Origin of the sequence: Delftia sp. UME58, from assembly GCF_014170385.1 — a bacterium.
GTDB classification, from domain to species: Bacteria; Pseudomonadota; Gammaproteobacteria; order Burkholderiales; family Burkholderiaceae_C; genus Comamonas; species Comamonas acidovorans.
Map to the genome: position 1 here is coordinate 169,595 of NZ_LZZV01000114.1, position 55,593 is coordinate 225,187.

General features: G+C 63.5%; 54 protein-coding genes and 1 pseudogene (2 of these 55 only partly in view). 32 read left to right on the forward strand and 23 right to left on the reverse strand.

All coding sequences use genetic code 11. The annotated features are described in order from the left end of the window. Together A9976_RS30105 and A9976_RS30110 are read left to right on the forward strand one after the other, a co-directional pair. A protein-coding gene (locus A9976_RS30105) for a phosphomannomutase/phosphoglucomutase (protein ID WP_183022001.1) crosses the window boundary here: on the forward strand, window positions 1–955 show its 3' portion. The gene continues 434 nt to the left of window position 1, outside the view; 955 of the gene's 1,389 nt are visible here — the last part of the coding sequence; the start codon falls outside the window, past its left edge; its stop codon occupies window positions 953–955. 15 nt (window positions 956–970) lie between these two features. Continuing rightward, window positions 971–2,290, forward strand: coding sequence for a 3-deoxy-D-manno-octulosonic acid transferase (locus A9976_RS30110; protein WP_183022002.1), 1,320 nt, complete (start codon window positions 971–973; stop codon window positions 2,288–2,290). A 58-nt stretch (window positions 2,291–2,348) separates the two neighbouring features. On the opposite strand, the gene A9976_RS30115 is transcribed toward A9976_RS30110, so the two are convergent. The 10 genes from A9976_RS30115 to A9976_RS30160 form a co-directional block, all read right to left on the reverse strand. Continuing rightward, entirely contained in the window at window positions 2,349–2,762 is a 414-nt protein-coding gene (locus A9976_RS30115; RefSeq protein WP_183022003.1) for a type II toxin-antitoxin system VapC family toxin, read from the reverse strand. A gap of 11 nt (window positions 2,763–2,773) precedes the next feature. Then, window positions 2,774–3,034 carry a type II toxin-antitoxin system Phd/YefM family antitoxin gene (locus A9976_RS30120; RefSeq protein WP_183022004.1) on the reverse strand — a complete coding sequence of 87 codons (261 nt, stop codon included), beginning with the start codon at window positions 3,032–3,034 and terminating at the stop codon, window positions 2,774–2,776. 91 nt (window positions 3,035–3,125) lie between these two features. Continuing rightward, entirely contained in the window at window positions 3,126–4,547 is a 1,422-nt protein-coding gene (locus A9976_RS30125) for a HAMP domain-containing sensor histidine kinase (RefSeq protein ID WP_183022005.1), read from the reverse strand. Beyond that, window positions 4,544–5,227: a response regulator gene (locus tag A9976_RS30130; protein ID WP_183022006.1), complete on the reverse strand. Its 684-nt coding sequence runs from the start codon at window positions 5,225–5,227 to the stop codon at window positions 4,544–4,546. The genes A9976_RS30125 and A9976_RS30130 overlap by 4 nt, the downstream gene beginning before the upstream one ends. A gap of 370 nt (window positions 5,228–5,597) precedes the next feature. Next, window positions 5,598–7,073 (reverse strand): TolC family outer membrane protein, encoded by a 1,476-nt coding sequence (locus A9976_RS30135; RefSeq protein WP_183022007.1) that lies wholly within the window; start codon window positions 7,071–7,073, stop codon window positions 5,598–5,600. 90 nt (window positions 7,074–7,163) lie between these two features. Next, complete coding sequence (locus tag A9976_RS30140) at window positions 7,164–7,511, reverse strand: rhodanese-like domain-containing protein (protein ID WP_183022008.1); 348 nt, start codon at window positions 7,509–7,511, stop codon at window positions 7,164–7,166. A gap of 77 nt (window positions 7,512–7,588) precedes the next feature. Then, the gene (locus tag A9976_RS30145; RefSeq protein ID WP_183022009.1) at window positions 7,589–8,299 is read right to left on the reverse strand and encodes a protein-L-isoaspartate O-methyltransferase; all 711 of its coding nucleotides are present in this window, start codon (window positions 8,297–8,299) and stop codon (window positions 7,589–7,591) included. Window positions 8,300–8,342: 43 nt separating this feature from the next. Then, a complete protein-coding gene (locus A9976_RS30150) occupies window positions 8,343–11,570 on the reverse strand; it encodes an efflux RND transporter permease subunit (RefSeq protein ID WP_183022010.1) in 3,228 nt (1,075 codons plus the stop codon). Between the two features lie 2 nt (window positions 11,571–11,572). Further along, a complete protein-coding gene (locus A9976_RS30155) occupies window positions 11,573–12,823 on the reverse strand; it encodes an efflux RND transporter periplasmic adaptor subunit (protein WP_183022011.1) in 1,251 nt (416 codons plus the stop codon). Next, window positions 12,820–13,518 (reverse strand): TetR/AcrR family transcriptional regulator, encoded by a 699-nt coding sequence (locus A9976_RS30160; protein ID WP_183022012.1) that lies wholly within the window; start codon window positions 13,516–13,518, stop codon window positions 12,820–12,822. Before A9976_RS30160 ends, A9976_RS30155 begins: the two co-directional genes overlap by 4 nt. A 472-nt stretch (window positions 13,519–13,990) precedes the next feature. On the opposite strand from A9976_RS30160, the gene A9976_RS30165 reads away from it, so the two are divergent. From A9976_RS30165 to A9976_RS30210, 10 genes and pseudogenes are all read left to right on the forward strand, one after another. After that, window positions 13,991–14,389: an H-NS family nucleoid-associated regulatory protein gene (locus tag A9976_RS30165; protein WP_183022013.1), complete on the forward strand. Its 399-nt coding sequence runs from the start codon at window positions 13,991–13,993 to the stop codon at window positions 14,387–14,389. A gap of 97 nt (window positions 14,390–14,486) precedes the next feature. Next, window positions 14,487–15,257, forward strand: coding sequence for an autoinducer binding domain-containing protein (locus tag A9976_RS31245; RefSeq protein ID WP_197956132.1), 771 nt, complete (start codon window positions 14,487–14,489; stop codon window positions 15,255–15,257). A gap of 93 nt (window positions 15,258–15,350) precedes the next feature. Then, window positions 15,351–16,271, forward strand: a complete 921-nt coding sequence (locus A9976_RS30175; protein WP_183022014.1) for a hypothetical protein — start codon at window positions 15,351–15,353, stop codon at window positions 16,269–16,271. Further along, window positions 16,252–16,506: a hypothetical protein gene (locus A9976_RS30180; RefSeq protein WP_183022015.1), complete on the forward strand. Its 255-nt coding sequence runs from the start codon at window positions 16,252–16,254 to the stop codon at window positions 16,504–16,506. Before A9976_RS30175 ends, A9976_RS30180 begins: the two co-directional genes overlap by 20 nt. A gap of 637 nt (window positions 16,507–17,143) precedes the next feature. Beyond that, window positions 17,144–17,470: pseudogene (locus A9976_RS31680) on the forward strand (DDE-type integrase/transposase/recombinase); the annotation flags it as partial. 295 nt (window positions 17,471–17,765) lie between these two features. Further along, the gene (msrA, locus tag A9976_RS30190; protein ID WP_183022017.1) at window positions 17,766–18,332 is read left to right on the forward strand and encodes a peptide-methionine (S)-S-oxide reductase MsrA; all 567 of its coding nucleotides are present in this window, start codon (window positions 17,766–17,768) and stop codon (window positions 18,330–18,332) included. 139 nt (window positions 18,333–18,471) lie between these two features. Then, window positions 18,472–18,927: a Fur family transcriptional regulator gene (locus tag A9976_RS30195; RefSeq protein ID WP_183022063.1), complete on the forward strand. Its 456-nt coding sequence runs from the start codon at window positions 18,472–18,474 to the stop codon at window positions 18,925–18,927. A gap of 49 nt (window positions 18,928–18,976) precedes the next feature. Beyond that, window positions 18,977–19,291 carry a hypothetical protein gene (locus A9976_RS30200; protein ID WP_183022018.1) on the forward strand — a complete coding sequence of 105 codons (315 nt, stop codon included), beginning with the start codon at window positions 18,977–18,979 and terminating at the stop codon, window positions 19,289–19,291. Window positions 19,292–19,414: 123 nt separating this feature from the next. Further along, a complete protein-coding gene (locus A9976_RS30205) occupies window positions 19,415–19,870 on the forward strand; it encodes a hypothetical protein (protein ID WP_183022019.1) in 456 nt (151 codons plus the stop codon). A gap of 240 nt (window positions 19,871–20,110) precedes the next feature. After that, on the forward strand, window positions 20,111–22,309 hold the full coding sequence (locus A9976_RS30210; protein WP_183022020.1) for a TonB-dependent receptor domain-containing protein: 2,199 nt from the start codon (window positions 20,111–20,113) through the stop codon (window positions 22,307–22,309). Between the two features lie 46 nt (window positions 22,310–22,355). Here the strand turns inward: A9976_RS30210 and A9976_RS30215 are convergent, their stop codons facing one another. From A9976_RS30215 to A9976_RS30225, 3 genes are all read right to left on the reverse strand, one after another. Beyond that, the gene (locus A9976_RS30215; protein ID WP_183022021.1) at window positions 22,356–23,417 is read right to left on the reverse strand and encodes a tyrosine-type recombinase/integrase; all 1,062 of its coding nucleotides are present in this window, start codon (window positions 23,415–23,417) and stop codon (window positions 22,356–22,358) included. A 271-nt stretch (window positions 23,418–23,688) separates the two neighbouring features. Beyond that, window positions 23,689–24,375 (reverse strand): isochorismatase family protein, encoded by a 687-nt coding sequence (locus A9976_RS30220; RefSeq protein ID WP_183022022.1) that lies wholly within the window; start codon window positions 24,373–24,375, stop codon window positions 23,689–23,691. 107 nt (window positions 24,376–24,482) lie between these two features. Continuing rightward, window positions 24,483–25,352 carry a pirin family protein gene (locus tag A9976_RS30225; RefSeq protein WP_183022023.1) on the reverse strand — a complete coding sequence of 290 codons (870 nt, stop codon included), beginning with the start codon at window positions 25,350–25,352 and terminating at the stop codon, window positions 24,483–24,485. A 139-nt stretch (window positions 25,353–25,491) separates the two neighbouring features. On the opposite strand from A9976_RS30225, the gene A9976_RS30230 reads away from it, so the two are divergent. Then, window positions 25,492–26,397, forward strand: a complete 906-nt coding sequence (locus A9976_RS30230) for a LysR family transcriptional regulator (RefSeq protein WP_183022024.1) — start codon at window positions 25,492–25,494, stop codon at window positions 26,395–26,397. A 78-nt stretch (window positions 26,398–26,475) separates the two neighbouring features. Continuing rightward, window positions 26,476–27,429, forward strand: a complete 954-nt coding sequence (locus A9976_RS30235; RefSeq protein ID WP_183022025.1) for an AEC family transporter — start codon at window positions 26,476–26,478, stop codon at window positions 27,427–27,429. Between the two features lie 30 nt (window positions 27,430–27,459). Here A9976_RS30235 and pdxH read toward each other — a convergent pair whose 3' ends face one another. Further along, window positions 27,460–28,107 carry a pyridoxamine 5'-phosphate oxidase gene (gene pdxH, locus A9976_RS30240; protein WP_183022026.1) on the reverse strand — a complete coding sequence of 216 codons (648 nt, stop codon included), beginning with the start codon at window positions 28,105–28,107 and terminating at the stop codon, window positions 27,460–27,462. Window positions 28,108–28,159: 52 nt separating this feature from the next. On the opposite strand from pdxH, the gene A9976_RS30245 reads away from it, so the two are divergent. Further along, window positions 28,160–28,738 (forward strand): NTP transferase domain-containing protein, encoded by a 579-nt coding sequence (locus A9976_RS30245; RefSeq protein ID WP_183022027.1) that lies wholly within the window; start codon window positions 28,160–28,162, stop codon window positions 28,736–28,738. Window position 28,739: 1 nt separating this feature from the next. Here A9976_RS30245 and A9976_RS30250 read toward each other — a convergent pair whose 3' ends face one another. Continuing rightward, window positions 28,740–29,288, reverse strand: a complete 549-nt coding sequence (locus A9976_RS30250; protein WP_183022028.1) for a MarR family winged helix-turn-helix transcriptional regulator — start codon at window positions 29,286–29,288, stop codon at window positions 28,740–28,742. 247 nt (window positions 29,289–29,535) lie between these two features. On the opposite strand from A9976_RS30250, the gene A9976_RS30255 reads away from it, so the two are divergent. The 5 genes from A9976_RS30255 to A9976_RS30275 are packed head-to-tail and all read left to right on the forward strand — an operon-like array spanning window position 29,536 to window position 34,973. Continuing rightward, on the forward strand, window positions 29,536–30,519 hold the full coding sequence (locus tag A9976_RS30255) for a tripartite tricarboxylate transporter substrate binding protein (RefSeq protein WP_183022029.1): 984 nt from the start codon (window positions 29,536–29,538) through the stop codon (window positions 30,517–30,519). 1 nt (window position 30,520) lies between these two features. After that, window positions 30,521–32,815, forward strand: a complete 2,295-nt coding sequence (locus A9976_RS30260; protein ID WP_183022030.1) for a xanthine dehydrogenase family protein molybdopterin-binding subunit — start codon at window positions 30,521–30,523, stop codon at window positions 32,813–32,815. Further along, a complete protein-coding gene (locus A9976_RS30265) occupies window positions 32,808–33,704 on the forward strand; it encodes a xanthine dehydrogenase family protein subunit M (protein ID WP_183022031.1) in 897 nt (298 codons plus the stop codon). Before A9976_RS30260 ends, A9976_RS30265 begins: the two co-directional genes overlap by 8 nt. Further along, window positions 33,701–34,207 (forward strand): (2Fe-2S)-binding protein, encoded by a 507-nt coding sequence (locus tag A9976_RS30270; RefSeq protein ID WP_183022032.1) that lies wholly within the window; start codon window positions 33,701–33,703, stop codon window positions 34,205–34,207. Before A9976_RS30265 ends, A9976_RS30270 begins: the two co-directional genes overlap by 4 nt. Continuing rightward, a complete protein-coding gene (locus A9976_RS30275) occupies window positions 34,197–34,973 on the forward strand; it encodes a CoxG family protein (protein ID WP_183022033.1) in 777 nt (258 codons plus the stop codon). The genes A9976_RS30270 and A9976_RS30275 overlap by 11 nt, the downstream gene beginning before the upstream one ends. A 20-nt stretch (window positions 34,974–34,993) precedes the next feature. Here A9976_RS30275 and A9976_RS30280 read toward each other — a convergent pair whose 3' ends face one another. Next, window positions 34,994–35,632, reverse strand: a complete 639-nt coding sequence (locus tag A9976_RS30280; RefSeq protein ID WP_183022034.1) for a superoxide dismutase family protein — start codon at window positions 35,630–35,632, stop codon at window positions 34,994–34,996. A gap of 134 nt (window positions 35,633–35,766) precedes the next feature. After that, the gene (locus A9976_RS30285; RefSeq protein ID WP_183022035.1) at window positions 35,767–36,393 is read right to left on the reverse strand and encodes a gamma-glutamylcyclotransferase; all 627 of its coding nucleotides are present in this window, start codon (window positions 36,391–36,393) and stop codon (window positions 35,767–35,769) included. Between the two features lie 238 nt (window positions 36,394–36,631). On the opposite strand from A9976_RS30285, the gene A9976_RS30290 reads away from it, so the two are divergent. Further along, window positions 36,632–37,156 carry an OmpA family protein gene (locus tag A9976_RS30290; RefSeq protein WP_183022036.1) on the forward strand — a complete coding sequence of 175 codons (525 nt, stop codon included), beginning with the start codon at window positions 36,632–36,634 and terminating at the stop codon, window positions 37,154–37,156. 82 nt (window positions 37,157–37,238) lie between these two features. Here the strand turns inward: A9976_RS30290 and gloA are convergent, their stop codons facing one another. After that, on the reverse strand, window positions 37,239–37,688 hold the full coding sequence (gene gloA, locus A9976_RS30295; protein WP_220808962.1) for a lactoylglutathione lyase: 450 nt from the start codon (window positions 37,686–37,688) through the stop codon (window positions 37,239–37,241). 332 nt (window positions 37,689–38,020) lie between these two features. On the opposite strand from gloA, the gene A9976_RS30300 reads away from it, so the two are divergent. The 3 genes from A9976_RS30300 to A9976_RS30310 all read left to right on the forward strand — a co-directional run bounded on the left by A9976_RS30300 (window position 38,021) and on the right by A9976_RS30310 (window position 42,498). Then, window positions 38,021–38,677 (forward strand): response regulator transcription factor, encoded by a 657-nt coding sequence (locus tag A9976_RS30300; RefSeq protein ID WP_183022038.1) that lies wholly within the window; start codon window positions 38,021–38,023, stop codon window positions 38,675–38,677. Between the two features lie 131 nt (window positions 38,678–38,808). Beyond that, window positions 38,809–41,739 carry a response regulator gene (locus tag A9976_RS30305; RefSeq protein ID WP_183022039.1) on the forward strand — a complete coding sequence of 977 codons (2,931 nt, stop codon included), beginning with the start codon at window positions 38,809–38,811 and terminating at the stop codon, window positions 41,737–41,739. A 63-nt stretch (window positions 41,740–41,802) separates the two neighbouring features. Next, on the forward strand, window positions 41,803–42,498 hold the full coding sequence (locus A9976_RS30310; RefSeq protein ID WP_259649366.1) for a response regulator: 696 nt from the start codon (window positions 41,803–41,805) through the stop codon (window positions 42,496–42,498). A gap of 11 nt (window positions 42,499–42,509) precedes the next feature. Here the strand turns inward: A9976_RS30310 and A9976_RS30315 are convergent, their stop codons facing one another. Together A9976_RS30315 and A9976_RS30320 are read right to left on the reverse strand one after the other, a co-directional pair. Beyond that, window positions 42,510–43,277 (reverse strand): Hpt domain-containing protein, encoded by a 768-nt coding sequence (locus tag A9976_RS30315; RefSeq protein WP_259649368.1) that lies wholly within the window; start codon window positions 43,275–43,277, stop codon window positions 42,510–42,512. A gap of 275 nt (window positions 43,278–43,552) precedes the next feature. Next, the gene (locus tag A9976_RS30320; RefSeq protein ID WP_183022040.1) at window positions 43,553–43,828 is read right to left on the reverse strand and encodes an H-NS family nucleoid-associated regulatory protein; all 276 of its coding nucleotides are present in this window, start codon (window positions 43,826–43,828) and stop codon (window positions 43,553–43,555) included. Between the two features lie 513 nt (window positions 43,829–44,341). Between A9976_RS30320 and A9976_RS30325 the strand changes: the two genes are divergently transcribed. From A9976_RS30325 to A9976_RS30345, 5 genes are all read left to right on the forward strand, one after another. Beyond that, window positions 44,342–44,629 carry a hypothetical protein gene (locus A9976_RS30325; RefSeq protein WP_183022041.1) on the forward strand — a complete coding sequence of 96 codons (288 nt, stop codon included), beginning with the start codon at window positions 44,342–44,344 and terminating at the stop codon, window positions 44,627–44,629. Between the two features lie 626 nt (window positions 44,630–45,255). Next, the gene (locus A9976_RS30330) at window positions 45,256–45,843 is read left to right on the forward strand and encodes a (2Fe-2S)-binding protein (protein ID WP_183022042.1); all 588 of its coding nucleotides are present in this window, start codon (window positions 45,256–45,258) and stop codon (window positions 45,841–45,843) included. Beyond that, a complete protein-coding gene (locus A9976_RS30335; protein WP_183022043.1) occupies window positions 45,840–48,140 on the forward strand; it encodes a molybdopterin cofactor-binding domain-containing protein in 2,301 nt (766 codons plus the stop codon). The genes A9976_RS30330 and A9976_RS30335 overlap by 4 nt, the downstream gene beginning before the upstream one ends. A 17-nt stretch (window positions 48,141–48,157) precedes the next feature. Next, the gene (locus A9976_RS30340) at window positions 48,158–49,489 is read left to right on the forward strand and encodes a cytochrome c (protein WP_183022044.1); all 1,332 of its coding nucleotides are present in this window, start codon (window positions 48,158–48,160) and stop codon (window positions 49,487–49,489) included. Window positions 49,490–49,571: 82 nt separating this feature from the next. Continuing rightward, window positions 49,572–50,687, forward strand: a complete 1,116-nt coding sequence (locus A9976_RS30345) for an acyl-CoA dehydrogenase family protein (RefSeq protein WP_183022045.1) — start codon at window positions 49,572–49,574, stop codon at window positions 50,685–50,687. 4 nt (window positions 50,688–50,691) lie between these two features. Here the strand turns inward: A9976_RS30345 and A9976_RS30350 are convergent, their stop codons facing one another. Beyond that, window positions 50,692–51,306 carry a TetR/AcrR family transcriptional regulator gene (locus A9976_RS30350; protein WP_183022046.1) on the reverse strand — a complete coding sequence of 205 codons (615 nt, stop codon included), beginning with the start codon at window positions 51,304–51,306 and terminating at the stop codon, window positions 50,692–50,694. 142 nt (window positions 51,307–51,448) lie between these two features. On the opposite strand from A9976_RS30350, the gene A9976_RS30355 reads away from it, so the two are divergent. Genes A9976_RS30355 through A9976_RS30365 form a run of 3 tightly spaced genes read left to right on the forward strand, consistent with a single transcriptional unit; the run spans window position 51,449 to window position 54,423 of the window. Beyond that, window positions 51,449–52,504: a sugar phosphate isomerase/epimerase gene (locus A9976_RS30355; protein WP_183022047.1), complete on the forward strand. Its 1,056-nt coding sequence runs from the start codon at window positions 51,449–51,451 to the stop codon at window positions 52,502–52,504. Window positions 52,505–52,543: 39 nt separating this feature from the next. After that, a complete protein-coding gene (locus A9976_RS30360; protein WP_183022048.1) occupies window positions 52,544–53,440 on the forward strand; it encodes an alpha/beta fold hydrolase in 897 nt (298 codons plus the stop codon). Window positions 53,441–53,442: 2 nt separating this feature from the next. Beyond that, on the forward strand, window positions 53,443–54,423 hold the full coding sequence (locus A9976_RS30365; protein ID WP_183022049.1) for an alpha/beta hydrolase: 981 nt from the start codon (window positions 53,443–53,445) through the stop codon (window positions 54,421–54,423). Window positions 54,424–54,440: 17 nt separating this feature from the next. Here the strand turns inward: A9976_RS30365 and A9976_RS30370 are convergent, their stop codons facing one another. Then, a complete protein-coding gene (locus A9976_RS30370; protein WP_013802290.1) occupies window positions 54,441–54,650 on the reverse strand; it encodes a DUF4287 domain-containing protein in 210 nt (69 codons plus the stop codon). Window positions 54,651–54,686: 36 nt separating this feature from the next. Beyond that, window positions 54,687–55,593 carry the 3' portion of a bestrophin family protein gene (locus tag A9976_RS30375; RefSeq protein WP_183022050.1) on the reverse strand. It continues 5 nt past the right edge of the window, so only the last 907 of its 912 coding nucleotides appear in the window; the start codon falls outside the window, past its right edge; the stop codon is at window positions 54,687–54,689.

A 55,593-nucleotide genomic window follows, 5' to 3' on the forward strand; every position in this document is an offset into this window, starting at 1 on the left:
CCGCGCCGATGTGCTGGCCGACTACCAGGCGCGCATCGTGGGCGATGTGAAGCTGGCGCGTCCCATCAAGATCGTGGTGGATTGCGGCAACGGCGTGGCCGGGGCCTCGGCGCCCGGCATCTTCCGCGCGCTGGGCTGCGAGGTGATCGAGCTGTTCTCCGAAGTGGACGGTGAATTCCCCAACCACCATCCCGATCCCAGCAAGCCCGAGAACCTGCGTGACGTGATCGAGGCGCTGCGCACCACGGATGCCGAGCTGGGCCTGGCCTTCGACGGCGACGGCGACCGCCTGGGCATCGTCACCAAGGACGGCCAGAACATCTTCCCCGACCGCCAGATGATGCTGTTTGCCAAGGACGTGCTCTCGCGCGTGCCCGGCGGCAGCATCGTCTATGACGTGAAATGCACGCAGCGCCTGGCGCCCGCCATCCGCGAGGCAGGTGGCGAGCCCGTGATGTTCAAGACCGGGCATTCCCTGGTCAAGGCCCGCATGAAGGAGCTGGATGCGCCGCTGGGCGGCGAGATGAGCGGCCACATCTTCTTCAAGGAACGCTGGTACGGTTTCGATGACGGCACCTACGCGGGCTGCCGCCTGCTGGAGATCGTCAGCCGCGAGGCCGATCCCAGCGCCTTGCTCAACGCGCTGCCCACCAGCTTTTCCACTCCCGAGCTGAATGTGGCCTGCGCCGAAGGCGAGCCCCATCGCCTGGCCGCCGAACTGCAGGCCCTGGCCGCCGAGACCTTTGCCGCACCGGCCCAGGTCAGCACCATCGACGGCCTGCGCGTGGACTGGGCCGACGGCTTCGGCCTGATCCGCGCCAGCAACACCACGCCCGTGCTGGTGCTGCGCTTCGAGGGCCAGACCCAGGAGGCGCTGTCGCGCATCGAGGCGCAGATGCTGGCGCTGCTGGAGCGCGTCAAGCCCGGCGCGCAGGTTGGCGGTGCCGCGCACTGATTTGCGCGCCAGGCGATGACTTCACGCTCTCCCACGTCCTGGGCGCGCGCGCTGTACAGCTCCGTGACCTGGGCGGCGCAGCCGCTGCTGCGCCGCAAGCTGCTGCGCCGCGCTGAGGCCGAGCCCGTCTATGCCGAGCACATTCCCGAGCGCTTTGGCCGCTACCAGCCGGCCACGCTGGGGCAGGACGGACGCGAGCAATGGGTCTGGATCCATGCCGTATCGCTGGGCGAGACACGTGCTGCCGCCATCTTGCTGGCTGCGCTGCGCGAGCGCCTGCCCGGTATGCGCCTGCTGCTGACCCATGGCACGGCCACAGGCCGCACCGAAGGCCGCCGGCTGCTGCAACCCGGCGACCTGCAGGTCTGGCAGCCCTGGGATACGCCAGCGGCCGTGCGCCGCTTCGTGCAGCAATTCCGGCCAGCGGTCGGCGTGCTCATGGAAACCGAGGTGTGGCCCAACCTGGTCGCCATCTGCCGCGAAGAGGGCGTGCCGCTGGCGCTGGCCAATGCGCGGCTCAGCGACAAATCGCTGGGCCAGGCGCTGCGCGTGGCGCCGCTGGCGCGCCCTACCTATGCCGCCCTGGCCGCCGCCTGGGCACAGACCGAGGACGATGCGCAGCGCCTGCGCCTGCTGGGTGCGCCCGTGCGCGGCGTGCTCGGCAACCTGAAATTCGATGCGCGTCCGGACGCTGCGCTGCTGGAGCGCGCCCGCGAATGGAAGACTGCGGTGTCCCGTCCCGTGGTGCTGCTGGCCAGCAGCCGCGAGGGCGAGGAGGCCATGCTGCTGTCCGCCCTGCGCACGCTGGGGCCGGCAGGCCGGGCCGTGCAATGGCTGGTCGTGCCACGCCATCCGCAGCGCTTTGACGAAGTGGCGGCGCTGCTGGCTGGCGGCGGCCTGCATGTCTCGCGCCGCAGCCAGTGGGTGGGTGGCCCGCCCTGCGGGGCTGCGGCGGATGACATCGACATCTGGCTCGGTGATTCGCTGGGCGAGATGGCCCTGTACTACGGCCTGGCCGACGCCACGCTCATGGGCGGCAGCTTTGCGCCGCTGGGCGGCCAGAACCTCATCGAGGCCCTGGCCTGCGACTGCCCCGTGGTGCTGGGGCCGCATACCTTCAACTTCAGCGAGGCCTCGGACCTGGCCTGCGAAGCCGGCGCGGCGCTGCGGGCGCCCGACATGGCACATGGACTGAGCCTGGCCGTGGACCTGGCCGGGGACCGCCAGTCCCACGCCCATGCCGTGGCCCAGGCGCGCGGCTTCCTGGACCAGCACCGCGGGGCCGCGCAGGCCACGGCGCAGGCGGTGGCCGGGCTGTTGCGGTCGCTCGCCTGATCCTCCTGTGCCAGGGGGCGGGCAGGCAAGACTGCGCAGCAAAAGGGCTTTTGCCCGTTCAGCGAAAGGGCGACTCAAAGGGGTTGACAAGCGCCACGCCAAAATCCGCGAAGTCGCGAATGTTGCGTGTGGCCACGACCAGCCTGTGGCGGATGGCCGTGGCTGCAATCATTGCGTCCTCATACAGCGCATCGGAGCGCCCGTGCATCAGCCGGGCCCAGATGCGGAAGGTCTCGGCATCCATCGGCAGCACGTTGTAGGAGGCGGAGACCAGATCTGCCCAGCGTTCGATTTCCTGGGCCTTCTCAGCATCCTGTTGCCGGGTCAGCTCTATGCCCGCCTGGATTTCGCCCAGGCTGACCGCGGACAGATGGAGCTCCGGCTCAGGCAGGGATTGAAGCCAGGCCAGGACGGCTCCGTGGGGCCTGGAGCGCCGCAGCTCTGAAATGATGTTGGTGTCCAGCAAATACATTTCTGGCGCACTCAGTTGGCGGGTTCGATGGGCCTGCGGTGTGCCTGGCCGCGCGGCGGGATCAGCAGGTCTGCGCGGCCCACTTCCGAGAGCAGCAGTTCCTTGAGCGAAGCAGGTTCGGCAGCGGGATGCAGGCGGCGCCACTCTTGCATCGGAACGAGCACGGCAGTGTCTGCGCCACGCCGGGTCAACACTTGCGGGCCATCGGTCAGGCAGGCTTCGAGAAGCTCGTTGAAGTGGTCTTGGGCATCTTGCACAGGCCAGGATTTCATGATTGCGCTCCTTCGCTCACGGGTTACAGGCCCAGTCTAGTTCCTGGACTGTTGGCTCTGCAATCCTGGGCCCATGCACGCATCAAGGGCCCTATCCTTCCTGCAGCACGGGCAGGTTGACGCTTGCCAGCAGCCCTCCATCCTCAGCGTTGTGCAGCTCGATGCTGCCGCCGTGCCGCTCGGTCACGGTCCTGGCGATGGCCAGGCCCAGGCCGCTGCCGCTCTGGCTCTGGTCGGGTACGCGGAAGAAGCGGTCGAAGACGCGCTGGCGCCAGGCCTCGGCGATGCCCGGGCCACGGTCGCGCACCTGAAGTACCGCGTTGTCGCCCTGGCGCTGTAGCCGCACGCTCACGGTGGCGTGCGCGGGGCTGTATTTGATGGCGTTGTCCACCAGGTTGTCGATCAGCGAGACCAGGCCTTCGCGTTCGCCCATCACGCTCAGTGGCTCGCTGGCTTCCAGGGCCAGTTCCACCGGGCGGCGGCAGGCCAGGGCGTCGAGTGCAGCGAGCCGGTCTTCCAGCAGCAGGTCCAGGCGCAGCGGCTGCATGGCCATGCCGGGCGCTTCGGTCTCGCTGCGCATGAGCTGCAGCAACTGGGCCACCATGCGGCTCGCGCGCTGGTTGCTGCGCAGCAGGCTGTCCATGAGTTCCTGCTGGTGCGGTTCGCCGCCATGGCGCAGCATGGCTTCCACGTTGACGTGCATGGCTGCCAGCGGCGTGCGCAGTTCGTGGGCTGCATCGGCGATGAGGTTGCGTTCCCGTTCGCTGCTGGAGCGCACGCGGGCCAGCAGGGCGTTGATGTCCTGCACCAGCGGCCGCAGCTCGGCGTGCGGCGGCGCATAGGTGAGCGCGCTGAGGTCGTCGGGGCCGCGTGTGGCCAGCTCGTCGCCCACGCGGCGCAGCGGGCGCAGCGCCGCGCGTACCGACCACCAGGCAGGAAAGGCCAGGAAGGGCAGGCTGATCAGCAGCGGCAGCAGGTAATAGCTGCGGGTGTTGAGGGTGATCAGCAGTTCCTTGAAGGACGGCAGCATCAGCGTGACTTCGGTCTGGCCCGAGGCCGAGCGCAGCGTGCTCATGCGCCAGGTCTGCCCTTCGAAATCTATGTCCTCGACCGTGTCCAGCACGCGGTTGCGCAGGGTGGGTGCCGGCGTGGGCGAGCGGTACAGGAGCTGGCCGCGCTGCCAGACCAGCAGCGTGGGCGTGAAGCGGATGTCGTCGTCTCCGTCGCCGTACTCATGGCGCAGGGCCGTGTCCAGCGCGGCCAGGCTGTGCTGCTGGCGGTCCGGAAGGTCGGCCAGGTCCTCGGCCACTGCCATGACGAGTTCGTAGACCGGCTTGCTGACCAGCAATTCATTGTGGAAGTGGGCCATGTAGATGGCTGCCACCAGCAACGCGGTCCAGATCGCGGTGAGCACGCCCATCTGGGCCAGCAGCAACCGCCGGCCCAGTGTGGGCCGCAGCCAGCGGCGCCATCTCGGGCTGGCCTGGTGCCCCGGCAGGGTGTGCGATGTCATGGGCAGGAGGGGGGAGCCATCGGCTGCGAGTCGATGACATAGCCAATGCCGCGTACCGTGCGTATGAAGCCCGGCCCGATCTTGCGGCGCAGGTTGGAGACATGGACTTCCAGGGCATTGCTGCCGTTGGCGCTGCCGCCCGGGATGACTTCCTCCTCGATGCCGCTGCGCGTGACCACGCGGTCCATGCGCCGCAGCAGCAGGGCCAGCAGGTCGAATTCGCAGCGCGACAGCTCGACGTTCTGGCCTGCAACGCTGACACGGCGCGTGGGCTCGTGCAGCGACAGGCCGCGCAGATGCAGCGTTCCGTCGCCCTGCCCATAGCTGCGGCGTGCCAGGGCGCGCACGCGTGACACCAGTTCGGCCAGGGCAAAGGGCTTGACCAGATAGTCATCGGCGCCGCTGTCCAGGCCGTGCAGCCGGTCGTGCAGGCTGTCGCGTGCGCTCAGGATCAACACGGGCAGGCGGCGCCATTCGCGGCGCAGGCGCGTCAGCAGGCTGATGCCGTCGCCATCGGGCAGGCCCAGGTCCAGCAGCACCATCTCGAAGCTTTGCTGCTCCAGCGTACGCAGCGCATCGGACAGGCGGCGCACCCAGACCACATCCATGGCGTGATCGCCCAATGCGATGCGCACGCCATTGCCCAGATCCAGATCGTCCTCCACCAGCAGCAGTCTCATCGTGTGTTTCCTGTGCCGCTCCCATGCCGCGGACCGGCGCCTGCGGGAGGGCTGCCGCGAGTATCGGTCAAGGCGCGGGCGATGCGCTTCAGCATCCCTTCAGGAAAGCCGGGGCAGGTCTTCAGGCTGGTTTGCCACAGTGGCCCGCTCGACAACCCCCACGAAGGCAAGGCGCGCATGCCAAGACCCTCCCGCTGTTCCTTGCTGAGCCGTCTGGCGGCGCTGTGCGCGCTGGCTGCCTGGATTCTGGTCGTGGCAGGTTTGCGTGCCTCGGCTTTGCCAGAGCACAGGGCTGCAGCGCCAGGCGCGCGGCCCACGGCGGCCGGGCATCAGCCAGGGGCACTGCCGGCCGTGCGGGCGCTTCAGGGATTCAAGGGGCTGGCGCGCGGAGCGACAGCGCATCGATGGCGCGCAGGTCGTCGTCGCTGAGCGTGCCGGCGGCCTGGCGCAGCTTGAGCTGGCCCAGCAGCACCTGGTAGCGCGCCAGGGCCAGGTCGCGCTGGGTCTGGTAGAGCTGGCTCTGTGCGTTGAGCACGTCGATGTTGATGCGCACGCCGACCTCGTAGCCGAGCTTGTTGGCGTCCAGCGCGCTTTGGCTGGACGCCAGCGCGGCCTCCAGCGCCTTGACCTGTGCCTGGCCCGACTGCACGCCGAAGAAGGCCGTGCGCGTGCTTTGCTCCACGTTGCGCTGGGCGTCGTCGAGCTGTGCGCGCGCCTTGTCTTCCAGCGCCAGGGTTTCCTTGATGCGGTTTTGCACGGCAAAGCCGGCGAACAGGGGCAGGTTCATGACCACGCCCACGCTGGCGGCATTGGTGCGGTAGCTGGTGCCGATTTGCGGCGTGACCGAGCCGTTGGGATAGCGGTTGACCACGTAGCCGGCCTGCAGGTCCACGGTGGGCTTGTGGCCGGCCTCGGCTTTCTTCGTTTCCAGCTGGGCGATGTCCAGCGCCAGGCGGGCCTGGCGCAGCTGGGGCTGGCCTTGCAGTGCGGTGTCCACCCAGGCCTGGGCGTCGGCGGGCATCAGGGCCGGCAACTGCAGCGGCTGGGCCAGCGGGCGAGGCACGGTGCCCACGGCGCCGACGATCTGGTCCAGCACCAGGCGCTTGACGCGCAGATCGTTCTCGGCGGCGATTTCCTGCGCGCCGGCCAGGTCGAACCGGGCCTGTGCTTCGCGCGAGTCGGTGATGGTGGCCGTGCCGACCTCGAAGTTGCGCTTGGCGAATTCCAGCTGCTGTGCAATGGCCGCCTTCTGGGTCCTGACCACGGCCAGGCTGTCCTGGGAGCCCAGCACGTCGAAGTAGGCCTGGGCCACCCGCACCAGCAGGTTCTGCTCGCCGCTGTCCAACTGGGCGCGCGCCACGTCCACGCCGCGCTGGCCCTGGTCGTAGGCGATCTTGTTGGCCGGGCGGTACAGCGGCTGCTGGGCGCTGAGCTGCAGGTTCTGCTGGGGTGAGCGAAAGCTCCCCGGCAGCACGCTGACTTCCACATGCGAGGTGTTGGCGCCGGCCTGCAGCCCCACGCTGGGCAACAGGCCCGAGCGTGCCTGCTCGGCACGGCTGGCGGCGGCCTGGGCGTCGGCCTGCTGGGCCTGCCACTGGGCGTCGTAGCCGCGCGCCTTGGCCACCAGTTCGGACAGGTTCTGGCCCGCGGCCGCAGAGGCTGTCAGAGAGGGCAGGGCAGACTGCGGGGCCGCAGGGGCGGGCGCAAGGACGGCTGGGGCAGGAGCCTGTGCCAGGGCCGAGCCCATGCCGGCCGCGCACAGCAGCAAGGCCATGTGGCGCAGGGGCCAGGCGTATGGGCGGGTCAGGGCGGAAGCGACAGGGGCAAGGGGCCGAAGCAGGGGCATAGAGGTCCTCGAATCAAAACACAGTCGTCACGAAGCACCGGGGACGGCTGGCGTACAGCCGTGTCCCGGGTTTCTTTTGCGTGTTGCCGCTCAGTAGCGCGGCACGCCTGAGTCGCGCTCGCGCGACCAGGCATCGATGCCTCCGCTGATATTGGCCACGGTCTCGAAGCCGTTGTTCATCAGGAAGGCAGCGACATGCATGCTGCGTGCGCCGTGATGGCACAGGCAGGCTGTGGGGTGATCCGGATCGAGTTCCTGCAGGCGCGAGGGAATCTCGCCCATGGGGATGCAGCGCAGCTCGAAGCCCTCGGGGCGTACGCTGGCCTGGGCCACTTCCCAGGGCTCGCGCACGTCCAGCACCAGGGGCAGGGCATCGGAGCCGCTGGAGTGCTGGTTCAGCCAATCGTTGAGTTGCGCGGGAGGCACTTGGGGAAGCATCGGAAAGATCCTTGCGGAATGGAATGGAGTTGCCGCAGCGGCCGGAATCCTCTGGACCCCGGCCGCCGTGGCGGATTTCAGAACGTGAAGCGCGAAGGCTCTTCGAAGTTGGCCAGGCGTGCGGTCACCACGTCCCAGGGCTGGCTGGTCTCGAACTGGTGGCCGTTCTTTTGCACCAGCGTGAAACGCATCATGGGCAGTTGGCCGACGATGGCTGCCAGGCGGCCGCCGTCGTTGAGCTGGGTCAGCAGGGCCTGCGGCACCTGGGCGACCGAGCCGCTGAGCACGATGGCGTCGAACTGGCCCAGAGCGGCCGCTGCCGTGGCGCCATCGGCCAGCTTGACCTCGGCATTGGTGATGCCGGCGCCCAGCAGGTTCTCGCGGGCCATCTCGGCCAGCTCGGGCACGATCTCCAGTGTCACGACTTCCTTGGCCTGGGCGGCCAGCAGGGCGGCCATGTAGCCCGAGCCGGCGCCGATTTCCAGCACGCGGTCGGTGGGCTTGATCTTCAGGTCCTGCAGCATGCGGGACTCGATGCGCGGGGCCAGCATGCACCAGCCCTTGGCGGCGGCTTCCTCGGCCGAGGCAACCAGGGGGATTTCCAGGTCCATGAAGGCCAGGCCGGCATGCTCGGGCGGCACGAAATTCTCGCGGTGCACCTTGCCCAGCAGTGCCAGCACTTCTTCATCAAGCACGTTCCAGGGGCGGATCTGTTGCTCGATCATGTTGTAGCGCGCGTGCGCTTGGGCGCTGTGGTGTTCGGGCAGGCTGTTCAGGGGCAGGCTCATGGGGTATCTCCGGAGAAAGACTTGTCAGGACAAACCTTTGATTCTACGAGTCTCGCGGCGGGGTGGGGGCGCTGGCGGCGCCCTGGCCGGGTGCCGCGTCGTGCCGGTCGCCGTTCCACAGGCGCCGCAGCCACTGGGAGAAGTCGTCAAGGTAGCAATAGACCACGGGCACGACCACCAGGGTCAGCAGCGACGAGGTGACCACGCCGCCGATCACCGACTGGCCCATGGGCGCGCGCTGCTCGGAGCCTTCGCTGAGTGCGAAGGCCAGCGGCACCATGCCGAAGATCATGGCCAGCGTGGTCATCAGAATGGGGCGCAGCCGCACGCGCGCCGCCAGCAGCAGGGCCTGCTCGCGCGGCAGGCCGTCGCGGATCTGGCCGGTGTCCGGGTCGCTGTGCGGGCCGCGCGCGCGGATGGCGAAGTCCACCAGCAAGATGGCGTTCTTGGTGACCAGTCCCATGAGCATGACCACGCCGATGATGGAGAACATGGACAGGGCCGAGCCGAACATCATCAGCGCCAGCACCACGCCGATCAGCGTCAGCGGCAGCGAGGTCATCAGCGCCAGCGGCTGCAGGAAGCTCTTGAACTGGCTGGCCAGGATCATGTAGATGAAGATGATGGCCAGCGCCAGGGCGGACACCGCATAGCCGAACGATTCGTTCATGCTCTTGGTGGCGCCGCTGAACTGCGTGCGGTAGCCGGGCGGCAGGGCGATGTCGGCCAGGGCATTGCGGATGTCGGCCGAGACCTCGCCGCTGGAGCGCAGGTAGACGTTGCCGCTGAAGGCGACCTCGCGCGTCATGTCGCGGCGGTTGATCTGGCTGGGGCCGGTGCCTGGCGTGACGGTGGCCACCTGGTTCAGCCGCACGATGCGCATGCCGCCGTCGCCCGAGGTGGAGGGCAGGGCGAAGGGCAGGCGCTCCAGGTCCTGGGGCGTGCTGCGCGACTCGGGCGCCAGGCGCACCTTGACGTCATAGGTCTGGTCGTCGCTGGCGCGCCAGTTGCCCACGGTCTGGCCGGCCACCCAGGTGCGCAGCGCCGCTGCCATGGAGCCTACCGACAGGCCCAGGTCGGCGGCCGCATCGCGCCGCACCGTGATATCGATCACGGGCTTGTCGGGCTTGAGGCTGCTGTCCAGGTCCACCAGGCCGGGAATGCCGCGCAGGCGTTCCATCACCACGCGGTTCAGGCGCTCCAGCTCGCCCAGGTCCGGGCCCTGCAGCGAGAATTCGACCTGCTTTTGCCCGCCCACGGGCTCGCGCTGGCCCACATGCGTGACGGTGATGCCGGGCACGCTTTGCAGCTGCTCGCGCAGCACGCCCGACAGTTCATCGCCGCTGCGCTGGCGCAAATGGCGGTCCAGCAAGCGGATGTAGATGCTGGCGTATATCTTGCCCTGGGCCGTGCCGGTGTTGATGGTGGCCAGCGTGTAGCGGACCTCGGGCAGGGCGCGGATGATGGCATCGACCTGGCGGGCCTTGGCCTCCGTGGCCTCGATGGACGAGCCCACGGGCGTGTTGAAGCTCACCGTGGTTTCCGAGAAATCGGCCTTGGGCACGAATTCCGTGCCCAGCAGCGGCACCAGGAAGATGCTGGCCACGAAGATGGCCAGTGCCGCCGCCAGGGTGGTGATCTTGTGGCGCAGCGCCCAGCCCAGCACGTCCTGGTAGAAGTGGGACAGCGAGTCGGTGGCGCGCTCGAACCAGGCCGTGACCCGTCCCAGCGTGCGGTCGTAGAGGCTGTTGCCGCGCTTGTCGCCATGGGCGTGGATGGTCGGGTCATGCCAGACGCTGGAGAGCATGGGGTCCAGCGTGAAGCTCACGAACATGGAGATCATCACGGCCGCCACGATGGTGATGCCGAATTCGTGGAAGAACTTGCCGATGATGCCGCCCATGAAGCCGATGGGCAGGAACACCGCCACGATGGACAGCGTGGTGGCCAGCACGGCCAGGCCGATCTCCTGCGTGCCGTCCAGCGCGGCCGCATGCGCGTCCTTGCCCATCTGCACATGGCGCACGATGTTCTCGCGCACCACGATGGCATCGTCGATCAGCAGGCCTACGCACAGCGACAGCGCCATCAGCGTGATCATGTTGATCGAGAAGCCGAACCAGTACATGAACAAAAAGGTGCCGATCAGCGCAATGGGCAGCGTCAGCCCCGTGATCACCGTGGAGCGCCAGGAGTTCAGGAACAGGAAGACGATGAGCACCGTCAGTGCCGCGCCCTCGATCAGCGTCTGGCGCACGTTGTTGACGGCCACGCGGATGGGGCGGGCGCTGTCGGCAATGGGCTCCAGCCGCACGCCGGCCGGCACTTCGGCGGCGATCTCGCGCAGCGTGGCGTTCAGGCCGTCCACGACTTCGATGGTGTTCTCGTCCTGGGCCTTCTGCACGGACAGCAGCAGGGTGCGGCTGCTGTTGTACAGGGCCACGGTTTCCAGTTCGCCCGCGCCGTCCTGCACGCGCGCCAGCTGCCCCAGCCGCACGGGCGCGCCGCCGCGCTGGGCGACGATGATGCGCTCGAAGTCCTGCGGGCGCTTCATGCGTGCGTCGATCTGCACCACGCGCTCCTGCTCGCGCGAGCGGATGGCGCCCAGCGGCAGGTCCTGGTTCTCGCTGCGCACGGCGTTCACGATCTGGTCGGGCGTGATGGCATAGGCTTCCAGCGCCTCGGGCTGCAGGTAGATATTGATCTCGCGCGGCGTGGCGCCCACCAGGTTGACGGCGCCCACGCCGCGCACGTTCTCCAGCCGCTTCTTGAGGACCTGATCGGCCCAACTGGTCAGCGCGACGGCATCGGGCGCCCTGGTGCCGGCATCGGCCTGGGGCAGCACGGCCACGGACCAGATGGGCGAGCTGGCCGGATCGAAGCGCAGAACGCGCGGCTCCTTGACCTCGTCGCGCAGGGTGGGGCGCACCGAGGCCACCTTCTCGCGCACATCTTCGGCAGCGCGGCGGCCATCGACATGCAATTGGAATTCGATGATGACGACGCTGGTGCTCTCATAGCTGCGCGAGGTCAGCGCGTTGATGCCTGCAATGGAGTTGACGCCTTCCTCGATCTTCTTGGTGACCTCGGACTCCACGATCTCGGGCGAGGCGCCCGGATAGTCCACCGTGACCACGACCACGGGGAAGTCCACATTCGGGAACTGGTCCACCTTGAGCCGCTGGTAGGAAAACACGCCCAGCACCATGAGGGCCAGCATGAGCATGGTGGCGAACACAGGGTTTGCCAGGCTGACGCGCGTGAACCACATGGTCAGCGGGCTCCGGGGGCTGGCGCAGCCTGGGGTTGCTGCACCTGTTGCAACGGTTGCAATGGTTGCAACTGCACGGCCGTGCCTGCGCGCAGGCCGCCCACGCTGCCGGCCAGCACCCGGTCACCGGCCTGCAGGCCGCTGGATACGGCAATCCAGGTGGCGCCATCCTGCGCGCTCTGGCTGCCCAGCGTGACCGGGCGGTGCTGCACGCGCAGCAGGCTCTTGTCCGCTTCGGACTCGCCCGAAGTCTGCAGCAACTGCACATAGGGCTGGGGCTGGTCGGTGCGAACAGCGGTCAAGGGCACGGCCAGCTGTTCGGTCTGCCCCGTGACAATGCTGCCCTGCAGGTACAGGCCCGGGCGCACGATGGGGATGGATCTGCCGGCGGCGCCTGCGTTGACGGGCGCATCCTGCACGCGCAGATAGACGGCCACGCTGCGCGAACCTGCCTGGGCGCTGGGGTTGATGCGCACCACGCGCGCGGGCACGGCGGCCACGTCGTCGCCCGCGCCTTGGATCTGCAACTGGGCCTGCTGCCCGACCTGCACGCGCACCGAATCGGCGGGCGCCAGCTGGGCCACGACTTCGAGGTCGGACGGATCGACGATCTCCAGCACCCGCGTTTCCACGCCCACGCGTTCGCCGTCCTGCACTAGGCGCTGTGAAACCTGGCCGTCCATGGGGCTGCGCAGCACGCTGTCGGTCACGCTCTTGCGGGCCACGTCGGCGGCGGCCTGGGCGGCAGCCAGGTTGGCGCGTGCGGCATCCAGGTTGGATTGGGAGGTGGCCAGCGCGGTGGTCGAAATGAAGCCTTGCGTGACCAGGGCCTGGTTGTTGTCGTGCTGGCGCTGGGCCAGCTGCAGCTGCGCCTGGGCCGCATCGGCCTGCTGGCGGGTCTGGCGCCAGCGGGCCTCGACCTCGGTGGCGTCCACGCGGGCCAGCTCCTGGCCCTTGCGCACGCTGTCACCCTCACGCACCTGCAGGCCGCGCAGCTCGCCGGCCACATAGGCCTTGACCACGGCGCTGCGCACGGCCTGGACCACGCCGCTGACGGGCACGGTCAACTGCAGCTGGCGTGGCTGCAGCTGCACCACTTCCTGCGGACCCACGCGCACCGGCATCTCGCGCGGCTGGGTGGCTGCGGCGATGGCGCTTTGCTTGCTGTGCCGGGTGGATGCGGCGCGCCATACGCTGGCGCCGATGGCGATCAATAAGGCCAGGCCGATCAGCCAGCCGGTGCGACGCTTCATGGTGTGGGCGGGGAGGAGGGTGGTGTGGTGGCTGCAAGGGGCAGGCACATGCCATGCAGCAGGTAGTCGATCTGGGATTCCAGAAACCGCTCGGGATCGAAGTCGCCATGGGGCAGGCAGCCGCCCAGCGAATGCTTCCAGATCATCAGAAACATCATCGGGGCGACCACGCAGTGCACGGACAGGTCCAGATCCATGGGCCGGAACTCGCCGCGCTCGACGCCGCGCTGCAGGATGCGTCGGATCAGCTCATGGCCTGGAAGAACCACTTCCTGGTGGTAGAACTGCGACAGCTCGGGAAAATTGCCCGCCTCGCTGAGCATGAGCTTGGTGATGCCCGACGCCTTGGTGCTGCCGATGCGTTCCCACCAGGACTTGAAGCAGTAGCGCAGCAGATCGGTTGAAGGTGCGCAGTAGTTGTCGAGTTCTTCGCTCCACTCGCCGAAGCGGCCCGCGATGCTGTGGCGCACCACGGCCTTGAAAAGCTCCTGCTTGCTCGCGAAATAGAGGAACAGCGTGCCCTTGGACACCCCGGCGCGGGCGGCGACTTCTTCGACGCGGGTGGCGGCATAGCCCTTTTCCACGAAGAGGTCGAGCGCCGCTTCCAGCAACTCGCCGGGACGCTCCTGCTTGCGTCGGCTGCGCTTTCCTGAAGGCTCGGCGGGGGCGGGTGAAGAGGCGGGGGTGTCGGTCACGGAAAATTAATGACTGATGGGTTAGTTATCGTAACCGCAGAACCGTTCGTCGTCACCTGGCTTGTGCATGGGCTAACCTGTAGGTGCAACGGCCTGCATGGATGGCGTGCAGCTATTTTTTTGGCATCCTCATAGAAAAGACGCATATGGCGACTGAAACCATTTATCTGTGCGGCGGCTGTTTCTGGTGCACAAATTCTGTTTCTGAGTAAAAAAACTCAATAAAATCAATGATGTGTGAAATTTAAAAGTGGGAATTTGTGAAATTTCTGTTGTGTTCACAAATCTCTAGCATACTTAAAAATCTTGATATTTTTGCTTTGCTATTACTTTTGATGGCCGTTTGTTCGGGCCTGTCCGAATGACTGACCTTCCGTCGGGAGGCCTCTGGGCTATGCAGTGTTAAAAGCTTTTAGAATAATAGAAAGCTCACTATCATTGAGGATTAAAGTTTTTCAAAGGGGTTTAAGAGATGGCAGAAGAACTGACACTTGCGGAACTTCAAAAGAAGATTGCAGAACTGCAAGCTAAAGAACAAGAAATTATTCAAGCTGAAAAAGCGACTGTTGTTGAAGAAATCAAAGCAAAAATTGCACAGTACAAGCTTTCTTTTGAAGACCTTGGGTTTAAAGCCCCTGTTGTTGCAATGCCTGAAAAGTCAAGCAACAAAGGTAAATCAAATACTACCCTTGTCCCCATTTATCGCAATAAAAATAACCATGCAGAGACATGGCATGGCAGTAAAGGTCGGTTGCCTCTGTGGCTTCAGGCTATCCTGAAAGAATTGCAAAAGACTAAGCCCGAAGCCGGAAACCCAGAGTTGAAGCAGTGGCTTTATGAAAACGGCTACAAGATTGAAGCAAACCAATAAGCCAAAAAATTATTTTATTAAAGCTCCTATTCGGAGCTTTATTTTTATATTTTGGCTTGATTCAGTTCAATCAATGCTTGAAGAATAGCTCTCACGAATGTTCCATCAGTTACATTTCTTTGAAGAATTATTAAAGCAAGACTCTTATGAAGAGCTGTCTTGTGTCTTCAATTCTCAAGTTGAAAAACTTGGATTTAGTAATTTCTTCTATTCGGATTTGACTCCGCCAACAAACGAAAATGTATTTTATGCTGATGAGAGACCAATAGTTCCAATTGAAGATTTGGCAGATAAAGGAATTATTACTACGTATCCTGCGGATTGGATGTTGCACTATCAAAAAGTTAACCATATGCCTCGTGACCCTGTAATTGCTCGTGCAGTTAGTAGTCCGTTGCCTGTGATGTGGAATAAACTCTCTACCTCAATAGACCCTGTGATGGATGAGGCTCGTCAGCATGGTCTAGCAAGTGGGGTAACCGTAACCGTTGGGGGTAAACGAGGGTTTGGTGGTGCTCTTTTAAGTATTACATCAGATAGACCACCTGAAACATCTATTGAGATGGCCGGGCGGCATGAAGTCCATATGGCGGGCCAGGCATTGCTATTGGCTTTGCATTTGCATGAAGCCTTGGATAATTTACCGTCGTCAAAAAATAAGAAGCCAATTGTTGTGCTGACTATCCGTGAAAAAGATTGTTTGCAATGGTCTGCCATGGGAAAAACTTCTTGGGAGATGGCAAAGATTCTTAATATCTCCGAAAGAACAGCCAATTTTCATATTGGCAATGCAATGCAAAAGCTTGGTGTATCAAGCCGTCATCAAGCTGTGGCTAGAGCTATCAGCCAAGGTCTGATTTGTCCTTGACCTGTCAGTTCTGACAGTAGCACAGTACCTCTATCCGTTTAAAAATTCCTTTACCTCTGTGGCATGGTGCTACGGTAAACTGACGGAAAAATTATGAGGCAAATTGGAATTTTGCTGACTTTGACCTTGGCTCTGCCCTTTCCTTTGATTGCTTGCGACAAAGGAAGTCAAAAAGTTATTTCTATGCAGAATCCCACTGACCAAAAAGAAAAGGTCTTTGGATTGGCTCGCAGGAACTCAGAGAGTCTGACCTACCCTACCTCATTGGATTTCAACGACCAATTTCAAATTGGTGATGCAACCTTTATGAAATACACCTATCTTTATTGGTGTCAAGGTTATAAAGGTTCAGACAGCATGCTTGCACATACATTGTCCGAGAACTATCGCAACGAAGACGATAGCTTCAAGAAACAAGATATTCTGAAATCTCTCAAGCCACAACTGGAAGCATATAAGAATAACGCCCAAAAGCTTGGCAATATCAAAATCACCACCTTTCAGAAGGTTGCTGTAACCCAGTACGATCACGAAAAAAACAACTTCAAGTTCAACTCGCCGAGTGTTGCTGGTATTGAAGTTAAGATTAAAGATAAATCCTTTCCTCCTCAGACTTATTACAGCAATATCTTGCTGGGTAGTCTTCCATATAAAATGGAATACAAGCCAAAATCGGAAGCTGAAGCAAGGCAAATTGAAGGGGAATTGACTAAATTGAAGGAGCGGGGCAGTCGTTCTGCCGAACTCCTCTTGACAGTCTATGGGTATGTACTGCAAACCTATGCCATGGACGATGGCAGGCAATTGCATTCAGTGATTGCAGTTGATTCGTTCTCTTTGGATAACCCGAAGACCAAGCAGCCAATTATTAATATTCAATCTTCACTTTTGCCTCCCGTTCTCAATCTGGAAGAGCTGAGTATTGGCGGAGATATTAAAGACACAATTATCAATCGATTCAAAATTCCTAAATCAACAAAAGAAATACCAAAGGGTGTTCCTCATTTTTGGTGATGAAAAAGCTCCTATGGAGATTTTCTCTTATTTGGGAAATATTTTCGAGATGAAATCCTTTATCTTTGTTGTCATTGTTCTTTTTTGCATGATATTTTTCTGGCGGGTAACACTGCTGGCTATTGCTTCTCTCTTGCTCGGAGGTCTTGATAAAAGTCTCGGAGGAGTGGTTTTTATCGTTGGAGTAATTCTTTTGATTGTTCGTCATGTTGGAAAAAGAGAGGGACATATTTAATATCCTTGGTTGACAAACAAGAAAGCCTCAGCGATGGGGCTTTCTTTTTTTTTGTTATATTATGGGTTGCTGTTTTGTGGAAATCTAATAAGTCAAATATGTGTTCAATTAAAGAATCTATTGTTTATTTTTATTTAAAGAAATACTTTTGATGATTGTTCTATTTAAGTAAAAATGAAATTTCTCAGGACTTTAAAAAAGATTTTCGTTTGGTTGGTTGGTGTAGGAAAATATAAAAATTTAGCTTTTATTTGAAATTTTGGTTCTTTGCAGCATTTAAGAAATTCCATTTTTAATTTTCTTTGTTTGCTCGTTGGTCATACTTTTCTCATTATTTGCCATATGAATATAATTAATATAGCAAAAGATAAATCAAGGCCAATATTGATTTATTAATATATTCTGGTACATTAATATTGCGCATATAGTAAAGAGGGAGAAGATGAGATGGAGTTTGAGTTGACCCGGTTGCGTGGACACATCATTTTTTGTGTTCAAGGAGCCGCAAAGGTCCAAAGTCAGGCCGCCGTATCCGGCGCAGTCCATCATCAACGGGGTCGGTCAAGCCGCCATTGATAGTGGCAAGCCGCTGCCCGGCAAGGACGGCTTGAGCTGCGTCGAGCGCGAGGAGTTGGTACGGCTGCGCCGTCTTGCCACGCGCCAAGACAAACGCGTCTCACCCGCCAACGACCTGGCCAAGCGCCAGTTCAAGGCCAGCGACCCCAATCAACTCTGGGTGGCCGACATGACCTACGTGTCCACCTGGGCGGGGTTCCTGTACTTGGCCGTGGTCATCGACGTGTGGAGCCGGCGTGTGGTGGGTTGGTCTATGGGCGAGAGCATGACGACCGACTTGGTGCTATCGGCGCTCAATATGGCGCTGACCCAGCGCAAGCCGCAAGATGTCATCCACCATCGTGACCAGGGCTTTGAAAGGAGCCAGCAGGCACGATTCAATGCCTGCAAGCACGACCCGTCGTACATCGTACGCTGACGAAGCACCCCAGATGGTTTGAGAATCAAACCAGAAACCGCCCACCGGACCGGGTCAACTCCAGGTTCCCCGTTCACCTTCTTGTTGACACGTACCCTAAACTTGACCTGCTTCTCCTTGGTCTTGTTTTTCCATCGGACCTGTGTGACGCCAGAGGCAGGGCAGACATTGGCAGGGACCCTTTGCGGCAGGTGTTCTTTGGCAAATTTCTGCCAAGAACTTACCTGATTTCGGCCGTTTTATCAAAACTTAGGAAGCATGCTTCATGGAAAAAACTGAACAAAATCAACAGGATAAGAAGTTTGAAACAATAGTGTTGGGCGGCGGCTGCTTCTGGTGCACCGAAGCCGTTTTCGACCGTGTGCGCGGCGTGAGCGACGTGCAAAGCGGCTACGCCAATGGCGATCTGGACGACCCCAGCTACGAAGACATCTGCACCGGCCAGACGGGCCATTCGGAGGTCGTCCGCGTGCAGTTCGACCCTGCCGTGATCCCGCTGCGCGACCTGCTGACCGTGTTCTTCGGCACGCACGACCCGACCACGCTCAACCGCCAGGGCAATGATGTGGGCACGCAGTACCGCAGCGGCATCTACACCACGAATGAGCAACAGGCCGAAGTGGCGCGCACGCTGATCTCCGAACTCACGCAGGCCGGTGCCTACGACGCGCCCATCGTCACCGAGGTGCAGCCCCTGGCCAGCTACTGGCCGGCAGAGGACTATCACCAGGACTACTTCCTCAACCATCCCAACCAGGGCTACTGCGCCTTTGTGGTGGGGCCCAAGGTGCAGAAATTCCGGGGTGCGTTTGCGCGCTGGGTCAAGCAATGAGGCCAGGTGGGTTGTGTAAGCGGTTGTGATTTGCGGGCATAATGCAACCCGGTTGCGATAACGCCGTCTTGTTGCGTTCAGCCCGTTTGCATTGCCCATGTCCTCGTCGACTCCCGCCCCCTTGCCTTTGCCTGCCGGCATGCGCTCGACCCGCGCCACGCGGGCCGTGCTGGCGCTGTGGGAGCTGCGCGCCGATGCGCTGCTGAGCGAGGCGGACGTGGAAGCCGTCCTGCATGCCCAGGGAGTGCAGGTCAACCGTGTCACCGTCTACCGGCTGCTGGACCGGCTGGCCGCAGCTGGCGTGTTGCGCCGCAGCGTGGATGCGGCACGCGTGGCCCGGTACGGCAGGCCCCTGCAGGGCGCGGCCTGCGAAGGCGACGCCGCTGCGCACTTCGAGTGCGCGGATTGCCACAGCGCCTTTCGTCTGGGAGGGGAGGCAGGCAGGGGCGGCGTGCAACTGCAGGCCGCCTTGCTGCAATTGCAGCAGGCCCTGGCGGCCAGCGGCCTGCAGGGCCAGGCCATCGATGTGTCGGTGACGGGGCTGTGCCAGGACTGCAGCGGCACCGGGCACTCCCGGAAGGCTGCGTCCGCGTGAGGTGGCCGTTTTCCCCTTTTTCTCTTGCATAGCCCCTTCAGGATCTCGCATGACCTTCGCCCCCTTCCGTTCCGTTTCCCTGATCTTGGCCGCCGTCTTTCTGGCCGCTGCTGCCCAGGCGCACGATCACGACCATGACCACGCCAAGACCCCTGCGGACGCCAAGGCACAGGGCGCCTCGGCGCCGCTCGATGCCCATGCCCGGGCCGACATGGAACGCCATCGCGCCATGGCCAAGGCCCACGAAGCCGCCGCGCAGTGCCTGGCCGCCGGCCGCGACCATGAACAATGCCAAAAGCAACTGCAGGCCGATTGCAAGGGCCTGGCGCTGGGCAAGTTCTGCGGCATGCGCCATGCGCATTGAGTGGGGGACCTGCCCGCCGTGTGGCGCCGTGAGCAATCGCCAGTCTTTGTGACGCGATGGTGAAGCCTGCCCCGCAAATTGGCGCATACACTCTGCGCTGCCCATCCAGCCCCTGATCCCTCCATGCCCTTGCAACCCCCGGAACGTCACTTGCCAGCGCAGGCCTCAAGGCTTGCGTTGCGTGGCGCCGTGCCGGATCGGGCGTGGCTGGTGGCCTGGCTGCTGGTCTGGTCCGTTGCCCTGGCGCCGTTGCTGGGCCAGATGCACCGCGTGGTGCACGCGGGCGGCCTGGCCGCAGCCACGTTCCATGGCCCGGTGGAGGTGGTTGCCTCTTCCTGCAATGCACCCGTCGATTGGGTCCATGCGCTGTTCTCGGGCCACGGCCCGGCGGACTGCCAACTGCTGGACCAGTTGCACGAAGGTATGGCAGGGCCGCCATCCGCCGTGGTTTTGCCGCCTTTCTGGGGCGAGCAGGCCGAACCCGTCCAGCCGGTCGTCGTGCGCGATGGCCGCATGCTGGCGGCCTTCTTCGATGCGCGGGGTCCCCCGCATCCCATCACTGTCTACCTGGCGGCTTGAATCTCCGGGGCTGGCGCTGCATGCGCCTGTCCTCAAGAGCCGTTTGGCCGCGCCTTGCTGCATTGATCGCAACAAGGCGCCGCGCCCAGGTCCGGCAGTTCCTTGAATGCATATCCGATCGGATGGCCGCACGCGCCTGCAGGGCGTGCCGTGGCCGTCCGCTTCCGACGCCATTTTTTGCAGCGCCCGGATTTCCACGCCCCGCAGGGCCGTGGCCGGCCGCTGCCGGGAAGACCAGTGATGAGAGTGACAACAAAGCAATACCACCAGGACGCCAAAGCGCAGGGGGAGAGGACGAAACTGCGCCCGCTGCTGCAGCAACTGCTGCTGGCAGGCGTGCTGGGCCCCGCGACGGGCGGCCTGGCCATGGCGGCAGAGCCTGCCGACCCCATCCCCGCAGCCGGACCCGCGGCCGCAGCTACCGCCGAGGCGGGCGCACCGCGCAGTGATGCCCCCGTGCTCAACGAGGTGACGGTCAAGGCCAGCGGCCTGGGCCTGACCTCGGCCGACATGTCAACGCCGGCCACGGTGCTGGAAGGCGACGTGCTCACGCTGCGCCAGGCGGCCACGCTGGGCGAGACGCTGGACGGCGAGCCCGGCATCCACGCCAGCCATTTCGGTGCGGGCGCAAGCCGCCCCATCATCCGCGGCATGGACGGCCCGCGCGTGCAGATCCTCAGCGATGGCTCCGAGCTGCATGACGCCTCCACCATCAGCCCCGACCATGCCGTGGCCAGCGAGCCCATGCTGGCCACGCAGATCGAAGTGCTGCGCGGCCCCTCGGCGCTGATCTACGGCGGCGGCGGTGCCATGGGCGGCGTGGTCAACATCCTGGACGACAAGATTCCCACGTCCATTCCCAAGAACGGCATCACGGGCTCGGCCCAGCTGCGCGGCAGCACCGGCGCGGGCGAGACGGCGGGCGCGTTCTCGCTGACGGGCGGCGCCGGCCAGCTGGCCATCCATGCCGAGGGCATGGCGCGCGATGCCGGCGACTACCGCGTGGGCAGCGGCTGGGCGCCCAACGGCCAGTCCCAGGGGCGCGTGGGCGGCAGCTTCAACCGCACGGACACGGGCAGCCTGGGCCTGTCCTGGATCGGCACGCAAGGCTACCTGGGCCTGGCGTACACCCGCCAGACCGCGCGCTATGGCCTGCCAGGCCACAACCACAGCTTCGAGGGCTGCCACACCCATGGCGACCATCTGCACTGCGGCGGCCATGACCACGGCGACGAGGACGGACATGACCATGGCGGCGACGAACACGATCACGACCATGGCAGCGTGCCGGTGGTCGATCTCAACAGCGAGCGCTGGGATCTGCGCGGCGAATGGCGCAATCCGACGGCTGGCATCGCGGCGCTGCGCGTGCGCGGTGGCTGGACCGACTATCGCCATGACGAGATCGAAGGTGGCCAGGTCTCGACCACGTTCAAGAACCGCGCCCATGACCTGCGCGTGGAGGCAGAGCTGGAGCCCATCGCCGGCTGGCGCGGCGTCGTCGGCCTGCAGACCGTGCAGCGCAAGTTCAGCGCCGAGGGGGAGGAGGCCTATGTGCAACCCACCGAAACCCGCCGCAACAGCATCTACCTGCTGGAGGAATACCGCTGGCAGGACTGGCGCTGGCAGGCTGCGCTGCGCCACGAGCGCCAGACCGTGGACGCCCAGCAAAGCGGCATCTCGCGCAGCCACAGCGGCACATCGTTCTCGCTGGGCTCGGTGTGGAAGTTCACCCCGGGCTACAGCCTCTCGGCTTCGCTGACGCAGGGCAACCGCCTGCCCACGGCCGAGGAGCTGTACGCCAACGGCCTGCACATGGCGACTTCCACCTACGAACGCGGCAATGCCGACCTCAAGCGCGAACGCTCGCAGGCGCTGGACATCGGCCTGCGCAAGACGGCAGGCGACACCACGTTCAGCGTCAATGCCTTCCACCATCGCGTCAAGGGCTATATCTACGGCGCCACGCTGGACGAGCACGATGGCCTGCAACTGCTGCAGTACACCCAGGCCGATGCGCGCTTCACCGGCGTGGAGGGCCAAGTGCGCCAGAAGCTGTCGCGCCAGTGGGGCGTGACCCTGTTCGGCGACGCGGTGCGTGCGCGGCTGGAAGACGGCTCCGCGTTGCCGCGCATCCCCGCTGCACGCGTGGGCCTGCGCGTGGATACCTTCTACAAGGGCTGGGATGCCCAGGCCGAATGGGTGCAGGTGCTGCGCCAGAACCGCGTCACCGCCTATGAGACCGAGACGGACGGCTACGGCATGCTCAACGTCTCTGCCAGCTACACGCTGCGCACCTCGGGTGGCATGCCCTGGCAGTTCTTCATCAAGGGCAACAACCTGACCAACCGCCTGGCCTTCGCCCACACATCGTTCATCAAGAACGCTGCGCCGCTGATGGGGCGCAACATCACGGTGGGCGTGAAGGTGTCGTTCTAAGAACGCACTCCAGGGCGAACTGCCCGCCGCGCTCCAGCGCCGTCTGCTACAGGTAATGCTGCAGATGGCGCAGGGCGCGCGCGCTGTCAACGCCAATCCACTGCACGACTTCGGTCTCGGCACGGCCCGCGCGCAGCCACTGCACGATGGCCGTGTTGCGCAGCACCTGCGGCCCGACGCGGTGCAGCGGCGCCTGCTGCGCCGAGGCAGGCAGCGCGGCATGGGCGCGCTGTATCAGTTGCGACGCCACATGGAATAGCACGCGCACTGACAGCGGCTGCCCCTCGCGTGAGTAAAAGACCGTGGCACCGGGTTGGACGGCCTCCGGACCGCGCTGGCCGGCGCTGAATCCCTTCCAGTCCTGCAGCGCCTTCACCACCGTTTCGGACAGCTCCAGCGTGCGCTGCTGTGCGGCGCGCGCGCCATCGATATGCAATTGACAGGGGAGGCCATCGCCTGGTCCGATGGATAGCACGTCGCGCCAGCACAGGCCGCGCACCTCCTCGGGCGCCAGCGCCAGTTCGTACAGCAGCAGCAAGATGGCGCGGTCGCGTGCCGACTGAAAGCCGTCGGCCATCGGAATGTGGCGGGGCAGGGCATTCCACAGCGGCGCGGGAAGGCAATGGCCCTGGCCGTCTTCGGCAGGCGGGCGTTCCTGCGGCGCCAGCCCTGCGGCGGGATTGGCGCTGATCCAGCCGTGGTCCAGCGCATGGTCGTAGATGCGTTCCAGCAATCGCCAGTAGCGCCTGCGCGTGACCTCGCTGATGCGGCGGCCGGGCTGGTGGCCCGACAACTGGCCTTCGCGCGGGCGCAGGAAATTCTGGACATCAACGGCGGTGGCCTGTTGCCAGGCGCGGGCCTTCGCCTTGGCTTTCCCTTTCGGCGGGGCAGGCGAGGGGGGACCTCCTGCGGCTGAGATGCCGGCATCGCCCAGGCTGCGCAGCCAGGCACGCCATACCTTTTCGTAGCCGCTGTCGGGTGCCGTGTCCAGGGCATCCCAGCCCTTGGCGCCCTCGGTTTCCAGCCAATGCCGGAACAGGGCCAGCCCGTCGGGGATAGTGGAAGGCGGCTTGCTGCTGGCAGGTGCTGGGGAGTTCAACGACGTCATAGGCTTTGCGAACGAAATGGAAGGGCAATTCAGGTGTTCAATGTAACTTACATGAAATCGATGCGCAATCTTGCCGGCGACTGATGAAACATCAGTGGCGACAAGTCGCCAGAAGAGGGGGTCAACGGCATGCTCCATTCGCACAGCGCTGTGCAGGCCAGGAACAGGGCTCGCCCGCGTTCCTGGCCGGTTCTCCACCGGCATCCATGCCTGGCTATGCGGTCTGCGCCGATCAGGCTGGCGCTATCGGCGCATTCTTCAACCGCCGTACTCAGGCGCGCTGCGAGTCCAGGGCTTCGCCATGGAGCGCCACGCTCTGTGCCTTGCCGTAGCTTTCGATCAGCAATTGGTACTCGGGGAAGATCTGGGTATAGACCTCAGCCCATTGCGCAGCGTCTTCGCGATTCCATGTGCGCTGCAGTTCCGAGGCCACGGCGGCCGTGTCCATGGGCACCACGCCAGCCTGCACCACGCGGGCCAGCGTGATTTCCTGGGCCATCTTCGAGTAGGTACCTGAGGCGTCGATCACTGCAAACACCTTGTAGCCCTCGTGCACTGCGCTGATGGATGGAAAGGCCATGCAGACACTGGTGATCGTGCCGGCAATGATCAAAGTGCGGCGGCCGGTCGCCCTGACGGCCTCAACGAAGTCGGGGTTGTCCCAGGCGTTGATTTCGCCTTTGCGCGCCACATACCGGGCATGCGGAGCGTTGGCATGGATCTCGGGAATCAACGGGCCGTTGGGTCCCTGTGGCACGGATGCCGTGGTGATGACTGGCATGCCGGTCAGTGTGGCCATCTTCGCCAGGGCGGCAGCGTGGGCGCGCAGCCGTGTCATGGGCATATCGTTGACGGTCTGGAAGAGACCGCTTTGATGATCGATCAGCAGCATGGCGGCGTCCTCCGGGTCGATGACCGGACGGGAGTCTCCGAAATGGGCAAGCGGGTTGTGGGACATGGTGGGCTCCTCTGAAAAAGTGAAGGGAAAGGAAAGGGGGTGTCGAGGTGGGAAGGGGATGCCCCTGCCTTGTGGGCAGGGGCGAAAAGCCTTGCGGCAGACCGGGCTCAGGCCGCCATATGGCCGAAGCGACCAGCGTTGAAGTCGGCAATGGCCTCGCGGATCTCGGCCTCGCTGTTCATCACGAACGGCCCATGGCCCACCACGGGCTCTGCAATGGGCTCGCCCTCCAGCCACAGCACGGTGGCGTCGTTGTTGGCCTCCAGCCGCACCAGGTCAGCCTCGCGATCGAAGTGCACAAGCTGGCCCTCGCGAACGACCTCTGCGTCGTTGACCAGCACCGTGCCGCGCAGCACGACCAGGGCCAGCGTGTGCCCGGCCTTGGCGCGCAGCTCGGTGGTGCTGCCGGCTGTCAGGCGCAGGTCCCAGACATTGATGGGCGTGAAGGTGCGCGCCGGCCCCTGGCTGTTCGCGAAGGCTCCGGCAATCACCCTTACCCGGCCTGAGCCGCCGGGCAGTTCCACGGACGGGATCTGTCCATCCAGCAGGGTCTGGTAGCCGGGTGCAGCCGACTTGTCCCTGGCGGGCAGGTTCACCCACAGCTGAACCATCTCCAGCCGCCCGCCACGTTCGGTGAAGGCATGGGAATGGAATTCCTCATGCAGGATGCCCGAGCCGGCCGTCATCCACTGCACGTCGCCAGGGCCGATCAGGCCGCCAGCGCCGGTCGAGTCCCGGTGCTCGACTTCGCCCTCATAGACGATGGTCACGGTCTCGAAGCCGCGGTGCGGATGCACGCCCACGCCGCGAGGCTGGGCAGCCGGCTCGAAGCTGGCGGGGCCCGCGTGGTCCAGCAGCAGAAAGGGACTCAGAGCCGCACCATGGTTGCCGTAGCTGAACAGCGAGCGCACGGGAAAGCCGTCACCCACCCAATGGGCACGGGGTGCGCTGTAGACGCCGAGCATCTTCTTGAGCATTTGCTTCTCCTTGGGAATCGTGGCTGCCGCAGCGTTTGCGCCAGCCACTTCTTGCACATGGGAGAATCTTAAAATTTGAACGATGAATGCGGTAGATGGCAAAATCTGCCTTCATCGTCCTGAATTAAGAACAATGGTCATGCCTGATCTCAACGACCTCTATTACTTCGCCAAAGTGGTCGAGCACGGCGGCTTCGCTGCGGCGGGCCGGGCCCTGGGAGCTCCCAAATCCAAGCTCAGCCGCCGCGTAGCCTTGCTGGAGGAGCGGCTGGGCGCGCAACTGCTGATGCGTTCCACGCGCAGCTTTGCCGTGACCGAGGCCGGGCGCAGCTACTACGCCCATTGCCGCGCCATGCTCACGGAGGCCGAGGCGGCCGAGGAGTCCATCGCCCTCATTCATGCCGAGCCCCGCGGCATCGTGCGCATGAGCTGTCCCGTGGCGCTGCTGGCCACGCGCATCGGTCCCATGCTGGCCGATTTCATGGCGCAGCATCCGGGCGTGGAACTGCATCTGGAGGAGACCAATCGCCGGGTCGACGTGGTGGCGGAAGGAATGGACCTGGCCGTGCGCGTGCGGCCGCCGCCGCTGCAGGACAGCGAACTCAGGCTGCGTGTGCTGGCCGAAAGGGCACAGTGCCTGGTTGCCAGCCCCGCGTTGCTGCAGGCACATGGCCACCCCACGGGCCCCGCCGACCTGGAGCGCCTGCCCAGCATGGACCTGGGCCAGCCGCAGGACGAGCACCGATGGGTGCTCAACGGCCCGGACGGTGCACTTGCCGAGATCCGCCATCACCCGCGCCTGGTCACACGCGCCATGCTGACCCTGCGCGATGCGGCGCTGGCCGGCGTGGGCGTGGTGCAGCTGCCGCGCATGTTCGTGGATGGCGAGTTCTCGCGCGGCGAGCTCCTCAACGTCCTGCCGGGATGGGGGCCGCGCCGCGAGCTGATCCATGTGGTGTACGCATCCCGGCGCGGGCAATTGCCCGCCGTGCGGCTGCTGATCGACCATCTGGCCCAGGCCTTCGAGGCCCTGGAAGAAGCCTGAATGTGGCAGGGTAGGGCCTGCGGCGCATAATCTGCGCGCGCCGCAAGCCTGCGCAGGCGCAGCTTCCCGATCCCGCTAGTGAACTCTCCCGTCTTTGCCTCCCTCATCCCCGTCATTCTTTGCATTGGCGCAGGCTTTCTTGCCGCCCGCCTGGGCTGGGTGCGGGCCGCCGCCATCAAGGATTTGTCCAACCTCGTTTTCCTGGTGCTCACGCCGGCGCTGCTGTTTCGCACCATGGGCGCGGTGCGGGTGCAGGAGCTGGACTTTCAGCCCGTGGCGCTGTATTTCCTGGCGACTGCGCTGATCTTCGGGGTGTCCATGTTCCTGGGGGGCTTTTGCACGCGTTCGGCCGCGCGGGGGCTGGCCAATATGTTCAGCAACACCGTCATGATCGGCGTGCCGCTGGTGGGGCTGGTCTACGGCGAGGGCGGGCTGGTGACGCTGTTCACCCTCGTTTCGCTGCACGCGCTGATTCTGCTCACGGCGGCCACCATCGTGTTCGAGCTGGCCGAGGCCCGCGAACACCAGCGGTCGGGCCAGAGCGCGCCGCGCCCCATGTGGCGCACGGTGCTGCAGGCCGTGCGCAACGGCATCGTCCATCCTGTACCGCTGCCCATACTCGCCGGCCTGCTGTTCGCACAGACCGGACTGGCTCTTCCTGGCGTGGTGGATCGCTCCCTGCAGGTTCTCGGCCAGGCACTGGGCCCCATGGCGCTGCTGCTGGTGGGTGTCACCCTGGCCTATACCAAGGTGGGCCAGAACCTGCGCGAGGCCGTGGGCATCGCGCTGGTCAAGAACCTGGTGCATCCGCTGCTGCTGCTTGCGCTGGCCTGGGCCTTCGGTCTGCGCGGCCTGCCGGTGGCCGTGATGTTCACGGCGGCCGCGCTGCCCGTGGGGGCCAACGTGTTCCTGTTCACGCAGCGCTATGGCGTGATGCAGGAGGAGGTGTCCGCCAGCATTGCGGTGTCCACGGCGCTGGCCTTGCTTACCGTGCCGCTGATGCTGTGGCTGGCCCAGCGTCTGCTGGGCTGATGGGTTTCAGCAGCGCCAGCGATCCAGGGCTCAGGGCGCCAGGCGCTGGCGCAGCCAGGCGCCGCCTTCCAGCTGGTAGCACAGGCGGTCGTGCAGCCGGCTCTTGCGGCCTTGCCAGAATTCCCAGCGTTCGGGCACAAGCCTGAATCCACCCCAGTGCGGCGGGCGCGGCGGGTTCAGCAGGAATTGCGCGCCGTACTTGGCCGCATTGGCCACCAGCACGCTGCGGCCGCTGATGACCTGGCTTTGCGGACTGGCCCAGGCGCCGATGCGCGAGTCCAGCGGGCGGCTGTTGAAGTAGGCATCGCTTTCGGCATCGCTGACCTTTTCCACGCGGCCCTCGATGCGCACCACGCGCTCAAGCTCCACCCAGTGGAATTGCAGCGCTGCAAACGGATTGCCCGCCAGTTGCTGGCCCTTGCGGCTGTCGTAGTTGGTGTACCAGACCAGGCCGCGCTCGTCATAGCCCTTGATGAGCACGATGCGCGTGCTGGGCCGCAGGTCACCGCCCACGGTGGCCAGCGTCATGGCATTGGGCTCGGGCACCTGGGCACTCAGGGCTTCCTGCAGCCATTGGTCAAACTGCTGCAGCGGATCGGCCAGGGAGGCCGATTCGCTCAGTTCCGCGCGCTCGTAGCTTTTGCGCAGATCGGCGATCGAGGTGGAAATGCTGCTCATGGCCTGCATTGTGCCTGCGCCCAGCCTCTCATTTGCTGGGCTAGAGTTGCGCATGCTCACAGACTTCAAAGACCGCCCTTGCGTGCTCATCCTTGCCTCGGGCCGTGGCGAGCGTTTCCGTGCCTCGGGCGGCACCCTGCACAAGCTGTCCGCACCGCTGGGCGGCAGCACGGTGCTCGATCACACGCTGGCCGCCGTGCGCGCCAGCGGTCTGCCCTGGCACCTGGAGGATGCAGGCCACCCGGGCATGGGTGACTCGCTGGCCGCCGCCGTGCGTGCCACGGCAGGTGCGCCGGGCTGGCTGGTGCTGCCTGCCGACCTGCCGCTGGTGAGCCCGCAGACGCTGCTGAAAGTGGCCGATGCGCTGCGCAGCGGAGCGCAGGCGGCGCAGCCCATCCATGCAGGCCAACGTGGACATCCGGTCGGTTTTGGGGCGGCCTGCGGCGAGGCGCTCATGGCATTGAGTGGCGAGAAAGGCGGGGCGCCCCTGTTGAAGGTGCTGCGCGATGCGCGGGCCCTGGTGCTGATCGGTGTGGAGGATGTCGGCATACTCGCCGACATTGATACCGTGGACGATCTGGCGCGTGCCGAGGCCTTGCTGCAAGCGCGGGGCAAGACCGCCTGCAGCTGATTCAGCCTTCCCCGCCTTCGTTCGCCTGGCCGGCCTGGCTTGTCTGACAGTAGCCACGCAGCTTGACCAGCGCACGGTGCATCACCTCCCGCTCCTCCCGCGACAGCACGCGCAGTGCGGCGGCCTGGTGGCGGCGTGCGACGGGCATCACCTCATCGTGCAGTTGCCGGCCCGCCAAGGTGATGGCGCACTGGATCTTCTTGCGCGGCGTGGAGCCCTGCGCCTGTAGCGCCACCAGGCCACGTTCTTCAAGCAGCCGCAGCGTGCGGCTGACCAGCGCCTTGTCCGAGGTCGATTGCACCACCAGCGCGCTGAACGGCAATTCGCCCGCATGGGCGATCAGGGCGAGCAGGCGCCATTCCGATACCGTCAGATCCGCCGCATCCGCATAGGGGACGGTGATGGTGCGCCGCAGCGCATTGCCGACCTGGCTCATCAGCGTGGTCAGAAAGGCATCGACGGTCAGGCCGCTGCCGGCTTCGTCAAGGTCGGTCCAGGGATTGACCGCGTGCGTGGCGGCCAGGGGAGGGGGAGAAGACGGGGTGGACATGATCTTCCCGATTGTTTCACAGGCCGCCCAATGTTTTCCTGGTGAAGAAATTTATGGAAATTTGACCATGGTCAATTGGTGGTTTCAGTAAGTTGATTCATCAACTTATTGTCGAAAATTCGATATCGATTCTTTGGAGAGTCAATGTTTCATGTGTGAAATATTGAAATCCATCCCATAGCCAGCCCCTGCGGCCATGCCAGTCATCGATCCCCGCATGTCCGCGTTTTCGACGAAGGAGCCAGTGATGAACCCCCAACGTCGGCGCGGCCTGACCATTGCAGCACTGGCCCTGGCCGCCGCTGCCTGTGGCCCGGCCTTTGCCCAGGACTATCCCGCCAGGCCGATCACCGTGGTGGTCGCCTATCCCGCAGGAGGTGATACGGACGCCATGGCGCGCCTGTTTGCCGAAAAGCTCTCTGCACGGCTTCGCCAGCCCGTGGTGGTGGACAACCGGCCCGGGGCGGGCGGCACCCTGGGGAACAATATGGTCGCGAGGGCGGCGCCCGATGGCTACACGCTGCTGTTCACGCCCAACCCCTTCACCATCGCTCCCATGGTGATGAGGCTGCCGCCGGCCGCGACCTACGATCCCTTGAAGGGATTCGCCCCCGTGATACAGACGGCCAGCCAGGCGGTGCTGCTCGTGGCCCATCCTTCCACGGGCTTCAAGAGCGTGGCCGACATGGTGGCTGCGGCCAGGGCCGGCCAGACGCTCAGCTATGCCAGCCCGGGCGCAGGCTCGCCCATGCACATAGGTGCCGAGTGGCTGAACCGCGCCGCAGGCTTGAAGATCCAGCATGTTCCCTATCGCGGCGTGGCGCCGGCTGTCAACGATGTGGCGGCGGGCCATGTGGGCCTGGCCTATGTCACGCTGGGGCCGGTGTCCCACTACCTGCAGACCGGCAAGCTGCGTGCGCTGGCCGTGACCGACCCCAGGCGCTCGCCCCTGCTGCCCGACGTGCCCTCGTTGGCGGAACTGGGCTACAAGGACATCGCCGCCGGGGCATGGAACGGCTTCTTTGCGCCCCGGGGCACGCCGGCTGCCGTGGTGCAGGTGCTCAACACCCATCTGAACGACATCCTCAAGATGCCGGAGGTGGTGGCAAAGATGGCCACCTTCGGCGCCGTGCCGGTGGGCGGGACGCCGCAGGTGCTGGCCGATGTCAACGCTGCCGACTACGAGCGCCTGGGCACGGTCATCCGTGAGCTCGGCATCACGGCGCAATGACATGAATACATCGAATTCCACGCTGGGCCGCGAAACGGCCCAGGTCACTGCGCTGTCCAAGGTGCTGGGCCGCGCCCAGTATGCAGGCGACCTCAAGCTGCCGGGCATGCTGCACGCCAAGGTGCTGCGCAGCCCCTATCCGCATGCGCGCATCGTGCGCATGGACACTGCCGCCGCGCGTGCGCTGCCCGGTGTGAAAGCCGTGCTGACCGGGGCAGATGCTCCGCGCACGCCCTGGGGCGTGAGCCACAAGGAGCGGCGCATCCTGGCCGACGGCCTGGTGCGCTTTGCGGGGGAAGAGATGGCAGCCGTGGCCGCCGCCACAGAAGAGATCGCCCGCGATGCGCTGGACCTGATCGAGGTCGAGTACGAAGAACTGCCCGCCATCCTCTCCACCGAAGAGGCCCTGGACGAAGAGGCGCCCGGCGTGCACCCGGGCCGGGGCAACGTCGCGCACGAAATCCGCTTCGAGCGCGGCGATCCCGAGGCGGGCTTCGCCGCCGCCGACCTCGTCCACGAAGCCACCTACACCACGCATGCCCAGTACCCGGGCTATCTGGAGCCCATGGCCACCCTGGCCTCCATCGACGCCGACGGCCGCCTGCTGGTACAGACCTCCACGCAATCGGTCTTCCTGGCGCGCGCCCGGCTGGCGGCGGCGCTGGAGCTGCCGGTGTCCGCCATCCGCGTGGTGCAGGCCACCACGGGCGGCGGCTTTGGCGGCAAGATCGTCGAGGACGACAACCAGCTCGTGGCGGGCCTGCTGGCCCTGCGCACCGGGCGGCCCGTGCGCCTGGTCAACAACCGGCTGGAGGACTTCCTGGCCTGCTGCTCCAGCGTGCCCGAGCGCATCACGCTCAAGCTGGGCATGGCGCGTGACGGCCGCATCCTCGCCAAGCAGGTGCGCATCGTTGCCGAGTGCGGTGCCTATGCGGGCCTGTCGGCCGAAGTCATGCATGTCAGCGCCATGCGCAGCGACAACATGCACAGGCAGGGCAACGTGCGCTCGCATGCGACCCTGGTCTATACCAACAATCCGCCGCACGGCGCGTTCCGCGGCTTTGGCGGCACGCAGATGCTGTTCGCGCTCAACAGCCACATCCACACCATGGCCGGGCAGCTGGGGCTGGATCCGGCCGAGGTCCACAAGCTCAATGCAGTGCAAGCCGGCGACGTGACCGTGCATGGCTGGAAGATCGGCAGCGCCGGCCTCAAGGAATGCATAGACCAGGCCACTGATGCCATCGACTGGCGCGGCAAGCGCGCCCGGCCCCGCCAGGCCCTTGGCGCCCGCCGCAGGGGCGTGGGCATGGCCGCTGCCATGCATGTCAGCGGCAACCGCACCATGGGCGACTGGGACGGCTCCACCGTGGTGGTGCGCATCCATGAGGATGGCCAGGTGCTTGTGCTCAGTGGCGAATGCGACATGGGCCAGGGCGCGGCCACCATGCTCAGCCAGATCGTCGCCCATGAACTCACGCTGCCGTTGTCGCAGGTCCGCGTGGCCGCACCCGACACGGACAGCACGCCCTTCGCCATAGGCTCGCTGGCCTCGCGCGTGACCATGGCTGCAGGCAATGCCGCCATGGGTGCCGCACGGGCCGCCCGCGGCAAGCTGCTGGCCCTGGCCGCCGTCGTGCTGGAGGCGCAGGCCGACGACCTGGAGCTGACCGATGGCCTGGTGCGCGTGCGCGGCACCGACCGTACGGCGGGCATCGCCGAGCTCGCACGCCAGCACATCTGGCGCCATGGCGGCGAGGGCATACAGGTCAGCCACACCTGGGATGCCCAGACGCAGATGCACGACGCCCAGCTGCACGGCAACATCGCGCCGGCCTACTCCTTCGCGGCCCAGGCCGTCGAGGTCGAGGTCGATACGGAAACCGGCCAGGTCCGGGTGCTTGACAGCTATGTGGCCGACGACTGCGGCAAGGCGCTGAACCCCGTCGCCATCCACGGCCAGACCAATGGCGCCACCGTCCAGGCCATGGGCTGGGCCCTTTACGAGCAACTGCACCTGGAGGGCGGGCGCCTTGCCAACGGCAACTTCGCCGACTACACCATGCCCACGGCCGACGCCGTGCCCCTGTTGCGTGGCGGCTTCGTCGAGTCCAACGAGCCCAACGGCCCCTATGGCGCCAAAGGGGCCAGCGAAACCGCCATCCTGCCGGGTGCGCCTGCCATCGCCAACGCCGTATATGACGCCATCGGCGTGCGTATCCATGACCTGCCGATCACGCCCGAGAAAATCCTGGCCGCGCTGCGCGCATGCGCCGAAGAGGACCGCCATGCATGACTTCGACTTCCTGGAGCCCACCTCGGTGGCGGAGGCCAGCCGGTTGCTGGCCCAACTGGGCGAGGACTGCCGCGTGATCGCAGGCGGCACGGCCTTAATGCTGGGCCTGCGCCAGCGCATGCTCGCGCCCACGCACCTAGTCTCGCTGGCAGGCATCGATGCGCTGCGCGGCCTGGACTTCGACCCGGTGCGTGGCCTGCGTATCGGCGCCCTGGTGCGCCATGCCGACCTGGCGGCCTCGCCGCTGGTGTCGCGTCACTATCCGGTTCTGGCCCGCATGGCACAGCGCATGGCCAACCCGCAGGTGCGCAACCAGGGCACGGTGGGCGGCAACCTCTGCTATGCCGACCCCTCCACCGACCCGCCCGGCTGCCTGATGGCATTGGGCGCCCAGATCGTGCTGGCCAGCGCAAGAGGCGAGCGCCTGCTGGACATCGAAGACTTCCTGGTCGACTACTACGCCACGGCGCTGGAAGGCGACGAGATCGTCAGCGAGATCCGCGTGCCACCCATGGGCGAAGGCGATGTTCGGCGCAGCGGTGTCTACACGCGCTTTCTGCGCACGGCGGCCGAACACCGGCCGCTGGCCAGCGTGGCCCTGGTGGCGCACGCAGACGGGGGCATCTGCCGCGATGCGCGCCTGGTCGTGGGCGCCTCCACGCCCATACCGGTGCGCCAGCGGCGCGCCGAGGCCTTTCTTGAAGGCCGTGCCCTCACCTGGGCCTTGGCGGCGGAGGCGGGTGACATCGTCGCGGCCGACATCACGCCGGTTTCGGACCTGCGCGGCTCCGCGGATTTCCGCCGAGAGATGGTGCGCGTCAACGTGCGCCGCACCGTGGCCGAACTGTTCGGCCTGGACCTGGCACTGGAGCAAGGAGAGCTGGCATGAGCCGACATCGCATCGAATGCACCGTCAACGGCGAGCCCTGCAGCGTGGAGGTGCCTGCGCGCCGGCTGCTGTCGGATTTCCTGCGTGACGACCTGCACCTGACGGGCACCAAGCGCGGCTGCGAGACGGGCGTATGCGGCGCCTGCTCGGTGCTGCTGGATGGCGAAGTGGTGAAGTCCTGCCTGCTGCTGGCCGTGCAGGTACAGGGGCGCGCGCTCACCACCATCGAAGGACTGGCCGACTGCATTGCGGGCGGCGCGGGCGCAGACCCGTCGCACCGGCTGCATCCCCTGCAGCAAAGCTTCATGCAATGCGGCGGACTGCAATGCGGCTACTGCACGCCGGGCTTCATCATGGCCGCCTGCGACCTGCTGGGGCGCAATCCCCATCCCGGCGCCGACGAAGTACGCCATGGCCTCAACGGCAACCTGTGCCGCTGCACGGGCTACACGCAGATCGTGGAATCGGTCCTTGTGGCCGCGGAGAAAATGCATGGAAATTGAGAAAACCCTGGCCGTTTCGGCCCCGCGAGAGCAAGTGTGGGCCTTGCTGCTCGATCCCCAGGTCATGGGTGGCGCCGTACCGGGCATGCAGTCCATCGAAGTGGTCAGCCCCACCGAATACGTGGCGGTGATGCACCAGAAGATCTCCTTCATCAGCGCCAGATTCAAGTTGCGAACGCGCATCGTCGAGCAGCGCGCGCCCGAGTATCTGCGCGTGGAAGGGACGGGAGAGGACACCTCGGTGGCCAGCTCGCTCAAGCAGCGCAGCGAAATCTTCCTGAACGCCACGCCGGATGGCGGCACCGAACTGCGCATCAAGGTCGATGTGGACCTGCTGGGCCGTCTGGGCGCCTTCGGGCTGAGCGTGATGAAAACCAAGGCCGACCGGATATGGGAGGAGTTTGGTGCCAATCTGGCCGCGCGGCTTGAAGGAGGGGGAGGGGAGCCCGCAGCGGGCGAGGCGGTCATGCAGGCACCTGTGCCTGTCGTGTCAGCGCCGGCCTCCGAGCCAGCCAGGGAAAAGGTGGTGCAAGCCCGGAATTCGCCAGCCCCAGCACCAGCTTCGGAATTGCCCTCCACGGCACAAGACCTGCGGGGCCGTGGCTGGTGGGGGCGGCTATTCGGCAGCACGGGCGGTGAGGGCGGCGCGGGCGCTGCCGACATCATTCATGTCGAACTGCGCCGTGGCGACACCACGCTCAGCGTCCAATGGCCGGGCGCACGCGCCGAGCAATGCGCGGCATGGTTGCGCGACTGCCTGCACTGAACGGCAGTCCAGGCTGGGCGTCAACCGCGCGTGATCACGGCACAGGCCAGGCGCGCGCCCGAATTGCCGGTGGGTTGCGTGGTGTAGTCGTCCGGGTCCTTGTGCACGATCAGGCCGCGGCCCACCACGCTGTTGGGGCCCTGGTCCAGTGCCAGGCCACGCGACACGAAGTCTATGCTTGCCATGCCTTGCGCATCGGAACGCAGGCTGGGCAGGTCGCCCGTGTGATGGGTCGCAGAATCGAAGCGGCCATGGGCCTGGCCTGTGGGGTTGAAGTGGCCGCCCGCGCTCAGGCCGTCGGGGCTGGAGCAATCGCCTTTTTCATGGACATGAAAGCCATGCTCGCTGTTCGGCGCCAGCCCCTGGACCGAACCCTGCACCCGCACGCTGCCATCGGCCTGGGGGGTGAACTGCAAGCTGCCGCTGACCTTGCTGCCTTGCGTGGGCTGCAACTGGGCCATGGCCACATTGCGGACAGCGGGGGCTGCGGTAACAGCCGCCGGGACGGACGCTGCGGCTGCAGCAGGAGGCTTGGCCTGGCTGCTGCAGGCACCCAGGGCCAGCACCATGCCGGTAGCCATCAGCAGCTTCACGGCGGCGGACGGGGTGGCGGGCTGCGAAGTGGCGGCGTGGCTGGATTGGGAAGCGTTCAAAGGCATGGCGGCAATCTCCTGGTTGGAATGGGAACTGAAAAAATCACGGGGCGCACGGCGCGCAGCCGCCATCATGCCGCTTGCGATACGGTGGCCATGTCGGAGAGCACAGCGTTCTGCGCCCGTGTGCGGCGATGGCGTCAAACGGGGCCCTGCAGCGCGCCTGCATCGGGCTGGCCCGCGTAGCTGAGCAGGCGCTGGAGCGCGCGGTCACGGATGCCCAGGCGCTTGAGCTCATCGAAGGTCGCGCGCGCATAGTCATGCGTGCTGCCATAGATGCCCTTGGCCTCGCTGAAGATGCGGCGATAGTCCTCGGGAGCCAGCTCGCCCGTGTGATTGGGGCTTTGCCGGGACAGCGTGAACGCCAGCGCCTGCACCGTGCCCTGGCCGGTGCGGCAGGGCAGCCAGCGCGGGTCATAGACGGCATTGGCCATCTCGCGCTGCCACAGCTTTCTCATGACGTCATGGCCGTGGTGCCGGGGAATGCGGAACACCATGCCCTGGCAGCTGCCGCCGGACAGCATGCCAAACACCAATCCAGGATTCTGGGGCGTGCCGCGATTGATGGTGCTCCACATCTTCAGCGCCCTGTGCCAGCCAAAGACACGCGCCGTGCGGCGTTCGCAGAAATCGAAATCCGGTCGCCAGATCAGCGAGCCGTAGCCAAAGATCCAGAGATCATCGCTCCCGCCCCATCGGTGCAGCGCCTCGTCCAGCATGGGCTGGGACTCTCGGCGGGCGAATGAAAATTCTGGCAGGGCGGACATGGGCGCGACAGCATGAAAGAACAATGACGTTTTAACGCCTGGACGCGCAAACGGTGCACAAGCGCCTGCGTTGCCCTGGCAAGGTCGGTCTTTTGTCTCTGCAGCGCCACAGTTGCAGCCGAGCGGCAGCGCAGGGCTCGGGCAGGGCGCAGGGGCGTTGACGGCGGCCCTCTACAATCGGCCGGTTTTTCGCAGTCTTTCAGGTTTCCTTCAACAGCTCATTCACGGAGAGTGCTTCATGTCCTTCAGTCAATCCGACGACGATAGCCAACAACGTTTTGCCCTGGGCTTTTTGTTTGCGCTGATTGCGCTCGTCGTCTCCACGGTCGTTGGTGTCGTGGTCTACCAGCGCGGCATTGCGCACGGCCCTGCAAAAACGGCCGCTGGCGCCACACCTGTGCCAGCCATGGCGCCCGTGGTCGTGGAGGAAGACGTGGCACGTGTCGTGGTCGAAAACGGCGTGGTCAAGTTCTACTTCGCATCGGCCAAGGCCGAGCTGGCCGCGGGTGCCAATGAAGCGCTGGCCGACGTGGTCGCCGGTGTGCAGGGCGGCAAGCGCGCCGTGATCTCGGGCTACCACGACGCCACGGGCAGCGCCGAACTCAACGCCGAGCTGGCCAAAAAGCGCGCCTTGGCAGTCCAAGCCGCCCTGTCCGCGCTGGGCGTGGCACAGGACAAAGTCGAACTCAAGAAGCCCGAACAGCTGCAGGCTGACGGCAGCAACGCCGAAGCCCGCCGTGTGGAAGTGATCCTGGTGGACTGAGCCTTGCCGCTGTAAACGGCCAAAAAGAAAAGGCCCGGAGCGATTGACGCTCCGGGCCTTTTCTTTTTGAGGGCTGCGTGGATCAGGAATTGCGCAGCGGGTCGAACTTCGCGTCACCGTCAGGCTGGGTCCCGGCGTGGGCGCGCGAATTTTCTTGTATGAGTTCGATTTTGTAGCCGTCCGGATCCGTGACAAAGGCAATCACCGTGGTGCCGCCCTTGACGGGACCTGCCTCGCGCGTCACGTTGCCGCCACAGGCCCTGATCTTCTCGCAGGCGGCATACGCGTCTGGCACGCCAATGGCGATGTGGCCATAGGCCGAGCCCATGTCATAGGCCTCGGTGCCCCAGTTGTAGGTCAGCTCGATCTCGGCCTGGCCTGGGTTGCCTCCCTCGAAGCCCAGGAAGGCCAGGGAGTACTTGTACTCGGGGTTCTCGGAGGTTCGCAGCAGCTGCATGCCAAGAACCTGTGTGTAGAAATCGATGGAGCGCTGGAAGTTGCCAACGCGCAGCATGGTGTGGAGGATTCGCATCCCTGGATTGTGCCGGGATTCCGACATCTCTTCAGCCGTCCGCCAAGCGCCGCAGTGATTTCATCGCGCACAGGCCTGGCACCTTCCCCGCAGATCGGGCGCTTCGGGTCCGTGCATCATCCAGCCCGAATTCATTCAACCATTGATGCAACTGTCTGTTGAATTCTAGGAGTGGAGCCTAGGACTGGCACCCGATTTTTCGTCAATAACACTTACAAATCAGACAAATCTTAGATTTTTAGCTTAAAAAATCAGACAAATCCAATTAAATCCTAGTAGCCGGCTGCCTAGAATAGGAATGTTCTTCGTGGAATTATTTTAATTATTGAGTTATGAAAAACTTCGTCTTGCGGATATTAATTGCCGATGACCATCCGGCAGTTCTAGCAGGCATAGAAAGTGTTTTGGAGGATAAGCGTGAAATAGAGATTGTAGGTAGAGCGAAAAACTCCACGGAAATCATCAGCTTTCTGAGGAACAACGAATGCGATGTACTGGTGACCGATTATTGCATGCCCGGTGGGACCTACGGCGACGGTCTGGTGATGCTGAATGTCATTCGCAAAAGATTCCCAAGTGTCAAGATCGTCATGCTGACAATGATCGAGAATATTGGAATCATGAAATCTCTTACCAGCCAAGGAATCTACAGAATTGTGCATAAAACTGATTCTTTGGGAAGTCTGCTGCCCGCCATCTACGCTGCATACACAGATGGTCAATTCATATCGCCCAGTGCAAGCAAGCTCCTGGGAGGAGAATGGTTGGGTGCGGTGCGCACATCGATAGAGCTTTCAAAACGGGAGGAAGAGGTTCTGCTTCTTTTTATCTCCGGCCTGACGGTGTCCGAAATAGCAAAAAAACTCTACCGCAGTATCAAGACGGTCAGCACGCACAAGGTGGCAGTCATGAACAAACTGGGTATACGCAAGGATATTGATCTCATCCGCTATGGAATTGAGATGGGCTGGATTGACGTCAGGAAATAGGAGCAGAAATGCGTCGTCATGGCCACAGGCGCTTCGGCTGAGTTCTATGCCATCGGCAGCTTTCCTGCAAGATTTCTGTCATTACATGAGGAGATTCACAGCCTGTTTTATGGTTGTATCTTGATGCCCAGATGGAAACATATAAAAAAGAGGCTGGAGAAAAGGAAGAACTCCACCTTCTATCCAAATATAACAAGACACTGCTTTTTGGTGGTGGCTTGGTTTTTTCTCTTCTTGTCATTGTTGTGGCAATGCTTGCAGCCCTGTTTGAGTTCAATGACTTCATAGAGGAAAGAAAAGCGGTATTTCAGAGCAAGAGAACCAGAATTCTGGCGGAAATAGAAACAAAGCAAATAATTATGATGCGCGGAATAATTGCATCAGAGTTGCTTTGGAGGCAGCCACATACATCTCATCCTGGTGTCTTTGGCGGGGTAGATGCCGTGATGGCAGGTGTGAGTCCTGTGGTGTTGCTTGAGGATAATACTGGCAATAATTTGCACAAGCATTACAGGGATATGTTGGGGGAGTTGGCATATCTGGCAAATTCCAGATTTCTTCAAAATGGGAGAGCAATATCCGCCTATGTCTTCAGCCCGGACAGATCGTTCATAGGCGTCCTTGTGCCGCAGGTGCCGAACGAGCATGAGCGGGAAAACATGCTGGTGAGACTCAGGGCGCAGATTTCGACTTTGCCTGAAGCTGAACGTACCATAGTTCCGTCGGGCCAGCTGCGCCATCCCATATGGTTGCCTCCGGGAAAAAGCATTCTGACTGGGGAGATGTCATTTCAGATTGTTGTCTCGGCTTTCCACGACGGCAAGCCATTTTTCACTGTAGTGAGCGACATGCCTACTCAGTATATTGAGAGCCTGATGCAACAGGGAGAAGACAGGAACTCCTTCTTTATTGTTGATTCTCAAGGCAACGTTGCGTTGGGTGGGAAGGAAACCGGCTATGCCGTAGATGATTTTTTTGCTATCGAGGCGTCGAAATTTAACGGCGGATTGATGAGTCGATATATTTTGAGCAAGTATGGTGCGATCTACAGGGGTGGATATTTTTATTATTATTCAAGGATATCAAATACGAACATGATTCTTCTCCAGATTTTTTCCTGGAAAGATGCTGTGTATTTGAATGGGAAGTCTCTTGTATATTTGCTGTTTTCATTGTTGTTCATCATTTTTTTCTGGTGTTTTTTGATATATTTCTATGGCAGGGTGTTTATTCCAATATATGGGAAGGCCAAGGATGTATTCGACTCGGAGCATCTGAGTCGAACCATCATTGCCATGGCACCTTATGGACTTGGTCTTCTTGACTTCAAGGAAAAGAAGATGCTGCTGGAAAACAGCATGATGTACAAGTACAAAGAAAGCATGGTGTTGGACGAAAAGACCTCTGGTGAGCGGTTGATTGAATATTTTCTCAGGTTCTACGGTGAGAAATATCTGGATGGGAAGAAGAATGATTATTTTCCAGTAGTCAGCGAGGTCGTGATTTCTTGCGATGGAACGATTGCAGAGATTTCAATGATCATGGTGAAGGCAAAATATCAAGGGAGGCATGTCCTGCTATGTGGATTTGCTGATATCACTGCGCACAAGCAGGTGCAAAGAAATCTGGAAGATGCCAAAAAGGCGGCAGAAGAGGCAAACAAGGAAAAATCTTCTTTTCTTGCCGCCATGAGCCATGAGATACGTACGCCACTGAATGCAATATTGGGTAATCTGGAAATATTGGGAAGAAGCTCTATGTCAGAAGAGCAGCAAGCCAGGCTCGCCACCATATCATCTTCATCCCATTCTCTTTTGACCCTGTTGAATGACGTCCTGGACTTCTCCAAGATCGAGTCTGGTCAGATGAGTGTGGAGTTGGCCAGCTTTGATATCAAGTCTGTGATTCGGCAGGTGGCTGCCATTTACAAGCCGCTGGCTGCGGAATCGGGAATAGGATTTTCCTTGATCATTGATGATTCACTGAAGGATGGATATATAGGAGATGGTGAAAGAATAAAACAGATACTGAACAATCTTCTCAGCAACTCGTTGAAATTCACCAAGGCTGGCAAGATTGATGTATTTGCATCAGACAGGGTGGGTGAGCTGAAGATCAAAGTGTCAGATACCGGGATAGGCATTCATCCCTCACAGCATGCGTTCATCTTTGATGCATTCAAGCAGGCAGGCTCGGATATAGCAGCGGAATTTGGTGGTACGGGGTTGGGCCTGACGCTGTGTCAGCGTATGGCACATCTCATGGGCGGGGAAATCAGGTTCTTCAGCGTGCTGGGAAAAGGCAGCATTTTTGAATTGACCTTGCCCGCATGCCACGTCCAGCCTGTTCCTGCTTCCTTGGGGTGGGGCGATGGTGAAGTCGTGCTTGCGGGCAATAAAGGCGAGGGTCACTGCGCAAGGATTCTCATAGTCGATGATCACCCGGTCAACAGGCTGCTGCTTCTGGATCAGCTGGAAATCATCGGTTTCGAGGCGGATTCTGCAGAAGGTGGAGAGTCCGCTTTGCACATGATGTCTCAGAATATCTATGACCTTGTTCTTACGGATCTGCAAATGCCCGGCATGAGCGGTTACGTGCTTGCCCAGCGCATCAAGCAAAATCATCCGGAAATTCCTGTGGGAGCAATAACGGCACATGCAGGCAAGCAGGAAAAGTTCAAATGTGCACAATTTGGCATCGTGGATATTCTTGTCAAGCCCGCCTCCTTGAAGAGCATCAAGGAATTCATTGAAAAAAATATAGCAAAGTCTGGCAATTGCCTCGCTGAAGCCGAGAAAGTTCTGGGTAGTAGATTGCCTTATCGTGACGTACTGATTTCAGCAACCAAAAGCTCATTGGATGCATTGAGAAAGCATCTGCTGCAAGGTGACTTGATGGCTGTGCACCGTGAAATTCACGCCATGAAAGGGGCATTTGCGGTGGCTGGGTTGAAGCAGAGGGTGGAAGATATGGACCGATTGTCATCGCTTGTCAGTATGCGGCAGTTCCGCGCAGTCGATGATGCTTTGAATGAACTGCTGGAGAACCTAGGAGATATCTGATGAGCCGCGGTGCAATGATGCTGCACTGAACGATTGTGTTTATTCCGTTGATGGTGATATAGCATGTTTTCCATTATGAATCATAGAAAAGATTTAAATATATCCGTATTGCTGGCCGATGATCATCCTGGAATCATCTCCGGCATCAGGCATGAGCTGTCTTCTGAACTGGAAATCCTCTTGAAGGCCAGTGTTTCAAATTCAACCGATCTGGTGAAAAAGCTGGATGAGGGTGGTTTTGATGTGCTTGTGTCGGATTACTCCATGCCTACGGGTCAATACGGGGATGGCTTGAATCTGTTTGGCTATATATCCAGAAGATTTCCAAACCTGGGTTTGGTGGTTCTGACCATGCTGGACAATTCAGCCATTCTCCAGGCGCTGGGCAAGGTGTCAAACATCAGCATCGTGAGCAAGGCGGACCCTGTGTTGCATCTGGTTCCAGCCATCCACGCCGCCTATACAGGAGGGACATACTTCTCCCCCGCCATTTCCGAGCGACTGGAAAAGATGAATGCGAGTGTCATGGGAGGCGAAGGAAGATCGCCGGGGGTGCTCAGTCCCAAGGAATCTGAGGTGGTAAGACTCTATGCGGCCGGTCTGCGTATCGACGAGATTGCAGCCAAGCTGAACAGAAGCAAGAAAACCATCAGCACCCAGAAAGTCAAGGCCATGCACAAGCTTGGAATTGAACGAGACATTGACCTGATGAAGTATGCCCTCGAGTGCGGATGGGTGACCTCGTCAAGATCTCAATGATGACCGGTTCTTCATCTGCCGTTCAAGTTCCAGATTTCTTCCAGGAGCTGGTCAAGCTGCAGCTCCAGCGCCCATAGCGACTGTCTGTGCTGCATCAGTCCATCATGGTTGATGCCGTTTTCCAGGCTAGCGCAGCGTATCGACAGCTCAGTCAGGTCAAAAAATCGCAGTGAACCGGAAAGATTGTGCAGCTCCCTTTGCACATCCTTGCGATTTTTGCTGGATTTGATGATCGCCAGCGAAGAACAAGCAGACTCCAGAAAGGCCATTCTGATGGGGGCTGGGATTTGTTGAAAATGGGCGACGTCATCAGTCGATGAAACGCGGCTGCTGTTGGCGGGCCGGGACTGGACGGCCAGTTGCAGTGCATCAAAGACGCCCTGCAGCGAACGCCAGGAAACTTCGATGATGCGGGCGTTGATCACCTTGGGTCGCAGGGGATGCTCAGCTTCGCATTCGATGATGCTTGCGGCTGCCGCCACCAGGCGGTTTTCATCCTTGGGGTTCCAGGAGGTTTTCGGTCCGCAAAGCACGACAACCCGGAATTTCTGAAGGCGATCCTGGCGAATGGCCGTGGGATGGTGACAGGCGGTGGTTTCCAGGCCCCAACTTTTGAGGTGTGGCAGTAGATGGGCGTGCAGTTCATCGGATGACGAGATGAACAAAACCTGCTCGCCTGAAAATGACAAAGCGGAGGCGGGTGGCTCTTCTGTGACGGCTATCGATTCAGTGGCAGTCGACAACTTTTCAGAACGGTATGGTGTGGATGCACTGTCCAAGGTGGATGTCTGTTTTTTCATGGGTGGCCGAGCGTCTGGAGCCGGCATCTGCAGCCAGTCATTCGCTTCAGATCAGGCTGGAAGATTGAACCACGGCATCCATCCATGGTGCATGTTTAAGGGCATGTCCATGGAGCATCCTTGTTTCACCAGCGCGGCGTCTGACCGTAGAAGCCCGAGGCCCAGGAATTCAGGTGCGGCAGGAAGTAACGCCACAATGAAAAAAGCCCGCAGAGAACTGCAGGCTGTTTTCATGGAGGCGTTTGTCCAGGACTTCAGATGGCGAACTGGGCGCGATCCTTGTCCTTGATCCAGGCGGGGGGCTTGCCGCGTCCGGTCCAGGTGTCACCGGTCTCGGGATTGCGGAACTTTGGGGCCACGGTAGAGGGGGCGCGGCGTGCCGTGAAGATGTCGTCGGCAGTCAGGCCGTAATCCTGAACCAGACCGCGAATCTTGGCGATCACATCACTGACTTCTTGCTTGCGTGCTGTCTGGATCTGGGCTTCAAGTGCTTCGCGCTGTGCCAGAAGTTCTTTGTATGTGTTGCTCACGGTGGTTTGCCTTTCATGGATTGAAGCGCGAATATTAACGGTTTTTTAAGAACAAGTTTGCATGCTTTCGATTATTTTCTCCGATGACTGCCATTGGCCGTCCTGACCGTGTTCAAAATGATCGGTCAACGCCAGGTAAAGGCCATGCAAAGAGCCGGCAGTTGTGGAGTGCTGCATGTTACGGCGCGCTTCAAAATCCTGCATGTCCTCGCTTTCAGGCTTGAAGCGCCATGCTTGAGCCGGGCGTGTGATCGGCTGCGAAGGATCCGGGCCTATTGAAAGCTGGTGTGAAAAGCGATGCTGCGATCAGACTGCGCCGCACATTGGAAAACCTTGAAGTCCAGCCTGTACGCTGTTTGCCAACGGCGTTGCGTGGTGGGTGGATGGGGTGAGGCGAAGGTTAGCGAGCAGGCTGCAAGCAAAAAACGGAGGTGTTGTCGTCCCGTGACATCCTTCGCAAAAGACGCTTGTTCTTGCCTGGAAAACTGTTTATTCATACAGTATGATGCAGGCATGAGCATCGATCAGATCGCCTTCGCACTCCCCGCAGTCCTTGCCGTCTGGCTGTCGCAGTCCCGTTCCGCCGCACTGCGGCGGTGGGCCTGCCTTCTTGGCCTGGGATGCATTCCTTACTGGATATATGTTGCCCTGTTGGCCGGGCAATGGGGCATGCTGGCCTTGGCAGGCGCAGTTGCGCTGGGCTGGCTCAAGGGACTTTGGGTGCATTGGCTGACACCTCGTCGGCGTGAGGCCATGGGCTCGGGCCTTGGCACCATCCAGATCACGCCGGGCACCCGTTGACAGCTGGCTGCCGGCCAGCGCCTTGTGTTCATCGATGCTGCAGGCGGGCGCGTGTTTTGTGGATGCTGCGCATGGCGCGTTCGTAAATTTCAAGCGTTCTCACTGGAATTTGATGCAGATAAAAGCCGAGTGTTTTGCTCGGTTGGTGTGAGGGCCGCGCCGATGCGCCGGCTGCCGAGATGGTCTGCTGTCTTTATGCCCGGCCGTGCATGGCTGCAAGATTTGGCCGGGCCATGATGCAGGGATTCCTGCCGCTTGTGCACTGCGGTGGTGCACATCTTTCAGGTCCTGGTGCAGGTTTTCAGATCGGCTGGTAGCGCTGTGTCTTTCTGGATATTTCCGATTTTTGTGCTTGGTTTTGTGAGTAAAAAGCCACGGAGTTTGTTGGTCTGTGCAGGTCCTTGGATGGCTGCGAACTGGCAGTGATAGGCAAGCCCCAGGCATAGAATCGTTTGCATACAACAGGCAGTCATCTATCAGAGTTGCCTCTAAAAACCACGTGAAAACAGCCCACCCCGTTGGCGGTGGGCTTTCTTTTTCGGGCTTGGCCGCGGCGAGTCCGTCGCCTGATTTTTCAGTGCGCACCTATGGTTTGCACCTGTTGTCAACCACAAGGTTTGCACACGATGAAATTCACTCTCAACCAACAAGAGGTCGAGATCCAGGGCGTCAGCCCGGAGACGCCACTGCTTTATGTGCTGCGCAACGACATGCAGCTCAACGGCCCCAAGTTCGGCTGCGGCCTGGGCGAATGCGGCGCATGCGCCGTGCTGATCGACGGCAAGGTGGCCCGCTCCTGCTCCGTTCCCGTGAGCGTGGTCCAGGGCATGAAGGTCACGACGCTGGAAGGCCTGTCCCAGGACGCGACCCAGGCCGAGCACGCCCGCGTGGCGCGTGACTGGGAGGCCGCCCATCCGGCCGCCGTGCCGGGGATGCCTGCCGGCAAGCCCGCAGCCGATGCACAGGGCAAGGCTGTCTACCGACTGCACCCTGTGCAGCAGGCGTTCATTGACGAGCAGGCCGCCCAGTGCGGCTACTGCACCAACGGCATGGTCATGGCCCTGGTGGCCTTGTTCGACCACAAGCCCACGGCCACCGACGAGGAAGTCACCCAGGCCCTGGCTGGCCACCTGTGCCGCTGCGGCACGCATGTGGAAATCATGCGTGCGGCTGCTCGCGCCCGCGTGCTGATCGCCCAGGGAGGTGCAGCATGAGTGCATCCACCCCCCTTCAACTGACGCGCCGCAACCTGCTCAAGCTGGGCGGCATGGTCATGGTCAGCTCGGTGGCGGCCGCTGGCCTGGTGGCTGAAAGCACGGGTACGGCGCCCGCCGTGGCCGGCGCCTTCCCCATTCCCCCCATCGACCGGGTGAGCAGCTTCATCGCCATTGGTGCGGACGGCAGCGTCACGGCCTACCACGGCCACGTGGACCTGGGCACGGGCATCCGTACCTCGCTGGCGCAGCTGGTGGCCGATGAGCTCGATGTGCAGTTCGAGCACATCACCATGGTGCTGGGCCACACGGGCCGCACGCCCAACCAGGGGCCCACCATTGCCAGCAACACCATCCAGGTCGATGCCATTCCCATGCGCAAGGCCGCCGCCCAGGTGCGCCAGCTGCTGCTGGGCCTGGCTGCCGAGAAGCTGCAGCAGCCCGTGTCCGCACTGACCACGTCCAGGGGCGCGGTGGTGGCCAAGGGCGGGCGACGCATCGGCTACGGCGAACTGGCCCAGGGCCAGGACCTGAACATTGCGCTGGACAAGGAGGTGCCGCTGCGCACCGGCGGTTTCAACTACATCGGCAAGTCCGTGCAGCGCGTGGACATTCCGGCCAAGGTGCTGGGCGCGCTGGCCTATGTGCACGATGTGCGCGTGCCCGGCATGCTGCACGGCCGCGTGGTGCGCCCGCCCTACGGCGGGGCCGACGCTTCGGCGCCGCTGGGCAGCAGCCTGATTTCGGTGAACGAACAGTCCGTGGCCCATCTGCCGGGCATCGTCAAGGTGGTGGTGCAGGGCGATTTCGTGGGCATCGTGGCCGAGCGCGAAGAGCAGGCCATTGCTGCCATGCGCCAGCTGGAGGTGAAGTGGAAGGACTGGGCCGGCGTGCCCGACCTGTCGCTGAACGCCATGCACGACACCCTGGTCAAGCACGAGAAGGCCGACCGCATGCTGCGCGAGGACGCGGGCATTGACGAGGCCTTCTCGGGCGCCAGGAAGGTGATCGAGGCCGACTACGTCTGGCCCTACCACCTGCATGCCTCCATCGGCCCGTCCTGCGCCGTGGCCGAGGTGTCCGCCAGCCAGATCCAGGTCTGGACCGGATCGCAGAACCCGCACGACGTGCGCAAGGACATCGCCACGCTGACCGGCATGGCGGCCGACCAGATCAATGTGACGCGCCTGGAAGCCTCGGGCTGCTATGGCCGCAATTGCGCCGACGACGTGGCATCCGACGCCGTGCTGCTGTCGCAGGCCGTGGGCCGCCCGGTGCGCGTGCAGCTGATGCGCGAGCAGGAAGCCGCCTGGGAGCCCAAGGGCACGGGCCAATTGATCCGCGTGCGCGGCGGCCTGGACGAGAACCATGCCGTGCTGGGCTATGAGCTCAAGACCTGCTACCCGTCCAACGACGCGGCGGCCCTGGCCCTGATCCTGACGGGCAAGGTGCCCAACAAGCCCAAGGTGCTGCAGATGGGCGACCGTACGGCCATCCCGCAGTACGAGTACCCCAGGATGCGCGTGGTCTCGCAGGATGCGGCGCCCATCGTGCGCGCGTCGTGGATGCGCGGCGTCTCGGCCCTGCCCAACGTCTTTGCCCATGAGTGCTGGATCGACGAATGCGCCTATCTGGCCGGCGAAGACCCGCTGGCCTACCGCCTGCGCTACCTGAAGGACCCGCGTGCCGTGGCCCTGACGCACGCTGCGCACAAGCAGGCCGGCTGGCAGGACGGCCCGGCGCACCGCAACCCCGCGCCGGCCGACCAGCGCCTGGTCAAGGGCCGCGGCTTTGCCTATGCCCGCTACTACCACAGCAAGTTCCCTGGCTACGGCGCGGCCTGGGCCACCTGGATCTGCGACGTGACCGTGGACCGCGAGACCGGCGTGATCAAGGTGGACAAGGTCTTCGTGGCCCATGACTGCGGCGAGATGGTCAATCCGGCCGGCGTGCGCCACCAGGTGCACGGCAACATCATCCAGTCCACCAGCCGCGTGCTCAAGGAGTACGTGACCTTCGACAGCAAGGGCGTGACCTCGCTGGACTGGGGCGGCTACCCCATCCTGCGCTTTGACGAGCTGCCCGAGATCGACGTGCAACTGGTGGAGCGCCCGGGCGAAGACCCCATGGGCGCGGGCGAATCCGCCTCCGTGCCCAGCGCCGCCGCTGTCTCCAACGCCGTGTTCGACGCCACCGGCGTGCGCCTGCGCGAAGTGCCGTTCACCCCGGCACGCGTGCTGGCCGCACTCAATGCAAAGGCTGCCGAAGCAGCCCCGGCCGACAAGGCACAGAACTGAGAGCGGAGGACTGGAACATGCACACACTCAAGAAAATCACCCTCGGCGTGGTCGGCCTGGCCGCCGTGGCCGGCGCCGCCTTCTGGCTGGCCACGGGCCGCAGCGAAATCGCGCCCCTGCAGCAGATCCCGGTGCAGGAATTCAGCCAGCAGCAGATCGACCAGGGGCGCCGCCTGGCCCACATGGGCGACTGCGCGGTCTGCCACACGGCCCCGGGCGGCCAGCGCAACGCAGGCGGCCTGGCCATGCCCAGCCCCTTCGGCACCATCTACTCGACCAACATCACGCCCGATGCCGAAACCGGCATCGGCCGCTGGTCGTACGAGGCCTTCGAGCGCGCCATGCGCCATGGCGTGGACCGCGAGGGCAACTACCTGTACCCCGCCTTCCCGTACACCGCATTCACCCGCGTGACCGATGAGGATATGAAGGCGCTGTACGCCTTCCTGATGACCGAGCCGGCTGTCTCCAACGAGGCGCCCAAGACCGCGCTGAACTTCCCGTTCAACGTGCGCCGTGGGCTGGCCCTGTGGAATGCGCTGTACCTGGAGCCGGGCGAGCAGCCCGCGCCCGCCAACCAGTCGGGCGAGTGGATTCGCGGCGCCTACCTGGTCGAAGGCCTGGGCCACTGCGCTGCCTGCCACTCGCCGCGCAACCAGTTCGGCGCCGAGAAAAAGGGTGCCGACCATCTGGCCGGTGCCTTCATCGACGGCTGGGATGCCCCTGCGCTCAACGACAAGGCCGTGGCCCCGCTGCCCTGGACGCGCGAGGACCTGGTCCGCTACATGCAGACCGGCTTCTCGGAGCGCCACGGCGTGGCCGCCGGCCCCATGGCGCCCGTGATCGAAGGCCTGTCCCACCAGTCGACCGAGGACATCAGCGCCATGGCCACCTACCTGATGTCGTACCGCAAGCCTGTGGCCGATGCCGCTGGCACGGGTGACGCCGAGGCGCTGGTGAAGGAAAAGACCGAGGTTGCCAAGCTGCCGGTCGACGCCCAGGGCTATCGCCTGTACCAGGGCGCCTGCATGGCCTGCCACCGCGCCGACCCCAGCGGCGTGCTGGCCGGCAGCAGCTTCGGGGTGCGTCCCCAGCTGTCGCTGAACACCAACCTGTACAGCGATTCGCCGACCAACGCCATCCATGTGGTGCTCAACGGCATCACGCAACCGGCGCGGCCGCAGCTGGGCACCATGCCCGCCTTCCGCCACAACCTCAGCGACGAGCAGATCGCCACGCTGCTCAACACCATGCGCAGCCAGTACGGCCTGCAGCCATGGTCCGGCCTGAGCGACAAGGTCAAGGCCCTGCGCGAGGAAACACGCCCCGGCAAGGTGGCGGCGCACTGAGCCTGCGCTGCGTCATCTGCGCAGCCTGTGCGCTGCGCTAGGATGGCAAGGGACCGCTGTGCCCACAGCGGTCCCTTTTTTTATGGTGACCCGCAAGATGACAAGCCCCATGCACGATTTCCCCCTGCTGACCGACGCCGACCGCCAATGGCTGGACGCACGTGCCGAGGCCCTGGATGCCGGCGACGGCGAGGCCACGGCCGCCGTCGTGCCCTACCTGGCCCGGGCCGGGCTGCTGGGCCACGGCTTGGCTGATGTCTTGGGAGGGCAGGGCGGCAGCGCCGGCGATGCCATCGAGGCGATTGCCCAGGTGGCCATGCACTCCATGTCCGCCGCCTTTGCCTTCTGGGGCCAGCGTGTGCTGATCGAGATGCTGGCGAACACCGGCAATGCGGCCCTGCGCGAGCGCTGGCTGCCCGCGCTGCTGGCGGGCGAGGCGGCCGGTGCCTCGGGGCTGTCCAACATCATGAAATTCCTCAGCGGGCTGGAGGCTCTCAACATCCGCGCCACGGCCCGGGAAGGCGGCGGCTGGCTGCTCAACGGCAGCGTGCCCTGGTGCACCAACCTGCGCGGCCCCCGCTTTCTGGCCGCCATTGCCGTGGCACGCGACGATGGCGCGCCGCCCATGATCGTGGCCCTGCCGTCCGACCGCCCCGGGCTGGAGCGCTCACCGGATCTGGAGTTGATCGCCCTGCGCGGCACCAATACCGCCGCCTTGCAACTGAAGGACGTGGCCATCACCGAAGACGATCTGCTGGCCGAGCGCGCCGGCGGATTCCTGCCACGTGTGCGGCCGGCCTTCCTGGGCATGCAATGCGGCCTGTCCATCGGGCTGGCGCGTGCGGCCTGCGCGCAGGCCGCCTCGCGCATGGGGCCGGGCGGGCATGTGCTGCAGCAGCCGCTGGACGATACCCGCACCCACCTGGAGCAGGCGGTGGCTGCACTCAAGGCTGGTGTAGAGGCCGGCGATTTCGTGGAGGCGCCCGAACGGCTTTTCGCGCTGCGCCTGGCCTTGCACGACTGCGTGCAGCAGGCCATGCAGCTGGAGCTGCAGACGGCCGGCGGCCGCGCCTACAGCCTGGATGCGGACCATGGCTTTGCCCGCCGCTGGCGTGAATCGGCCTTCATCCCCATCGTCACGCCCAGCGTGATCCAGTTGCGCGCCGAGCTGCAAAAACTGCAAAAGCACGGCGCCTGACGGCTCAGCCCGCCTTGGCTGCGGGCTGCAGCGCCGTGTCCAGCAGCAGCAAGGCGGCTTGCACTGCAGCCAGCAGCCGTTCGCGCGGCACGCCATCGCGGGCTTGCACGGAGATGCCGTGCAGTTGCGTGGCATAGAAATCCCCCAGCGCCTGCACATCGGTGCCGGCGCGCAACTCGCCTTCATCCAGCGCGCGCTGAAGGCGGTCGATCAGGGACTGCGTGCGCTGGCGGCGGTGTTTGGCCAGCCAGGCGGCGACTGCCTCGTTTTCCTCGGCGCAGTTGGTGGCGGCGGTGACCACCATGCAGCCCAGCGGATGGGCATCGTCCGTATAGGTGGCCACGGCATCGCGCAGCACGCGGGCCAGGGCGTCGCGCACGCGCGGCTCCTGGGCCATGGCGCGGTCGGCAAAGCCGCCATCACCGGCCTCGTAGCGCTGCACGGCCTCGCGGAACAGGTCCTGCTTGCTGCCGAAGGCCGCATAGATGCGTGCCGACGCAATGCCTAGCGCCTGCACCAGGTCGGCCATGGACGTGCCCTCGTAGCCGCGCCGCCAGAACGCCAGCATGGCGCGCTCCAGCGCCTGGTCTCGGTCGAATTCCCTGGGTCTTCCGGCCATCTTCCTCATCCTTCTCAACAGTCAGGGCGGCATCTTAGCGGCGCCGTGATGCTGTCTTGCATCGGCTTCGCAAAAGCAGCTGCATTGGCGTGATACCATTCTTTGTCGATTAACAAACAATAGCTCAACGCAAGGAAACCACATGCAGACCATCAAGGGCCCAAGCCTTCATCTGGCGCAGTTCGCCGACAACAAGGCACCGTTCAATTCCCTGGAAGACATCGCACGCTGGGCGGCCGGCGTAGGCTTCAAGGGCCTGCAGATTCCCGCCTGGGACCAGCGCCTGTTCGACGTGGCCACGGCCGCCAGCAGCCAGACCTATTGCGACGATGTCAACGGCATGCTGGCCTCGCACGGCCTGGTGGCCAGCGAGCTGACCACGCACATCTTCGGCCAGCTCGTGGCCGTGCATCCGGCCTACGACGCCATGTGCGACAGCTTTGCGCCCGAGGCGCTGCGCGGCAATCCGGCCGCACGCACGGCCTGGGCGCTGGAGCAGCTCAAGCTGTCGGCCAGTGCATCGCGCCGCATGGGGCTGAGCGACATGGGCACGTTCTCGGGCTCGTTCGCCTGGCCCTATCTGTTCCCGTTCCCGCAGCGCCCGGCCGGCCTGATCGAAACCGCCTTCGAGGAGCTGGCGCGCCGCTGGCGCCCCATCCTCGACGCCTGCGACGAGCAGGGCGTGAACCTGTGCTACGAAATCCACCCCAGCGAAGACCTGCACGACGGCACCAGCTTCGAGCGCTTCCATGAGCTGGTGGGCCAGCACGCGCGCTGCAAGATCCTGTTCGATCCCAGCCATTTCGTGCTGCAGCAGCTCGACTACCTCGACTACATCGACATCTACCGCGAGCACATCCGCATGTTCCATGTGAAGGATGCGGAGTTCCTGCCCAGCGGGCGCCAGGGCATCTACGGCGGCTATTCCTCGTGGCTGGAGCGGGCAGGGCGCTTCCGTTCGCTGGGCGACGGGCAGGTGGACTTCAAGGCCATCTTCTCCAAGTTCGCCCAGTACGACTACCAGGGCTGGGCCTCGCTGGAATGGGAGTGCTGCCTCAAGGACCAGGAAGACGGGGCACGCGAGGGCGTGGACTTCATCAACCGCCACATCATCCGCGTGACCGACAAGATCTTCGACGACTTCGCCGGCGCCCCCGTGGACCAGCGCCAGATCAACGCCATGCTCGGCATCGCCTGAGCACGCCCGCAGCCAAAGAACCTCAAAAAGAATCCAACAATGAACGCTTTCACATCGAACGCCCTGCGCAGGCAGGAAGACCGGGCCCACGAGTTCTCGCACGACTATGTGCGCATCGACGGCCGCCGCATCCACTGCATCACGGCCGGGCAGGGCGCGCCCGTGCTGCTGATCCCGGGCTGGCCCCAGACCTGGTATGCCTGGCGCCATGTGATGCAGGCACTGGCGGCACAGGGCTTCCAGGCCATTGCCGTCGATCCGCCGGGCACGGGCTTTTCCGACCGGCCCGACACCGGCTACGACACGGGCTCCATTGCGCTGACCCTGCACCGCGCCATGCTGGCGCTGGGCCATGAGCGCTACCAGGTCGCCGGCCACGACGTGGGCATGTGGGTGGCCTATGCGCTGGCCAGCGACCAGCCGCAGGCCGTGCAGTCCCTGGCGCTGACCGAGGCCGTGATCCCCGGCCTGGCGCCCGAGCCCAGCATCTTTGCGCCGCCCGAGCAGAACATCTTCCTGTGGCACTTCATGTTCAACCAGCTGGCCGACCTGCCCGAGACCCTGATCGCGGGGCGCGAGCGTGCCTACCTGGAATTCATGTTCAACCGCTGGTCGCTGCGGCGCGACCGCGTGGCCGTCGACGTCTATGTCGATGCCTATGCGGCGCCCGGTGGCCTGCGCGGCGGCTTTGCCTACTACCGCGCCATTCCCGAAACCATTCGCCAGAACCGCGAGCGTGCGCTGCGCCCGCTGGCCATGCCCGTGCTGGCCATTGGCGCCGAGCACGCCACGGCCGATGCGCCGCTGGCCACGCTGCGCGGCCATGCCGATGACCTGTCGGGCGTGATCGTGCCGGGCTGCGGCCACTTCATCATGGAGGAAGCCGCCGAGCCCTTCATCGCCGAGCTGCTGCCTTTCCTGCAAAGGACGCTGTGACCATGGGCCTGGATGCTGACATTGCGCGCTATCTCGCCGAGCTGGCGCAGGCAACCCAGGCCGTGGCCCCGCCCACGCCGCCCACGCTGGCGGCGCTGCGCGAGGCCACCGACGCCGGGCTGCGCGCCCTGCATGGCCCGGCCGAGGCCGTGGCCCGCACCGAAGACTTCACGCTGCCCGCGCGCGAAGGTGCGCCGCTGCGCGTGCGCATCTACCGGCCGCTGGCCTCGGACACACCCACGCTCCAGCCCGCCCTGGTCTTCGCCCACGGCGGCGGCTGGTGCCTGGGTTCGCTGGAGGTCTACGACAACCCCTGCCGCGCGCTGGCCGCGGCAACGGGCGCCGTCGTGGTCTCGGTGGACTACCGGCTGGCGCCCGAGCACCGCTTTCCCGGGCCGCTGCATGATTTCTGCGATGCCATTGCCTGGACCTTTGAGCAGGCCGATGCGCTGGGCCTGGACCGCAGTCGAATCGGCGTGGCCGGAGACAGCGCGGGCGGCAATCTCGCGGCCGCCGCCTGCCTGCTGGCGCAGGACAAGGGGGGCTGGGGAGCGGCGGGCGCACCGGCCATCGCCCACCAGCTGCTGCTGTACCCGGCACTGGACGCGGCCATGGATTCGCCGTCGTTCCACCAGTTTGCAGAGGGTCACTACCTCACCCGTGCGGCCATGGAGTACTGCTATGGCGCGTACCTGGGCGATGCGGCTCCGGGGCGGCAAGAACTTGTCTCTCCGCTGCGCGCGGAACACCTGGCAGGCCTGCCCCAAGCCACGGTGATCAGCTGCGAATACGACCCGCTGCGCGACGAGGCCGAAGCCTATGCGCAGCGGCTGGCGCAGGCGGGCGTTGCGGTGAAGTCCGTGCGCCTGCCCGGCATGGTGCACGCCTGCATGCACATGCTGGGGCTGGCTCCCGCATCACGCCGCCTGTTTGACGAGGCGGGTGCCGCCGTGCGCCAGGCTTTCGGCACGGCCATCGGCTGAGGGTTGCCGGGTGCAGGTCAGGCCTGTGCCAGGAACACGGCCACCAGCGCATTCGCATGGCCGTGGCCCATCTGGTGCTGGGCCTTGAGCCAGCCCACCAGTTCCATGTGCTTGCGGGTGTCCTGCTGCTGCAGCAGATCCATCCAGTGCGCAATCGGCTGGCCGTAGGTCTTCTCTATGGAGGGGAAATACGAGGCCGGTCCCTTGACCTTGCTTGTCTCCGTCATGGTGTTTCCTTCCGTGGCGTGGTGAGTGCGGATGGGTCAGGTCAGGAACAGCACGTCCTTGTGCTGCGGCGCAGGCGGCAGCACCTCGCCGGTCAGCTCGCGCAGCGTGGCCTCGATCATCTGCGACATGGCGTCCAGCGCCAGGTCGTTGGGCGCCGTGCCGAAGGGCTCCTCCAGCTCGGCGCCCAGAGCCTCCAGCGCGAAGAAGGTGTAGGCGATGAAGGCCACGATCACCGGCGTCATGAAGCCGATGGAATCCACCAGGCCGAAGGGCAGCAGCAGGCAGTACAGGTAGATGGTGCGGTGGATGATCACCGCGTAGGTGAACGGAATCGGCGTGCCCGCAATGCGCTCGCAGCCGCCCAGCGCCTCTCCCAGCTTGCACAGCGGCGCCTCCATGGCCGGCACCAGCACGGGCTGCAGGCTGCCGTCGTGGCGGCGCGCCTGCAGCCATTCGCCGGCCATGAGCAGCAGCACGGCGGGCTTGAAGCGCGCCGTGGCCAAGCGTTCGCAGTCGGCGGCGGGCAGCAGCCGGCGCATGTCGGCTGCGGCATCGGTGCCGCGCAACTGGTGGCGCAGCGCATGCACGAAGGCCGCCAGAACCATGGCCAGGGCCGGGGCGTGCTGCGGTGCGTCGGCCAAGGTCCGGGCCTGGCGCACCAGGGAGCGTGTCTCGTTGAGCAGGGTGCCCCACAGCGTGCGCGCCTCCCAGTAGCGCGCGTAGCTGGTGCTGTTGCGAAAGCCCAGGAAGATGGCCAGCGTCAGCCCGATCAGCGAAAACGGCACGAAGTTCAGCGGCACCTTCCAGGCAAACAACTGGCCGTGCAATGCCGTGACCAGCACGGCGAACAGGGTGGCGGCAATCAGCTGGGGCAGGATGTCGGGCAGCACGGAGCCGCGCAGCACGAAGAGCATGCGCAGCCAGTGGGGATGGGGCCGGATG

Excerpts from the sequence above, each read along its gene's own strand:
- A9976_RS30110 (WP_183022002.1), top strand. The coding sequence starts at position 971 with ATGACTTCACGCTCTCCCACGTCCTGGGCGCGCGCGCTGTACAGCTCC.
- A9976_RS30115 (WP_183022003.1), bottom strand. The coding sequence starts at position 2,762 with ATGTATTTGCTGGACACCAACATCATTTCAGAGCTGCGGCGCTCCAGG.
- A9976_RS30120 (WP_183022004.1), bottom strand. The coding sequence starts at position 3,034 with ATGAAATCCTGGCCTGTGCAAGATGCCCAAGACCACTTCAACGAGCTT.
- A9976_RS30125 (WP_183022005.1), bottom strand. The coding sequence starts at position 4,547 with ATGACATCGCACACCCTGCCGGGGCACCAGGCCAGCCCGAGATGGCGC.
- A9976_RS30130 (WP_183022006.1), bottom strand. The coding sequence starts at position 5,227 with ATGAGACTGCTGCTGGTGGAGGACGATCTGGATCTGGGCAATGGCGTG.
- A9976_RS30135 (WP_183022007.1), bottom strand. The coding sequence starts at position 7,073 with ATGCCCCTGCTTCGGCCCCTTGCCCCTGTCGCTTCCGCCCTGACCCGC.
- A9976_RS30140 (WP_183022008.1), bottom strand. The coding sequence starts at position 7,511 with ATGCTTCCCCAAGTGCCTCCCGCGCAACTCAACGATTGGCTGAACCAG.
- A9976_RS30145 (WP_183022009.1), bottom strand. The coding sequence starts at position 8,299 with ATGAGCCTGCCCCTGAACAGCCTGCCCGAACACCACAGCGCCCAAGCG.
- A9976_RS30150 (WP_183022010.1), bottom strand. The coding sequence starts at position 11,570 with ATGTGGTTCACGCGCGTCAGCCTGGCAAACCCTGTGTTCGCCACCATG.
- A9976_RS30155 (WP_183022011.1), bottom strand. The coding sequence starts at position 12,823 with ATGAAGCGTCGCACCGGCTGGCTGATCGGCCTGGCCTTATTGATCGCC.
- A9976_RS30165 (WP_183022013.1), top strand. The coding sequence starts at position 13,991 with ATGGCAGAAGAACTGACACTTGCGGAACTTCAAAAGAAGATTGCAGAA.
- A9976_RS31245 (WP_197956132.1), top strand. The coding sequence starts at position 14,487 with ATGTTCCATCAGTTACATTTCTTTGAAGAATTATTAAAGCAAGACTCT.
- A9976_RS30175 (WP_183022014.1), top strand. The coding sequence starts at position 15,351 with ATGAGGCAAATTGGAATTTTGCTGACTTTGACCTTGGCTCTGCCCTTT.
- msrA (WP_183022017.1), top strand. The coding sequence starts at position 17,766 with ATGGAAAAAACTGAACAAAATCAACAGGATAAGAAGTTTGAAACAATA.
- A9976_RS30195 (WP_183022063.1), top strand. The coding sequence starts at position 18,472 with ATGCGCTCGACCCGCGCCACGCGGGCCGTGCTGGCGCTGTGGGAGCTG.
- A9976_RS30200 (WP_183022018.1), top strand. The coding sequence starts at position 18,977 with ATGACCTTCGCCCCCTTCCGTTCCGTTTCCCTGATCTTGGCCGCCGTC.
- A9976_RS30205 (WP_183022019.1), top strand. The coding sequence starts at position 19,415 with ATGCCCTTGCAACCCCCGGAACGTCACTTGCCAGCGCAGGCCTCAAGG.
- A9976_RS30210 (WP_183022020.1), top strand. The coding sequence starts at position 20,111 with ATGAGAGTGACAACAAAGCAATACCACCAGGACGCCAAAGCGCAGGGG.
- A9976_RS30215 (WP_183022021.1), bottom strand. The coding sequence starts at position 23,417 with ATGACGTCGTTGAACTCCCCAGCACCTGCCAGCAGCAAGCCGCCTTCC.
- A9976_RS30220 (WP_183022022.1), bottom strand. The coding sequence starts at position 24,375 with ATGTCCCACAACCCGCTTGCCCATTTCGGAGACTCCCGTCCGGTCATC.
- A9976_RS30225 (WP_183022023.1), bottom strand. The coding sequence starts at position 25,352 with ATGCTCAAGAAGATGCTCGGCGTCTACAGCGCACCCCGTGCCCATTGG.
- A9976_RS30230 (WP_183022024.1), top strand. The coding sequence starts at position 25,492 with ATGCCTGATCTCAACGACCTCTATTACTTCGCCAAAGTGGTCGAGCAC.
- pdxH (WP_183022026.1), bottom strand. The coding sequence starts at position 28,107 with ATGAGCAGCATTTCCACCTCGATCGCCGATCTGCGCAAAAGCTACGAG.
- A9976_RS30245 (WP_183022027.1), top strand. The coding sequence starts at position 28,160 with ATGCTCACAGACTTCAAAGACCGCCCTTGCGTGCTCATCCTTGCCTCG.
- A9976_RS30250 (WP_183022028.1), bottom strand. The coding sequence starts at position 29,288 with ATGTCCACCCCGTCTTCTCCCCCTCCCCTGGCCGCCACGCACGCGGTC.
- A9976_RS30255 (WP_183022029.1), top strand. The coding sequence starts at position 29,536 with ATGAACCCCCAACGTCGGCGCGGCCTGACCATTGCAGCACTGGCCCTG.
- A9976_RS30260 (WP_183022030.1), top strand. The coding sequence starts at position 30,521 with ATGAATACATCGAATTCCACGCTGGGCCGCGAAACGGCCCAGGTCACT.
- A9976_RS30265 (WP_183022031.1), top strand. The coding sequence starts at position 32,808 with ATGCATGACTTCGACTTCCTGGAGCCCACCTCGGTGGCGGAGGCCAGC.
- A9976_RS30270 (WP_183022032.1), top strand. The coding sequence starts at position 33,701 with ATGAGCCGACATCGCATCGAATGCACCGTCAACGGCGAGCCCTGCAGC.
- A9976_RS30275 (WP_183022033.1), top strand. The coding sequence starts at position 34,197 with ATGGAAATTGAGAAAACCCTGGCCGTTTCGGCCCCGCGAGAGCAAGTG.
- A9976_RS30280 (WP_183022034.1), bottom strand. The coding sequence starts at position 35,632 with ATGCCTTTGAACGCTTCCCAATCCAGCCACGCCGCCACTTCGCAGCCC.
- A9976_RS30285 (WP_183022035.1), bottom strand. The coding sequence starts at position 36,393 with ATGTCCGCCCTGCCAGAATTTTCATTCGCCCGCCGAGAGTCCCAGCCC.
- A9976_RS30290 (WP_183022036.1), top strand. The coding sequence starts at position 36,632 with ATGTCCTTCAGTCAATCCGACGACGATAGCCAACAACGTTTTGCCCTG.
- gloA (WP_220808962.1), bottom strand. The coding sequence starts at position 37,688 with ATGCGAATCCTCCACACCATGCTGCGCGTTGGCAACTTCCAGCGCTCC.
- A9976_RS30300 (WP_183022038.1), top strand. The coding sequence starts at position 38,021 with ATGAAAAACTTCGTCTTGCGGATATTAATTGCCGATGACCATCCGGCA.
- A9976_RS30305 (WP_183022039.1), top strand. The coding sequence starts at position 38,809 with ATGGAAACATATAAAAAAGAGGCTGGAGAAAAGGAAGAACTCCACCTT.
- A9976_RS30310 (WP_259649366.1), top strand. The coding sequence starts at position 41,803 with ATGTTTTCCATTATGAATCATAGAAAAGATTTAAATATATCCGTATTG.
- A9976_RS30325 (WP_183022041.1), top strand. The coding sequence starts at position 44,342 with ATGAGCATCGATCAGATCGCCTTCGCACTCCCCGCAGTCCTTGCCGTC.
- A9976_RS30330 (WP_183022042.1), top strand. The coding sequence starts at position 45,256 with ATGAAATTCACTCTCAACCAACAAGAGGTCGAGATCCAGGGCGTCAGC.
- A9976_RS30335 (WP_183022043.1), top strand. The coding sequence starts at position 45,840 with ATGAGTGCATCCACCCCCCTTCAACTGACGCGCCGCAACCTGCTCAAG.
- A9976_RS30340 (WP_183022044.1), top strand. The coding sequence starts at position 48,158 with ATGCACACACTCAAGAAAATCACCCTCGGCGTGGTCGGCCTGGCCGCC.
- A9976_RS30345 (WP_183022045.1), top strand. The coding sequence starts at position 49,572 with ATGGTGACCCGCAAGATGACAAGCCCCATGCACGATTTCCCCCTGCTG.
- A9976_RS30350 (WP_183022046.1), bottom strand. The coding sequence starts at position 51,306 with ATGGCCGGAAGACCCAGGGAATTCGACCGAGACCAGGCGCTGGAGCGC.
- A9976_RS30355 (WP_183022047.1), top strand. The coding sequence starts at position 51,449 with ATGCAGACCATCAAGGGCCCAAGCCTTCATCTGGCGCAGTTCGCCGAC.
- A9976_RS30360 (WP_183022048.1), top strand. The coding sequence starts at position 52,544 with ATGAACGCTTTCACATCGAACGCCCTGCGCAGGCAGGAAGACCGGGCC.
- A9976_RS30365 (WP_183022049.1), top strand. The coding sequence starts at position 53,443 with ATGGGCCTGGATGCTGACATTGCGCGCTATCTCGCCGAGCTGGCGCAG.
- A9976_RS30370 (WP_013802290.1), bottom strand. The coding sequence starts at position 54,650 with ATGACGGAGACAAGCAAGGTCAAGGGACCGGCCTCGTATTTCCCCTCC.